Origin of the sequence: Mesorhizobium sp. WSM4884, from assembly GCF_029625675.1 — a bacterium.
Classification (GTDB): Bacteria; Pseudomonadota; Alphaproteobacteria; order Rhizobiales; family Rhizobiaceae; genus Mesorhizobium.
The window spans coordinates 250756-308426 of the sequence record NZ_JARTVO010000005.1; the positions used below are offsets into that span (position 1 = coordinate 250756).

Here is a 57671-nt window from a genome sequence, read left to right on the forward strand (position 1 = left end):
CGACGCAATCCGCGCTCAAGATGATGGCGAGGTTGCCGCCGTGATGAGCTCCAGCCCGGAGCGCGCCGAAGCCTATGCCAAGGAAAACGGCATACCGGCCGCCGTCTCGACGCTGGACGCGCTGCTTGGCCCGGACATCGACGCCGTCTACATCTCGACCACCAACGAACTGCATCTCGAACAGGGTCTGGCTGCGATCAAGGCGGGCAAGCATGTGCTGTGCGAAAAGCCGCTGGCGCTGACCAGCACCGATGCGCGCAGGATGGTCGCCGCGGCCGGGCAAGCCGGCATCGTGTTCGGCACCAACCACCATCTGCGCAATGCCGGCGCGCATCGGGCGATGCGGGAGGCGATCACCGCCGGCCGTATCGGCAAGCCGATCGCAGCGCGTGTCTTTCATTCCGTCTACCTGCCGGAAAACCTGCAGGGCTGGCGCATCGCCAGGCCCGAAGCCGGCGGCGGCGTGGTGCTCGACATCACCGTGCACGATGCCGACACGCTGCGCTTCGTGCTCGGCGACGATCCGGTCGAGATCTCTGCCTTCACGCAGTCGGCCGGCATGGCCGGCGGCGGGCTGGAGGACGGCGCCATGTGCGTCTGGCGCTTCAAGTCCGGCGTCATTGCGCAATCGCATGAAGGCTTCACGACGAAGTTCGCCGGCACCGGCTTCGAGGTGCATGGGTCGGAAGGCTCGCTGTTCGCTACCAATGTGATGACGCAGAAGCCGGTCGGCTCCGTACTGCTGCGCACCGCGAGCGGCGAGGAAGAGCTAAGCTTCGACCGCGAGGACCTCTACACCCGCTCGCTGCGCCAGTTCCACGCCGCGATCCGTGGCGAAGGCCAGCCCTCCGCCACCGGCGAGGACGGCATCTGGTCGCTGGCATCGGCTGAAGCAGCACTTCAATCCTCGAAGACTGGCAAGACCGTCCGGATCGATCCGCAACTCGGGGGCCTCGCGTGAGCAAGCTTGTCTCTGCGGCCTGTGCCGCCGGCATGATCAAGGACGGCATGGTCGTCTCGGTATCGTCGTCGAGCGGCCTCGGCTGCCCCGACGCCGTGCTTGCCGCGATCGGCGAGCGCTTCGATGCGGAAGGCCATCCGAAGGACATTACCACGCTGCACCCGATCGCGGCCGGCGACATGTACGGTATCAAGGGCATCGATCATCTAGCCAAGCCGGGGCTGTTGAAGCGCACGCTCTGCGGCTCCTATCCTTCCGGCCCCTCCTCGGCCGAGCCGCCGCGGATCTGGCGGATGATCGGCGACAATTCGGTCGCTGCCTACAATGTGCCTTCCGGCATCCTGTTCGACATGCATCGCGAGGCAGCCGCCAAACGGCCGGGCGTGCTGACCAAGGTCGGCCTCGACACCTTTGCCGACCCGCGCCACCAGGGCTGCGCCATGAACGCGGCGGCGAGCGAGCCGATCGTTTCGGTGCAGCAGTTCGACGGCGAGGAATGGCTCTATTTCCGCGCCATCGTTCCCAACATCTCGATCATCCGCGCCACTTCCGCCGACGAGCGCGGCAACCTCACCTACGAGCATGAAGGCGCCTATCTCGGCGGCCTGGAACAGGCGCTCGCCGCCCGCAACAATGGCGGCATCGTCATTGCGCAGGTCAAGCGCGTCGTCGAGAACGGCACGCTGAAGCCGCATGATGTGCGCGTGCCCGGCGTCCTGGTCGACCATATCGTGGTGGCGCCCGACCAGTTGCAGACGACGCAGACGCCATACGATCCGGCGATCTCCGGCGAGATTTTTCGCCCGCTTTCGACCTTCCGCACGCCCGAGATGAACATCCAGAAGGTGATCGCCCGCCGCGTCGCCATGGAATTGCGCGACGGCATGGCCGTCAACATCGGCTTCGGCATCTCGGCCAACGTGCCGCGCATCCTTCTCGAGGAAGGCCAGCACGGCAAGGTCACCTGGGTGATCGAGCAGGGCGCGGTTGGCGGCGTGCCGCTGCTCGACTTCAAGTTCGGTTGCGCTTCCAACGCCGAGGCGATCATGCCTTCGCCGCACCAGTTCATCTATTTCCAGGCCGGCGGCTTCGACGCTTCGCTTTTGTCCTTCCTGCAGATCGACCGCCACGGCTCGGTCAACGTCTCGAAGCTTTCGGCCCGGCCGCATGTCACTGCCGGCGCAGGTGGCTTCGTCGACATCACCGCGCGGGCGAAGAAGATCGTCTTCTCCGGCTTCTTCAACGCCGGTGCGAAGCTCTCGTTGGCCGATGGCGCTATCCGCATCGACCAGGAAGGCAAGGTCAAGAAGATCGTCGAGGAGGTCGAGCACATCTCCTTCTCGGGTAAACGCGCCGTCGCTCAGGGCCAGGACATCACCTATGTCACCGAACGCTGCGTGATGAAGCTGACGCCCGACGGGTTGATGGTGATGGAGTTGGCGCCCGGCATCGATCTCGAGCGCGACGTGCTGGCGCAGGCCGATATCCCGCTCGCCATTGCCAACGACGTGAGGGTCACGCCGTCATCGCTCTACCACGACCGGCCGATCGGCCTGTCGCTCAATGGCGGCGCCTCGCTCGGAGGCGCGCATGGCTGAACGCCTCGTCACTTTCGAGCAGGACGGCGCCATCGGCATCGTCACGCTGCGTCGTCCGGAAAAGTTCAATGCGCTCGACATCCCGATGCTGCGCGCGCTCGAAGAGGCGCTCGACAGGGCGGAACTGGCCGAAGGCGTCCGCGTCGTGCTCATCTGTGGCGAAGGCAAGGGCTTCTGCGCCGGCGGCGACGTCGAGGCCTGGGCACAATTGAGCGCCGCCGATTTCCAGGTGCAATGGGTCCGCCTCGGCCACCGCGTCTTCGACCGGCTGGCGCGGCTCAGGCAGCCGACCATCGCGGTGCTGTCCGGCCACGCGCTGGGCGGCGGGCTGGAACTGGCCGCGGCCTGCGATTTCCGTGTCGCCGAAACCCAGGTGAAGCTCGGCTTTCCGGAAACCTCGATCGGCGTCGTGCCGGGCTGGTCCGGCACCCAGCGCGCCGTGCGCCGCTTCGGCGCGCAGGCGGTTCGACGCATGGCGCTCGGCGGCGAGATTTTTCCGGCGGTCGACGCGCTCGCGCTTGGCATCGTCGACCGCGTCGTCGAGACCGGCAAGGCGTTGGAGGATGCGAAGGTCTGGGGAGAAAAGATCGCCGAACGCGGCCCGCTGGCGACCGAGGCCGCCAAGCTGATGATCGGCATCGCCGAGGGCGAGGAGAATGCCGCGGCGACGGAGGCGCTGGCCAGCGGCTTCATCGCGCTGACTGGCGACCTCAAGGCCGGCGTCGGCGCCTTCAAGGCCAAGCGGAAGCCGGCCTTTTCGAGATCCTAGAGAAGAAAACGATGAACGCACCACTCAAGATTTCCATGCCGGCCGAGGCGTCCCAGGCGCCAAAGGCCTACAAGCTTCTGATCGACGGCAAGCATGTCGACGCCCGCGACGGCCGCACCATCGAGCGCGTGAGCCCCGGCCACGGTTTTGCCGTATCGCGCTACGCCCAGGCGGGCGCCGCGGAGGTCGAGGCCACCGTGCAGGCCGCGCACCGGGCCTTCGAGACGGGGCCCTGGCCGCGCATGAAGGCTGCCGAGCGCGCCGCCGTGCTGCTCAAGGCGGCCGACCTTATCGAGACCCGGCTGGAGGAGATCGCGCGGCTCGATGCGCTGGAATCCGGCAAGCCGATCGCGCAGGCGCGCGGCGAGATCGGCGGTGCCGTCGACATCTGGCGCTACGCCGCCTCGCTTGCCCGCACGCTGCATGGCGAGAGCTACGCCAATCTCGGCGACAATATGCTGGGCGTGGTGCTGCGCGAGCCGATCGGCGTCGTCTCGATCATCACGCCATGGAATTTCCCCTTCCTGATCATCAGCCAGAAGCTGCCCTTCGCGCTCGCCGCCGGCTGCACGGCGGTGGTGAAGCCGAGCGAGATGACCTCGGCCTCGACCTTCGTGCTCGGCGACATCCTGCTGGAGGCCGGGCTGCCGGCCGGCGTCGTCAACATTCTCGCCGGGTTCGGCGCCGATGTCGGCGCGCTGATGGTCAGCCATCCGCTGGTCGAGATGGTATCCTTCACCGGCTCGACCCGCGTCGGCAAGATGACCATGGCGGCGGCCTCGCACTCGCTGAAGAAGGTGTCGATGGAACTCGGCGGCAAGAACGGCCAGATCGTCTTCCCCGACGCCGATCTCGAGGCGGCGGCGGATGCGGCGGTGTTCGGCGGCTTCTTTAATGCCGGCGAATGCTGCAATGCCGGCAGCCGGCTGATCGTGCATGAAGCGATCGCCGATGACTTCCTCAGGACCGTCAAGGCGCTGGCCGAGAAGGTGAAAGTCGGCGACCCGCTTGACGACCGCACCAAGGTCGGCGCCATGATCTCCGCCGACCACATGGAAAAAGTAGCCGGCTATGTGACGGCCGCGAAAACCGATGGCGGCAGCGTCTTCAGCGGCGGCGGACAGCTCGCCTCCAATGCCGGCCAGTATCTCGATCCGACGATCGTGCGGGACGTCACCGAGGACATGGCCATCGCCCGCGAGGAAGTATTCGGGCCGGTGCTGTCCGTGCTCACTTTTGAAACGATTGAAAAGGCATTGCACATCGCCAACAACACGCCCTATGGTCTGTCTGCGGGTGTGTGGAGCGCCAGCATCGACACATGCATGTCGGTGGCGCGCGGGGTGCGTTCGGGGACGGTTTGGGTGAATACGTTCATGGAAGGTTATCCCGAACTGCCCTTCGGCGGCTACAAGCAGTCCGGTCTCGGACGCGAACTCGGCAAACGCGCCGTCGAGGACTATACCGAGGAAAAGACCATCCAGTTTCATCGCGGCCAGCGCACCGGATGGTGGGTCGGCTGAGTTGGGAGACCCCGGCGGCCATCACGCCGGTTATGTGAATGCAACAAGGGAGGTAGTACATGTTGCGCAAACTGCTTATCGGAACGGCTCTTGCGACGAGCTTTGTGTTCTCGGCGCATGCCGCGGACGTCAAGGAAGTGCAGATGCTGCATTGGTGGACGTCGGGCGGCGAAGCGGCCGCTCTGAACGTGCTGAAGCAGGATCTGGCCAAGGAAGGCTATGCCTGGAAGGACGTGCCGGTGGCAGGCGGCGGCGGAGACGCCGCCATGACCGCGCTGAAGGCGATGGTCGCGGCCGGCAACTATCCGACCGCCTCGCAGATGCTCGGCTACACCGTGCTCGACTATGCCGCCGCCGGCGTCATGGGCGACCTCACCGAGACCGCCAAGAAGGAAGGCTGGGACAAGTCGGTTCCGGCCGCCTTGCAGAAGTTCTCCGTCTATGACGGCAAGTGGGTCGCGGCTCCGGTCAACGTCCACTCCGTCAACTGGCTGTGGATCAACAAGGCGGTGATGGACAAGATCGGCGGCACCGAGCCGAAGACCTTCGACGACTTCATTGCCCTCCTCGACAAGGCGAAGGCCGCGGGCGTCATCCCGTTGGCGCTCGGCGGTCAGAACTGGCAGGAAGCCACCATGTTCGACTCCGTCGTGCTGTCGACCGGCGGACCGGAGTTCTACAAGAAGGCGATGAACGACCTCGATGAGGAGTCGCTCAAGTCCGACACGATGAAGAAGTCGTTCGACAACCTCGCCAAGCTCGTCACCTATGTCGATCCGAACTTCTCGGGCCGCGACTGGAACCTCGCCACCGCGATGGTCATCAAGGGCGACGCGCTGGTTCAGGTCATGGGCGACTGGGCCAAGGGCGAATTCCACGCCGCCAACAAGACCCCGGGCACCGACTTTCTCTGCTACCGCTTCCCGGGCACCGACGGCTCGGTGATCTACAACTCCGACATGTTCGGCATGTTCAACGTCCCGGATGACCGCAAGGCCGCCCAGGTCGCTCTGGCCACCGCCACCCTGTCGAAGAGCTTCCAGTCGGCTTTCAACGTCGTGAAGGGTTCGGTCCCGGCCCGCACCGACGTGCCGGACACCGACTTCGACGCCTGCGGCAAGAAGGGCATCGCCGACCTGAAGAAGGCCAATGAGGGCGGCACTCTGTTCGGCTCGCTCGCCCAGGGCTACGGCGCGCCTCCGGCGGTTGCCAACGCCTACAAGGACGTCATATCGAAGTTCGTTCACGGTCAGATCAAGACCTCGGACGAGGCCGTGACCGAGCTGGTCAAGGCTATCGACGACGCCAAGTAAGGCTTTTCGCCGGAGCAATTCCAGGAAGCGGTTTTCCGTCCGGAATTGCGCGAACAAACCAACAGGTCTCCCCCGCTTCGGCGGGGGAGGTCCCCTGTCGACAAACGGTGCGGGATGCATCCTGGCGCGCTTCGCGCCGGGGAGCTCCCGACCAACCGGTACTGGATGAGCCAATGAGCACAGTCGCCGAAACCCAAATCAAGCTGACACCGGAGCATGACGCCCGCCCAGACGCGACCGTCCGCTCGCGGCTGCAGGATCTGTTGCCGAAGATCGTTCTTGCGCCGAGCTTCGCGGCGACGATCGTGTTCGTCTACGGCTTCATCCTGTGGACGATCTATCTGTCGTTCACCAACTCCAAAACCTTCCCGTCCTATGACATAACCGGCGCCCGCGCCTACCAGCGGCTGTGGCGCTGGACCTTCGAGAGCGACCCGCCGTCGAGCTGGTACACCTCGATCACCAACATGGGCATTTTCGGCTTCCTCTATATCCTGATCTGCCTGGCGCTCGGCCTGTTCCTGGCCATCCTGCTCGACCAGAAGATCCGCGGCGAAGGCATGCTGCGGCCGATCTATCTCTACCCGATGGCACTGTCCTTCATCGTCACCGGCGTCGCCTGGAAATGGTTCCTCGACCCCGGCCTCGGCCTCGAGCAGACGCTGCATCAATGGGGCTGGACGAGCTTCCATTTCGACTGGATCAAGAACAAGGATTTCGTCATCTACACGGTGGTGATCGCCGGCGTCTGGCAGGCTTCCGGCTTCATCATGGCGATGTTCCTGGCCGGTTTGCGCGGTATCGACGGCGAGATCATGAAAGCCGCGCAAATCGATGGTGCCTCCACCTTCCAGCTCTACCGCCGCATCGTCATCCCGCTTCTGCGGCCGGTGTTCCTCTCGGCCTTCATCGTGCTCGCCCACCTCGCCATCAAGTCCTACGACCTGGTCGTGGCGTTGACCAGCGGCGGCCCGGGCGGCTCGGCCTGGCTGCCATCCAACTTCATGTATGAGTTCACCTTCAAGCGCAACGAGATGGCGGTCGGCTCGGCCAGCGCGGTGATCATGCTGATGACGCTGACAGCGATCATCGTGCCTTACCTCTATTCCGAGCTCAGGGAGAAGCCGCGATGAGCACTGTTGCCTCACCGGCCCGCCAGGCCTCGAGCGGCGTCAGTGCCAGGACGATAAACCGCATCGTCATCTACGGTCTGCTCGCGCTGTTCGCGCTGTTCTATCTAATGCCGCTCTTCGTCATGCTGGTCACCTCGTTCAAGACCATGGACGAGATCCAGAACGGCAACATGCTGGCGCTGCCGCAGTCGCCCACAATCGAGCCGTGGTTCAAGGCCTGGGGCCAGACCTGCGTCGGCCTGACCTGTGCCGGCATCAAGGGCTATTTTTGGAACTCCATCAAGATGGTGGTGCCGGCGGTGCTGATCTCGACGCTGCTCGGCGCGCTCAATGGCTATGTGTTGACCAAATGGCGCTTCCGCGGCCACACGCTGGTCTTCGCGATGATGCTGTTCGCCTGCTTCATCCCGTTCCAGTCGGTGCTTTTGCCGATGGCGACGATTCTCGGCAGCATCGGCCGCTTCGGCGCCAGCCTGCGGAACGCGACCGGGTTCAACTTCGGCCTCGGCAATTCGACGGTGAACCTGGTCTTCGTCCATGTGGTCTACGGCCTCGGTTTCACCACGCTGTTCTTCCGCAACTACTACGAAGCCTTTCCGACCGAACTGATCAAGGCGGCGCAGGTCGACGGCGCCTCCTTCTTCCAGATCTTCCGCCGCATCATGCTGCCTAACTCGATGCCGATCTTCGTCGTCACCGTCATCTACCAGTTCACCAACATCTGGAACGACTTCCTGTTCGCCTCGGCTTATGCCGGCACCGGCGACGTGATGCCGATGACGGTGGCGCTGAACAATGTCGTCAACACCTCGACCGGCGTCGTCGAATACAACGTCAACATGGCGGCGGCGATGATCGCCGCGCTCCCCACCCTGATCGTCTACGTCGTCGCCGGCCGCTATTTCGTGCGGGGGCTGATGGCGGGCGCGGTCAAGGGCTGACCCTCTTTCTTGAAGGAACGACCATGGCTTTTTTGGAAATTGATGGGCTGAAGAAGCGCTTCGGGAATGTCGAGATCCTGAAGGGCATCAATGTCGAGCTCGAAAAGGGCGGCTTCCTCGTGCTGGTCGGTCCGTCCGGCTGCGGCAAGTCCACGCTGCTCAACACCATCGCCGGCCTGGAAAACATCACCGAGGGCCAGATCCGCGTCGACGGACGCGCTATCAACGATCTGCATCCCTCGAAGCGCGACATCGCCATGGTCTTCCAGAGCTACGCGCTCTATCCGAACATGACGGTCGCGGGAAACATCGCCTTCGGCATGGAGATGCGCGGCGTGCCGGCGGCGGAACGGCAAGCCGCGATCGACAAGGTGGCCAAGATCCTACAGATCGGCCACCTCCTGCAGCGCAAGCCTAGCCAGCTCTCCGGCGGCCAGCGCCAGCGCGTCGCCATGGGACGCGCGCTGGTGCGCGATCCCAAGCTCTTCCTGTTTGACGAGCCGCTCTCCAACCTCGATGCCAAGCTGCGCGTCGACATGCGCATCGAGATCAAGCGCCTGCACGCCACGACCGGCACGACGATCGTCTACGTCACCCACGACCAGATCGAGGCGATGACGCTCGCGACCAAGATCGCCGTCATGCGCGACGGCGAGGTGCAGCAGTTCGGCACGCCGGCGGAGGTCTACAACAACCCGACCAACGTGTTCGTCGCCGACTTCATGGGCTCGCCGGCGATGAACTTGATCCCGGCCAAGATCGGCGCCAATGGCAGCGGGTTGGCCGTCGTGCTCGATCGCGAGGCGCGCCAGCCGATCACGCTGTCGCTTCCCGGCGCGCCGGCCGGCCTTACGGCCTTCAAGGACAAGCCGGTCATCTTCGGCGTCCGCCCGGAAGCGCTGACCGACCCGGAAGGGGCGGAACGCAATGGTTCCGAGATCGCCACCGCCGACTGCCACATCGAAGTGGTAGAGCCGGCGGGATCGGATACTTTCGCGGTCACCAATCTCGGCGGCAAGGGCGTGGTGGCGCGGCTGCGCGCCGACGCGAGGATCCAGCCCGGCACCAGCACGCCGCTGGCCTTCAACTTGAGCAAGGCGGTGTTCTTCGACCCGGCGACCGAGAAGCGCATCCTCTGATGCATGTCGCCCAAAAGTGGCTCCGGTTTTGGGGCAACGACATGCATCAATGTAAAGACTTTTAGACCATGACCAATCCGGATATCGTCATCATCGGCTCCGGCATCGGCGGCGCCACGATCGCCTCCGGCTTGGCCGGCAGCGACGCCTCGATCGTGATCCTGGAGCGCGGCGAGCCGCTGCCGGCGACGCCGCATGCGCGCTCGACGCGGTCGATCTTCATCGACGAGCATTACCGGCCGAAGGAGATGTGGCGCGAGGCCGGGGGTGCCGCCTTCAATCCCGGCAACTACTACTATGTCGGCGGCAATTCCAAATTCTTCGGCGCCGTGCTGATCCGCTACCGCAAGGAGGATTTCTCCGAGCTCGAACATTTCGGCGGCGTCTCGCCGGCCTGGCCGTTTTCCTATGAGGAGTTCGAGCCCTGGTACTCGAAGGCCGAGCAGCTTTTTCGCGTGCGTGGCACGCTTGGCGAGGACCCGACCGAGCCGTTCCACTCGATCCCCTACGCCTTCAAGCCGGTGCCGGACGAGCCGGCGATCGCTCGCGCCCGTGCCGAACTGAAGAGCCTCGGCCTGCATCCGGCCTCGCTGCCGCTCGGCGTCGACATCGAAGCCTGGCTGAAGGAAGGCAAGACCGGCTGGGATGCTTTCCCTAACACCGGCCAAGGCAAGATCGACGCCCAGACCGGACCGCTGACCGCGGCGCTCACTGACAAGAACATCCGCCTCGAGACCGGCGCCCACGTCGACTGGCTCGAGGCCTCGCCCGACGGCAAGTCGATCGCCGCCATTCACTACACACGGAACGGTTCGCAAAAGACGCTGTCGCCGAAGCTGGTTATCCTCGCGGCCGGCGCGGTCAATTCCGCCGTCATCCTGCTGCGCTCGCCTTTGCCCAATACCGGAAAGAAGCGCGGCAAGGGCCTCGCCAACAGCTCCGACCAGGTCGGGCGCAATTTCATGAACCACAATTCGAGCGCGATGCTCGCGATCGACCCGCGCCGCCGCAACGATGCCGTCTACCAGAAGACGCTGATGCTCAACGACTATTATCTGTCGGACGGCAAGGGTGGCAAGCCGCTCGGCAATGTGCAGTTGCTCGGCAAGATCGACGGCAACATGCTGAAGGCCAATGTGAAGCTGGCGCCGAAATTCGCGCTCGATTTCATGGCCGGCCACGCCGTCGACTGGTACCTGATGTGCGAGGATCTGCCCGATCCCGAAAGCCGCATCATGGTTGACGGCAAGGAGATCGTCATGCAGTGGCGTCGTTCCAACATGCAGTCGCTGGATGGCCTGACCAAGGTGATGCGCGAGAATTTCCGCGCCTGCGGCTATCCGCTCGTGCTGTCGCGCCCCTTCGACAAGCGCACGCCCTCGCACCAGTGCGGAACGGTGAAAATGGGCAACGATCCGGCGACGGCGCCGCTCGACCCGTTCTGCCGTGCCTACGATCACAATAACCTGTTCGTCGTCGACGCCGGCTTCCTGCCGACTTCGGCGGCGGTCAACCCGGCGCTGTCGATCGCCGCCCAGGCGCTGCGTGTCGCCGACCACATCCGCAAGACGGAGCTTGCGGCATGACCCATCCGGCAGCCATCGTCACCGGCGGCGCACGCGGCATCGGGCTTGCCTGCGCCGAGGCGCTGGCCGATGCCGGCTTCGACATCCTCGTCGCAGACCTTGCCGAGAAGCCGGCCAATGGGCTTGCCGAGAACATCGCCGCGCGTGGCGCGAAGTTCGCCTACGCTCGCTGCGATATCGCCGATCTCGGCAGCCACGCCGAACTTGTCGAGACCGCAATCGATGCCTTCGGCAGCATCGACTGCCTGGTTAACAACGCCGGCATTGGCGCCGTGCTGCGCGGCGACCTCCTGGAGCTGAAGCCAGAGAACTTCGATCGCGTGATCGCCGTCAACCTGCGCGGCACGGTGTTCCTCAGCCAGGCTGTCGCCAAGGCGATGCTGGCGACGCCTGCCGTTTCTGCCAGATCGATCATCACCATTACCTCGGTCAGCGCGACCATGGCTTCGCCGGAGCGCGCGGATTACTGCATGTCCAAGGCCGGCCTTTCGATGTGGGTGAAGAACCTGGCGCTGCGGCTCGCTCCCGAAAACATCGGCGTGTTCGAGGTGCGGCCGGGCATTATCCGCACCGACATGACGGCGGGCGTTTCGGCCAAATATGACGCGCTGATCGATGGCGGCCTGGTGCCGGCCAAACGCTGGGGCGAAACCGCCGATATCGGCGCGGTGGTTGCGGCGCTGGCCTCCGGCAAATTCGGCTTTTCGACGGGATCGGTGATCGATGTCGACGGCGCGCTTTCCGTGCCTCGCTTGTGAGTGAGTGGAACAATGGCTGACTATATCATTGTTGGCGCCGGTCCGGCCGGCTGCGTGCTGGCCAACCGGCTGAGCGAGGATCCTTCCCATTCGGTGCTGCTTTTGGAAGCCGGCGGCAAGGATTGGCATCCGCTGATCCACATGCCGGCGGGTTTCGCCAAGATGACCAAGGGCATCGCCTCCTGGGGCTGGTCGACCGTGCCGCAGAAGAACATGAAGGACCGCGTCTTCTGGTACACCCAGGCCAAGGTGGTGGGCGGCGGCTCGTCGATCAACGCCCAGATCTACACGCGCGGCAATGCCCGCGACTATGACGCCTGGGAGAAGGAAGAAGGGCTCGCCGGCTGGGGCTATCGCGACGTGCTTCCCTATTTCAAGCGCGCCGAGAACAATCAGCGCTTCGCCAATGATTTCCATGGCGACCAGGGCCCGCTCGGCGTCTCCAACCCGATCTCGCCGCTGCCGATTTGCGAGGCCTATTTCCGCGCCGGCCAGGAGATGGGCATCCCTTTCAACCCGGATTTCAACGGCGCCAGCCAGGAGGGCGTCGGTTATTACCAGCTCACCCAGAAGGACGCGCGGCGCTCCTCCGCTTCCGTCGCCTATCTGAAGCCGATCCGCGCCCGCAAGAACTTGACGGTCAGGACCGACGTGCTCGTCACCCGCGTCGTCATCGAGAAGGGCCGCGCCATCGGCGTCGAGATCGTCGACAAGCCGGGCGGCGAGAAGACCATATTGCGCGCCGAACGCGAGGTGATCGTCTCCTCGGGATCCATCGGCTCGCCGAAGCTCCTGATGCAGTCCGGCATCGGACCGGCCGATCACCTGAAGTCGGTCGGCGTGACCGCTGTCCACGACTTGCCGGGCGTCGGCTCCAACATGCAGGACCATCTCGACCTGTTCGTGATCGCCGAATGCACTGGCGACCACACTTATGACAACTACGCCAAGCTGCACCGCACGCTATGGGCCGGTCTGCAATATCTGCTTTTGAAGAAGGGACCGGTGGCCTCCAGCCTGTTCGAGACCGGTGGCTTTTGGTATGCCGACCCGACCGCCGCCTCGCCCGACATACAGTTTCATCTCGGCCTCGGCTCCGGCATCGAGGCCGGCGTCGAGAAGCTGAAGAACCCCGGCGTGACGCTCAACTCCGCCTTCCTGCGGCCGCGCTCACGCGGCACGGTGCGGCTGAAAAGCGCCGATCCGACCGACCACCCGCTGATCGACCCGAACTACTGGTCCGATTCGTATGACCGCGACATGTCGATCAAAGGTCTGCGGCTGGCGCGCGAGGTCATGCGCCAGAAGGCGCTTGCCCCCTATGTGCTGCGCGAGGTGCTGCCCGGCCCTGCCCTGCAAAGCGACGCCGACCTCTTCGACTATGCCTGCCGAACCTCGAAGACCGACCACCATCCGGTCGGCACCTGCCGCATGGGTCATGATGAAATGGCGGTGGTCTCGCCGGACCTCAGGCTGCGCGGCATCGAAGGCCTGCGCGTCTGCGACGCCTCGGTGATGCCACGTGTCCCCTCTTCCAACACCAATGCGCCGACGATCATGGTCGGCGAAAAGGGTGCCGACCTGATCCTTGGCCGCGAACCGCTGCCGCCGGCCGTGTTCAAGGGCAACTGGGCGGCTTGAAGGAAGAACGATGATCCGCCACTGCGTCCTTGTCCGCTTCCGCGACGATGTCCCCGCCGCCGAGCGCACCGCGATCCATGCCGATCTCGAAGCGCTGCGCTCCGTCATCGACGGCATGGGCGGCGTCCATTTCAGCGCCAATGTCAGCCCGGAGCCCTTCGCGCGTGGCTTCACGCATGGCTTCACCATAGACTTCCGCGATGCCGCCGCCCGCGACGCCTATCTGCTTCACGAAGCGCATCAGCGCGCCGGCGCCCGCCTGGTCGCAGCGCTCGACGGCGGCATCGACGGGCTGCTGGTCTTCGACCTCGAGTTTACGGAAATGTGACCGCCGGTTGACCGAAAACCGGCAAACGACCCGTTCTCTTTTGCACCGCATGGAACATATCGTCCCCTGGGGGTGCAAAGGAGAAACGCCTTGAGCCTCACCGCAGAGCAGAAGAAGACCGTCGTCGCATCTTTTCTTGGCTGGACACTCGATGCTTTTGATTTCTTCCTTCTGACATTCCTGCTCGTCGATATTGCCGCTGAATTCAAGACCGACGTCCCGGCGGTCTCCAAAGCTCTGTTCCTGACGCTCGCGACGCGCTTCATCGGTGCGTTCGTCTTCGGCATGCTTGCCGACAAATATGGGCGCAAGCCCATGCTGATGCTGAACATCGTCAGCTATTCGGTGATCGGCGCGCTCGCCGCTTTCGCGCCCAATCTCGGCATATTCCTGGCCCTGCGCGCCTTGTTCGGGATAGCCATGGGCGGCGAATGGGGGCTGGGCAGTTCGCTTGCCATGGAGTCCATTCCGCCCGGCGCCCGCGGCATGGTTTCGGGCATACTGCAATGCGGTTATCCCGCCGGCTATTTGCTGGCTGCGGTGGTGTACGGGCTGTTCTACGGACAGAAGATCGGCGACTTCACCATCGGCTGGCGCGCCATGTTCCTGCTCAGCTTCGTGCCGGCGCTGATCGTGCTCTTCATCCGCTCGCATGTGCCGGAATCGCCGGCTTTCGTCGAAAGCCGCGCCCAGGCGCGGCCGGGCCTTCTCGAAACGCTGCGGAGGCATTGGGGCATCGCGCTCTACGCGGTGGTGCTGATGATGTTCTTCAATTTCTTCAGCCACGGCACGCAGGACCTCTACCCGACCTTCCTGAAGAAAGAGCATGGCTTTGATCCGCACACGGTGAGCTGGATTACGGTCGTCGCCAATATCGGTGCCATTGCCGGCGGCCTGGCATTCGGCGCCCTGTCGGAGAAGATTGGCCGCATCAACGCCATCACGCTCGCCTGCGTGATCGCTTTGCCGGCAATCCCGCTCTGGGCCTATACGACGACGCCGTTCATGCTGGCGATCGGCGCCTTTGTCATGCAGGTGGCGGTGCAAGGCGCCTGGGGTGTCATCCCGGTGCATCTCAACGAACTGTCGCCCGGTTCGGTACGCGCGACACTGCCCGGCTTCATTTATCAGGCCGGCAACCTCGCCGCTTCCTACGGCGGACCGTATCAGGCCGGCATCGCCGAAGCGCCCGGAAGCAGCTACGGCCATGCGCTGGCGCTGTTTGCCGGCGTGGTCGCCGTCTGCATCATCGTCGTCATCCGCTTCAGCCCCGAGAAGCGCGGCGAGGTTATGACTGTGTTCGGTTGACGAAAAACCGTTACAGGGTTTTTCCAGGAATTGCAATAACCCAGCCTGAGAGCGACGACGCCCGCGACGATGCCGAGCGCGGCCGCGGCGCGCCAAGCCGTCATCTTCTCGCCCAGCGCCAGCACCGAGATCAGCATGGCGAACAGGATCGAGGTCTCGCGCAGCGACGCGACCGAGGCGATCGGCGCCTTGGTCATCGCCCACATGACGATCCAGTAGGCGGCGCCGCTGAGCACGCCGGTGAAAAGACCCGCCTTCCAATCGCGCGCCAGCACAGGCAGCGACTGCGGCCCGCGGAAGGCGACGCACAGCACCAGCGCTGAGAGCGCATCGCAGACGAACACCCAGGCCGCATAGCTTTGCGCGGTTGCCGAGAGCCGCGCGCCGATGCCATCGGAGAGCGTGTAGCTTGCGATGAAGATCGACGTGCCGAGCGCGAAGCCGACGGCCCGCAGATTGAGCCTTTCCAGATGCGCGCCGCCGCGAAACGACATCACCAGCGTGCCGATCGACAACAGCGCGATCCCGACGAGGGCGAGCGGCGCAGGCATCTCTCCGACAACGAAAATGCCGCCGAGCGCTGACAGCAGCGGTGCGGTGCCGCGCGCCAGCGGATAGGTCTGCGCGAAATCGCCAGCCTTGTAGGCGCCGATCAGGAATGTCCGATAACCCATGTGGAAGACCACCGAGGCGACGATGTAGGCCCACACTTCTGCCCTCGGCACCTCGGCGAAGGGAAGGACAAAGAGCGCGGCAAATCCCGTGCCGAGCGTCATCAGCGTGATCGACAGGAAGCGGTCGAGATGCACCTTGATCAGCGCGTTCCAGATCGCATGCATGGCAGCCGCCGTGAGCACCGCGAGGAAAACGAACAGCGTCATGCGCGGTTCACCCGCCCGCCAGGCCCGAGGCAATGCCTGGCGTTTCCAGATCGATATCGACCCTCAGCGGGAAATGGTCGGAAGCGACCTCGCCGATGTCGGCGCTCACCCTACGCACCCGCTCGGCCAGCATGCCGCCGACGAAGCAATGATCGAGCCGGCGCTTCGCCAACCTGCCATCGATGATCTTTTCATGCGTGTGGAAATCCGGCACCGGCTCGCTGGCGACAGCGGCGGCATCGACGAACCCGTCGATATAGGCCGCTCCGCGGTGATAGGGCGTGCCGCCGACGATGCGTCGGTACTCGGTGCTTCCCGGTTCCATGTTGAAATCGCCGAGCCAGATCGCGGCCAGCGGGCTTTCAGGCTCCGGCTCGCCATTGCTCCAGTTGCGCTGCGCCTCATCGTCGGCGCCGCTCCACGGACCACCGTCGGATGGCGCGCGCCGATGCTCGCCAAGCAGATAGTCGATCTGCTCCAGCCGCTCCTCCGCAGCGATATGCGCAAGGTGCAGCGACAAGACCCGCACCGGTCCCGCCGGCGTGCGGATCATGCATTCCAGCGCCGCATTGCGGGTGTTGAGCGGCCTCAGCGTGCGGCGCAGCGGCAGCGCATGCAGCCGCGACCAGACGATCGGCAGCTTCGACAGCACCATCGTGCCGAACTGCCGCCGGCGGTTGACGACACGGCCGTCGCGCCTTTCGCTGGCGTCCATGTCGAATGCCGGACCATAGACCCAATGATAGTCGGGCAGAAGCCGCGAGAGCATTTCCGGCTGATCTTCGGCATTGCTGCGCTGCCAGTGCCGCTCCACTTCCTGCAAGGCTATGATGTCGGCTCCGTCAATCAGCTTCGCGCAGCGCGTGAGATCGTAGCGCCCGTCGATGCCATAGCCGTACTGAATGTTGTAGCTGATCAGCTTCATTGATGAACCGGCTTAATATATGGCCACGCCAGTAGCGTCTCGGCGATGGCGTGGCAATGGACCGCGACGACGCTCGGGATGGTCCAGCCAGTACCCCGAACTGCCCCTTAATAAGTGGTCAGCGGCTGGAACCGTCCCGCCGGCGACGCGGCCAGTTCGGCCCAGTCGATCTCTTCTTCCAGCCGGTGATAGGCCTCGTCGCCGATCGTGCCGTTGCGGCGCAACTCCTCCAGAGTGTCGCGCTGGCGGTTGATGGCATAGAGGCGCAGCCGGTCGTATTCGGTCGCAGCCTGGGCGTCCTCCGGATTTTCCGCGATCGAGCGCTGAGCCTCGTACTGCTCTCGTACGACCGCAGCCGCGGCTGTCGTCTTGCGGCTTAGCACGTCGAGCGCGGCCTGCATGATGGCGACGCGTGCCAGGGCCACCTCGCGATCGATCGTCGTATCCCGCTCGAAATTGAGCCGGCGCAGCAGTGGTTTCAGGCTGATGCCTTGCAGCACCAGCGTGCCGAGCACGACCGCGAAGGCGGCAAGCACGATCGGGTCACGGCCGGGAAAGTCGGCCGGCAAGGCAACGGCCGCGACCAGCGTCACCAGCCCGCGCATGCCGCACCAGCCGACGAGCACGGCGCCGCGAAACGTCGGCGCATCCCGCCTTTGCTCTCCGCTGTCGAAGCGGGAAAATCGTCTCATGATGGCGACATAAGCCAGCACCCAGACGAGGCGCGCCACGATGACGACGGCGAGCACTGTTGCCGCGAAGAGAAATGCATCGCCTTGCCCATCGCCGGAGAGCCGGCCGACGATCGACCGTGCCTGCAGGCCCATTATCACGAAAGCCAGCACGTTGAGCACGAACACCGCCGACTCCCAGACCGAATAGGCGCTGACGCGGCGCCTCGCAGTCATACGGCGCGGTGCGGTGCGCGCGATGGTGATGGCATAGACGACGATGGTGATGATGGCGGAGAGGCCGATCCTGTCGGCGATGATCCAGACGGCAAACGTTCCGGCGAACTGCACCACCGTGCCGCTTGCCGCATCCTCGATGCGCGTCAGTGTCAACAGGGAGATGCGGCCGAACAGATAGCCGGCGGCGACGCTGCCGATCGTCGACAAAAGCACGACGGGGACAGCGTCTCTCAACATGACAGTGCCTAACGCTGCCGAAACTGCGATCCGGTAGATCAACAGCGCCGTGGCGTCGTTGAGCAGGCTCTCGCCCTGCAGGATGGCGGTGAGCCGGTGCGGCACCTTGAACTGATTGAGCACGGCGCTTGCCGCCACGGCGTCCGGCGGGGCGACGATGGCGCCGAGCGCGATCGCCGCCGCGACCGGCAGGCCAGTCATCTTCCAGCCGACGAAGGCGACGACCACGGTGGTGAAGACGACGGCTCCGAGCGCCAAGAGCGCCAACGACAGCCGGTAGCGCTTGAGGTCGCGCAGCGACGTGTCATAGGCGGCATCGAGAAGCACCGGCGCGATGAAGAGCGCCAGCGCCAGTTCCGGGTCGATCTCGATTATCGGTGCGCCGGGCAGGAAGGCAAGCCCCGCCCCGGCCAGGGCCAGGAGCGAGGGATAAGGCACCTCCAGCCAGCGTGACAGCGCCGTCAGCGCGACGGCAATCAGAAGCAGGATCAAGGTGACTTCGAACAGCGCCATGGCTTATCGTAGCGATGGAACCAGACATTTGGCACTGCAAAAAGTGAATGGTGAATGGGGCATCATCATAAGAATTCGAGCACGTAAAGTGCTCTCTTCGCTGACTACCATTCACCATTCACCATTCACCTCTCCTTAATGCAACACCAGCATGTCGCCCGACGAGAAGGAGATGTCCGCCTTCTCGCCGACGACGGGCGGCGGCGTCGCGGAGTTGTTGAAAGTGTCGAGCGAAACCGTGTTGCCGCCGATGCCGACGCGCACGCGGATGACCGAGCCGAGGAAATGCACTTCGGCGATCTCGCCCGACAGGCTGGTGTCGTGGCCCGGCTGCCGGCCCAGCGAGATCGCTTCCGGCCGCAGCGCAAGCGACAGCGTGTCGCCGGACTTCGAGCCGTTCAGTTTGCCCTTGAGCGAGACCTCCTGCGTGTTCACCTGAACCCTGCCCGAGGCGGCGTCGGTGACCTTGCCTTCCAGCACGTTGAGCGTGCCGACGAAATTGGCGACGAATTTGGTCGCCGGCCGGTTGTAGATCTCGAACGGTGTGCCGACCTGCTCGGCCTTGCCGCCATACATGACCGCGATGCGGTCCGAGATCGACAGCGCCTCTTCCTGGTCGTGCGTCACGAAGATGGTGGTGATGCCGAGCTTCTTCTGGATCGAGCGGATTTCCTCGCGCAGCGAAATGCGCACCTTGGCGTCGAGCGCTGACAGCGGCTCGTCGAGCAGAAGCAGCTTGGGCTTCGGGGCGATCGCCCGCGCCAACGCTATGCGTTGCTGCTGACCGCCGGAGAGCTGATAAGGATAGCGGTCGCCCATCTGCGGCAGCTTGATGATGTCGAGCATTTCGGCGACGCGCTTGTCGGCATCGGCCTTCGGCATGCCGGCCACTTTCAGGCCAAAGGCAATGTTCTGCGCCACCGTCAGATTCGGGAACAGCGCATAGGCCTGGAACACCATGCCGACATTGCGCTGGTTGGGCTTCAGCCTGGTGATGTCCTTGCCTCCGACGACGATCTTGCCGGCCGACGGCTCCTCGAACCCGGCAACCATGCGCAGCACCGTCGTCTTGCCGCAGCCGGACGGGCCGAGGAAAGAGACGAATTCTCCGCTTTCGACATCGAGATTGAAGTCTTCGACCACTGTCGTGGCGCCGAAGGATTTTCGCACGTGCTGGATGGAGAGGAACGGCTCAGCCATGGCTTTGACTTTCAGTTCGGGCGATTCGCCGATTTCGGCGCGAAACGCGAAAGGATCTGGATCAGCGACATGCAGCCCCAGGTGATGGCAAAAGCGATAATGGCGAGCGCCGCCGGCTCATAGGCGCGGTTGGCGCCGATGTTCTGCAGATATGGCCCAAAGGCCGGACGGTTGAGCAGGCTGGCCATGGTGAATTCGCCGATGACGATCGCGAAGGTCAGGAACGCGCCCGACAATACGGCAATCAGCACGTTGGGCAGGATGACCCGGCTGATGATCGTGCCCCAGCCCGCGCCTAGGATCTGCGCTGCCTCCGTCAGCGTGCGCACGTCGATGGTGCGAAGCCCGGTGTCGACGGCCCGGTACATATAGGGCAGCGACAGCGTCGCATAGCCGATGACCAGCAGGGCGTTGGTGGCGGTATCGTTAGCCAGGAACGGCAAAGGCGAATTCGAGCCGTACATCCTAATGTAGCCGAAGACGATGACGATCGCCGGAATGACCAGCGGCAGCAGCGTGATGAACTCGACGAGCGGCCTGATCTGCGGCAGGCGCAACCGGATCCAGTAAGCGGCCGGCACCACCACCAGAACGCCGAGGACAATGGTGAAGATGGCGGCGACGACTGAATACATGAAAGTGGCCTGGAAGCGGGCGTCGCCCAGCACGATCTGGTAGGCGTCGAAGGAATAGGCGCCGCGGCGCATGCGCATGGAAAATTCCACGGTCGCGATCAGCGGAATGAAGAAATAGGCCGCGCCAAGGATGAAAACGACCCAGGCCCAGAAGCGTCCGGTCTTCATTTCAGCCACCTCTCCGAGCGTGTCCGGAACCAGATGTAGAAGACATTGGCGAGGCCGGTGATGACGATCATCCCAAAGGCGATCGCATAGCCGAGATGTGCATTGTGAAGGACGTCCCCGCGTATCTGCGCGTAGAGCAGAATGGGCACGATATTGAGCGACGAGCCGGTCAGCGCGTAAGCAGTGGCGATCGCTCCGAAAGCATTGGCGAAGAGCAGGATGACGGTGCCGAGGAAGCTCGGCCAGATCACCGGGATGACCACCATGCGCCAATATTGGGCGGTGGTCGCGCCAAGCGTCGCGGCCGCCTCGCCCCATTCCTTCTTCAGCCCATCGATCGCCGGCACGATGATCACCACCATCAATGGGATCTGGAAATAGACATAGGTCAGCGTCAGGCCCCAGAACGACAGGATGTTGAAACCGTGCGCGTAGATGTTGAGCCCAAACAAGGTGTTCAGAATGACCGTGGCAAGACCGAGGCGGCCAAGCGTGGCGAGGAAGGCAAAGGCCAGGGGGACCCCGGCGAAATTCGACGCCACCCCGGAAAAGGTGAGTGTGGCCGACCTGATCCAGTTGGGCAGGCCCCCGCGCACGATTGCGACGGCGATGGCGAGGCCGGCAAACGCTCCGATCAGCGCCGAAGCCAGGCTGACCTTGATCGAGATCCAGTAGGCGGCAACGATATTTGGCTCCGACAGAGCGATGAGATTTTCAAGCGTGAACTCGCCCGCCTCGTTCTGGAACGCGCCCAGCATCAGGTAGAGCGTAGGCAGGATCAGGAACATGACGGCGAAGATGAAGAAGGGCGCGACGCCGATCCATTGCGTCGGCAGCCGCAACGCGCGCGCCTCGCTGGGCGGCGCGGTCTTTCCCGCGATGGCTTGATTGGAGAGCGAGAGGTCGGTCATGCGCCGGCTACCGTCTTCGAAGGGTTCCGGGCGGCCTCGAGGCCGCCCGGACATTTCTACAACTTACTTGACGTTGGCGCCAACAACGGCGTCCCAGTTCTTGGTGATCGCTTCCTTCGCCTTGCCCTGCTCGTCGAGCGTCGGGAAGACGGCCGACGCGTAAGCTTCAGCCGGCGGCAGCTTGGCCATCACGTCGGCCGGCAGCTTGCCCTTCTTGGCGAGGTCGTTAAAGCGGATCGGATGGCAATAGCCCTTCAGCCAGCCGATCTGGCCCTCGTCGGAGTAGAGATACTCGAGCCAGAGCTTGGCGGCGTTCGGATGCGGCGCATAGGCGCTGATAGCCTGCACGTAGACGCCGGCGACGACGCCGGTCTTCGGCACGACGACATCCACCGGCGGGTTGCCCTTCAGCGTGTCGCGGCCGGCAAGCGCATTGTAGTCCCAGGTGACCAGGATCGGGGTCTGGCCCTGGGCCAGCGTCGCCGGCTTGCCGATGACCGGCACGAAATTGCCGGCGGCGTTGAGCTTCTTGAAGAAATCGAGGCCGGCGGTGCCGGCAGCATCGCCCGCGGCCGCGCCGCCGGAAAGGCCGGCGGCGTAGACCGCTTGGATGGCCTGGTTCGAGGCACGCGGATCACCGGCGAGCGCGACGGTGTTGGCATAGTCCGACTTCAAAAGGTCGGCCCAGTCAGCCGGCGCTTCCTTCACGAGATCCTTGTTCACCAGGAAGGATAGCACGCCGTAATAGTCGCCGGTCCAGTAGCCTTCGGCATCCTTGGCGCTGTCCGGGATCGAATCCCAGGTCGACACTTTGTAAGCCTGGATCAGGCCGTCCTTCTTGGCGGACGGGCCGAACGACAGGCCGACGTCGATGACGTCGGGCGCCTGCGGGCCTTTGTTGTCCTTGTTGGCCTTGATCGCCTCGACCTCGTCGCCCGAACCGGCGTCGGGGTTGAGCTCATTGATCTTGATGTCCGGATACTTCGCCTTGAAGCCATCGATGACGGCGCCGTAGCCGCACCAGTCATGCGGCAGCGCGATGACCGTGAGTTCGCCCTCCGCCTTGGCCGCCTTGGCGAGATCGTCCAGCGAAGCCGCGGACGAAATCACCGTCGACGCGAAGAGCGTCGCGGCCGAAAGGGAAAGCACTTTCCCCGTGAATTTCAACATTTGTTCTCTCCGTTGAACTGACGCCATTGGACGCCTGCGATGCGGTATCGTTTTCGTGTGACAGCCAGATGAAACCTTTGTGAAACCGGCACCCCGCAGTACGAAAAAGTAAACTCTTTTTAACCGGTTGTAGCAATCGCCTCGCGACTCTTTTTCCGGCTAACCATTATCCGACTTGTCCCTTGCCCTGTTCCCCTTCCTTTCCCCTCGTTTCCAGATCAACTTTCACCGTCGGTACCCACTTCACACCGACCCGGCGATGGCATTATCGAGCAGCGTCAGCGCCGCCTTCTTGGTGAGCTTGACCGGGTTGCCGCCAGCCGTCGGGTCGACCACCGCCATGTCGGCGATTAGCGCCTTGCGCTTCTTGTCCATATCGAGGTCCTTGATCAGGCCGGGCAGCGCGTGCGGCACCTTGAGTTCCTTGCGCAGCTTGATGATCGCCTTGGCGAAACCCTCGGAGCCGCCCTTAATGCCGCAATAGGCGGCGAGCCGCGCAATGCGGTCCTCGATCGCCTCGCGGTTGAAGGCGAGCACATAGGGCATGAACACGGCGTTGGTCATGCCGTGGTGGGTGTCATAGAGCGCGCCGATCGGATGCGACAGCGAGTGGATGGCCCCCAGCCCCTTTTGGAAGGCGGCCGCGCCCATCGCCGCGGCGCTCATCATATGGGCGCGGGCGGTCAGATCCTTGCCGTTGGCGAAGGCCTTGGGCAGGTTCTCGAACACCAGGCGGATGCCTTCCACCGCGATGCCGTCGGCCATCGGATGATAGCCCGGCGCGCAATAGGCTTCGAGGCAGTGGGCGAGCGCATCCATGCCGGTGCCGGCGGTGATGAACGGCGGCATGCCGACCGATAGTTCCGGATCGGCAATCACGATCGCCGGCAAAAGTTTCGGATGGAAGATGACCTTCTTGGTGTGGGTCGCCTCGTTGGTGATGACGCCCGCACGCCCCACCTCGGACCCGGTGCCCGCCGTCGTCGGCACCGCGATGATCGGCGCGATCGCGTCGGAATTGGCTCTGGTCCACCAGTCGCCGATGTCCTCGAAATCCCACACCGGGCGCGTCTGTCCGGCCTGGAAGGCGATCAGCTTGCCGAGGTCGAGCGCCGAGCCGCCGCCGAAGGCGATGACGCCGTCATGCTTGCCCTTCTTGAACACCGCGATGCCGGCGGTGAGGTTGGACTCGACGGGGTTCGGCTTCACCTCGGAAAACACGCCATAGGGGACCTTGGCGTCGTCGAGGATTTTTAGCGTGGAGGCGACGACCGGAAGTTTCGCCAGGCCAGGATCGGTGACGAACAGCGGCCGCTTGATGCCTGCCGCCGCCAGCGCATCCGGCAATTCCCTGATGCGGCCGGCGCCGAAGCGGACGGTGGTGGGGTAGTTCCATTTGGAAATGAGCTTGGACATGGATTGTCTTTCGAAAAATCAGATCGCTTCACGCAGGTGGTAGGATTTCGGCCGGGTCAGATTGTCGTAGCCGATGGCCGAGAGCGCGGCGCCCTTGCCGGTATCCTTGACGCCGGTCCAGACCAGCGCCGGATCGAGATAGTCGCAGCGGTTCATGAACACGGTGCCGGTCTCGACGCGATCGCCGATCGCCACCGCGCGCTCGGTGTCGCGCGTCCAGATCGAGGCCGTCAGCCCGTAGGGGCTGTCGTTCATCAGCGCGATCGCCTCCTCGTCGTTGCGCACCTTCATGATGCCGACGATCGGTCCAAAACTTTCCTCGCGCATGACGCTCATCTGGTGGTCGACCTCGGTCAGCACTTCCGGTGCCAGATAGGGCGAACCCGCTCTGTCGTTCTCGATCTTCATGTTGATGTGCGCCTTGGCGCCCTTGCGCAGCGCCTCGGCCTTCTGCTCGCGGATCAGGTCGGCGAAGCGCGCCTGCGCCATCGGCCCCATCGTGGTGGCCTGATCCAGCGGGTTGCCGACGACGTAGTTCTTCGTTTCCGCGATGAAGCCCTCGACGAATTCGTCATAGACCTTCTCGTGCACATAGACGCGCTCGATGCCGCAGCAGCACTGGCCGGAATTGTAGAAGGCACCGTCGACCAGGTTGGCGACAGCATGGTCCATCTTGGCGTCGGGCAGCACATAGGCGGGGTCCTTGCCGCCGAGCTCGAGGCCGAGCGTCATGAAGGTGCCGGCCGCAGCCTTCTCGATGGCGCGGCCGCCGCCGACCGAGCCGGTGAAGTTGACATGGTCGATCTTGCCTGAGCCGAGCAGCCGCTCGGTCTGGCTGTGGTTCATTACCAGATTCTGGAACAGGCCCTTGGGCAGGCCGGCCTTGTCGAAGGCCTGTTGGAAGCGGTCGCCGACCAGCAGCGTCTGCGCCGCATGCTTCAAGATCACGGCGCTGCCGGCCATCAGCGCGGGCACGATGGTGTTGACCGCTGTGAGATAGGGATAGTTCCAGGGCGCGATCACCAGCACGACGCCGAGCGGCACCTTCTTCACATAGCGGCGGAAGCCCTCCTTCGGATTGGAGGCCATGACCGGCTTCAACGCGGCTTCCGCGATCTCGACCATGTAGTTGGTGCGTTCCTTGACGCCGCCGAACTCGCCGCCATAGCGCACCGGCCGTCCCATCTGCCAGGCGATCTCCGGCACGATCTCGTCAGTCATCGCAACCAGTGCCTCAAGCATCGCCAGCATGTATTTGCCGCGCTCGACGACCGGCGTCTCGGCCCACTTCTCCTGCGCCGCCTTGGCGCGCTCGACCGCTGCGTTGATCGCCTGGTCGCTCGCGACCGGCCGCTCGGCATAGATCGAGCCGTCGATGGGGGATTTGAGTTTTACGGTTTCCAATTAAACGTCTCCGGTTGTGTCTTAGCAGGCGATCGCGCGAACGTGGCCCTGGGCGGCATAAGCCAGAATGGCCCGATCTCGCGTTATGATTGTCAAATCGCGCTCTCTTGCAGTGGCGATGAGTATCCGGTCGACGGGATCGTTGTGGATGGCGCCTGGAAGATGGGACGCAGCAACAAGAATGCGCGCAGTGACGCCTTCCACTGTAACGGCCGCCGCCTCGACGAACTCTTCGAACCAGCGCTCCGGAGTCCTGATGGAGGGCAGCCTGCCTTTCGAGACCAGCATTCCGATTTCCCACGCTGACATGACCGAGACAGCGATCACACCGGTATTTTTTCGCGCGCGGTTCACCGCTTCAATCGCCGTTCTCGTGACCGGCTGCCGCGCCGACGACCAAAGCACGAAGCATGTATCAAGCAGCAACCCGTCATCTGTCATACACTTTGCCCCAGTCGGGATCCGCGGGGGCGGTGTAGTCAACATCGGGAAGCAGCTTCAGCGTTCCGGCCATGCACCCAAACAAAGGGTCTGCACCCGGAGGCGGCACGATATAGTCTTCGTTCGCGTCAGTATCGTTGAAATCCATATGCCCCTCCGCGAAACCCGGCCTGCTTTCCTGCGCGGCGCGAGGCTTGGCGTCCACCGGGGCGCCTGAGGAACCCAGATGGACCAATATCTCGCTCACCGGCTGATCGAAAATTTCAGCAATCTTGCGTATCTCATCGACTTGCATACGCCGTTCGCCGCTGAGGGTTCGCGACAGCGCGCTGTAGTGCATGCCCATACGGCCGGCCATGCTGCGCACCGTCAGATTGCGCTCCTTCATCTTGTTCACGAACCATGTCTTGTCGACACCATCTCTGCCTTCCGACAACGTCGCCTCCATGTTGCGGTACTATAATCGCAACATATTGCGAAAATAGCAACATCGTCAATATCGCTCGAAGCCTCGGTGCAGTTCCCAATCCGTGATGCGGCGGTCGTATTCGAACTGCTCCCAGCGGGCGGTGTGCACGTAGTGCTCGACCACGTCCTCGCCGAAGGCCTGCTTCAGCATAGCGGAGGTCGCCAGCGTCTCGGTGGCGTCCCGCAGCGTCTTCGGGATTTCGGGCAGTTGCGAGGCCTGATAGGCATCGCCGACGAACGGCTTCTGCAGTTCCAGCTTCTCGTCGATGCCGGCAAGGCCGGACGCGATCAGCGCCGCGAAGGCGAGATAGGGATTGAGGTCGGCGCCGCCGATGCGGCACTCCATGCGGATGCCCTTGGTGCCCTCGCCGCAGAGGCGGAAGCCCGCGGTGCGGTTGTCCTCGCTCCACATGATCTTGGTCGGCGCGAAGGTACCTGCCTGGAAGCGCTTGTAGGAGTTGATGTAGGGCGCAAGGAACCAGGTGAACTCCTTGGCGTATTTGAGCTGGCCGGCCGCCCATTGCTGGCCGAGGCTCGACAGCGTCCACTCCGCGTTTTTGTCGAAGAACAGCGGCGTCTTGCCGTCGGCGCTCCACAGCGAATTGTGGATGTGGCTGGAATTGCCGGCCAGTCCGTAATTGTACTTGGCCATGAAGGAGATGGCCTTGCCTTCGGAATCGGCGATCTCCTTGGCGCCGTTCTTCAGGATGACGTGGCGGTCGGCCATCTCGAGCGCCTCGGCATAGCGCACATTGATCTCTTCCTGGCCCGGGCCCCACTCGCCCTTGGAATTCTCGATCGGGATGCCGGCCGCCTCCATCTCGTTGCGAAGCCGGCGCATGACGCCTTCTTCCTTGGTGGTGATGCCGATCTGGTAGTCGCCGATATAGGGCGAAGCGGAATCGAGGCCCTGCCAGTGCTTCTTGCGGGCCGAATCGTAGGTCTCGTTGAACAGGTAGAATTCGAGCTCGGAGGCGAAGTAGCCGATATAGCCACGCTCCTTGAGGCGCTTGACCTGCTTCTTCAGGATGGCGCGCGGCGAGTGAGCGAGGTCGTCATGGTTATGGTGGTCGAGCACGTCGCAGATGACCAGCGCCGTCTTTTCCAGCCAGGGGATGCGCCGCAGCGTCGAAAGGTCGGGCTTCATGACGAAGTCGCCATAGCCCTTCGACCAGCTCGCCGCCTTATATCCGGGCACCGGCTCCATATCGATGTCGCAGGCCAACAGATAATTGCAGCCATGCGTCTCGCCATGCGCTGAATCGACGAAATACTGGGCCAGGAAGCGCTTTCCCGCCAGCCGGCCCTGCATGTCGACGATGCAGGCCAGCACGGTGTCGATCTCGCCCTTCGAGACCGCTTCCTTCAACTGATCGAACGAGAAATCCCCGGCCATTCCTTTGGCGCTCCAACACTTGTCGATTGAAAGGGAGGAACCATGGCCGGCACGGTGCCGGCCATGGCCATGACGCTGATATCAGTGGCCGGTTTCGCCGACCGCCTGCTCCGCCGCCTTGATCGCTGCCTGGCGCGCCGCGATGATGTCGCCCAGCGGCGGACCCTGGAAGCGGTTACGCTCGAAGGCGAACCAGACGATCGCCGTCAGGATGAAGAAGCCGACGGTGATGTAGAGCGCCCAGTCGTTCGGCGGCTGGATGCCGATGACGAAGATCAGGATCATCGACACGATCGACAGGAAGCCAAACAGCATGAAGATGCCGCGGCCCATGTTCCACGGCCCCATCTTGTCCCACTTCGGCGTTCCCCAGGCTAGCATGCCGAGCACGATCGGCACGATGAAGGAGAGGAACAGGAAGATGACGGTGCAGGACACCACGATGGTGTAGGCCGAAGTGCCGGCAACCGAAACCACCGATGAGCCCCAGACGAACAGCACCGACAGGATCGACGCCGTCCAGATCGCCGCCACCGGCGTGCGGTGGGTCGGGCTCACCTTGGCGAGCGCCGACGAGCCCGGCAGGCCGCCGTCGCGCGAGAAGGCGAAAATCATGCGCGAGGCGGAGGTGACGGTGGCAAGGCCGCACAAGAGCTGCGCGAGGAAGACGACGAGGTAGATGAATTCCTTGACGCCGGGGCTGACGCGCTGATCGAAGGCCCAGAAGAACACGTTCCAGCCCTGCTTGGCCGCGTCGTCCATGTTCGGGATCATCAGCACGAAGGCAACCAGGAACAGATAGCCGAACAGCGTCGACCAGATGACCGACATGACCATCGCGCGCGGCACCGACGAGGCCGCCTTGATGGTTTCCTCCGAGGTATGCGCCGAGGCGTCGTAGCCGGTGATGGTGTAGATCGGCAGCAGCAGACCGAGCGCGAATACCCAAGCGTTCGACACCGATGGCCACACACCCGCGCCGGCGTCGCCGGAGTAGTTGTGGAAGGTGAAGAGACGGCTGAAATCCCAGGTCTCGGCGGAGAGCAGGCAGACCACCGCGATCAGGATCGAGCCGAAGAAGATGAGGTAGCCGGAGAAGTCTGTCAGCTTTGCCGTCAACTTGATGCCGAGATGGTTGATCAGCGCCTGGGCGCCGGTGATGATGACCAGGAAGATCATCTGGTTGGTCAGCGTGCCCTCGATCCCGAGCGCAGGTCCGAAGGCGCCGAGGAAGAAGGTCCAGGTGCCGACATTGATAGCGCCGAGCACGGTGATCAGGCCGAGCAGGTTGAGCCAGGCCGTCACCCAGCCGGTGCCGCGATTGCCGAGGATCGAGCCCCAGTGATAGAGGCCGCCGGCCGTCGGATAGGCCGAGCTGATCTGCGACATGGCGACCGCGAAGGTGAGCGAGATGAAGCAGCCGACCAGCCAGCCGATGCCGACACCGATGCCGCCGGCGCCCGACGTTGCCTGCGCCAGCGAATTGATGCCGCCGGACAGAATGCAGATGATCGAGAAGGAAACCGCGAAATTCGAGAAGCGGCTGAGGCGTCGCTCCAGTTCCTGGGCGTAGCCCATGCTGTGGAGGACCTTTATGTCCTCCGCCTTATCGACTTCGGTATAGTCGTTTGTCGTCATTTGGAAGTCCCCTGTTGGTTCTTAGCTGGCCGACTGTACTGACTTTCCCATTACGCGTTGTCGGGAGCCCCTGGCCTCCTCGGGCTCCAGATTCGAAAATATGCCTGTGAGCAGATCCGCCCATTTCCGCTGCCCGGTCTCGCCGGAGATCTCGTCGTTGCGGATTTCAATCATCGCGCAGGCTAGGCCGCGCGAGCGCGCGTGCCGTTCCAGCGTGAAATAGACGCGGTCGGCCGGCGAATAGGGTTCGTTGACGCCGACGGTGACGCCGGAGAGCCGCTTGAGCGCCGATATCAGCGGCGCCGCCAGCCTGCGGTCGTCATCATGGATGATGCCGATATGCCAGGGCCGGCTTCTGCCCTTGTAGACCGGCGTGAAGGAGTGCACCGATACCAGGCGCGTCTCCTGGCCGCGCGCCAGCCGTCCCTCAATGATTTGTGCAACCGTGTCATGGAACGGACGCCACGCCAGGTCGACCCGCGCTGCGCGCTGCTTTTCGGAAAGACCGGTATTGCCCGGGATGGCCGTCGTTTCGCTGACCGGCGGCACGAGGTCCGGCGCGTCGAGCGGCCGGTTGCAGTCGATGACGAGGCGCGAGACGCAGGTCTCGACCAGCGCGGCATCGAGCGCCTCGGCCATCCGGCCGGCGACGGGCAGCGCGCCGGGATCCCAGGCGATGTGGCGGGAGAGATCCTCGACGGGCAGGCCGAGCGTGCCGAATTCGGCGGGCAGGAAGTTCGAGGCGTGGTCGCAGGTGAAGACGAAGGGGCTGGAGCCGCCAGGGTTGGTCACCCTCACGGTCTCCGACGGTGCAAGGCTGGCGTGCCGTGCTTTCTCCATACTGCCGTCCCCTGGGGAGCGCTGTATCTTATGTTACGTATTTTGCCTCATTGCGTCCCTGTGGATGATTTCATACAGTTTGCCCGGCTTTGTCAAACGCCAATTCCGAAAACGGCGTCGACCGGGTCAACGGGCGGGGGAAAACCATGATTTCCAGCATTGCCGAACTGATCTCGGACCGCATCGGGAAAATGCCCGCCGGCGAGCGACGCGCCGCGCAGACGCTGATCGCCAACTATCCGCTGACCGGGCTGAAGACGGTCGCCGAGTTCTCCGCCGCGGCCGGCGTGTCCTCGCCAACGATCCTGCGTTTCGTCGCGAGACTGGGCTTTCAGAACTATCCCGAATTCCAGTCGGCGCTGCAGGATGAGCTGGCGGCGCAATTGCAGTCGCCTGCTTCGCGCACGCTCAACCCGGCGTCGCCCGCCAAGGGCGGCGCGGTTTCGCCGATGCTGGAGGCGACGCTGGAAAACATGCGCGAGACATTCCGGCACCTCTCCGACAAGCAACTGGCCGACATCGCCACCAGGCTTGCCGAGCGGCGCGGCAAGACCTTTCTGATCGGCGGCCGCTTCACCGACCCGCTGGCGCGCTACATGGCCGCCCATCTCGCCATCATCCAGCCGGATGTCTACCACCTCGCCGGCCAGGAGAGCATCTGGCGCGACCGGCTGATCGACATGGGCAAGCGCGACGTGCTGGTGATCTTCGACATCAGGCGCTACCAGGAAAGCCTGGTCCGCTTTGCCGAAAAAGCGCATCAGCGCGGTGTGCAGATCGTGCTGTTCACCGACCAGTGGCTCTCGCCGATCGCCCGCTTCGCCCGCCATGTGATTGCCGGGCGTACCGCCGTGCCGTCGGCCTGGGATTCGTCGGCCGCGCTCTTCGTCGTCGCCGAAACGCTGATCGGTGCCGTCACGAGACAGCTCGAAGCCGCCGGCGCCAAGCGCATCCGCGACCTGGAGAGCCTACGGTGAACAGGTGTTGGCCTAATGCATGTCGCGCAAAAGTGCGCAGCCGTTTTGCGCGACATGCATAAAAACAAGAATTTAAAGCGCGTCGCCCGAATCCGTTTCAACGCGACGCGCTTTAAGGCCTTATGAACACCTTGCCGTTCGGCTTGGCCAACTCGGCCGGCAGCCTGGCCATAGCTTCCTCCAGCGGCACCACCGCCGTCACGTCGGTCGACCAGCGTCCGTCGGAAAAGCGCTTTTGCGCCTCCAGCACCGCCGGGCCGAGCCGGTCACGAAACGCCCGCATCCACTCGGCCAGCCAGAAGCCTTCGACGCGCTTGTGCTGGAAGATCAACTGGCCGGGCTCGCGGATCACCGTCGGCTCGGCGTCGAGCCTTCCATAGACGATCCAGCGCGAGCGCTTCGGCATGGCGTAGAAGATGGCCGAGGCCAGCGGTCCGGTCACCGCGTCCAGGAAGATACGCGGCTGCTCGGCCTTCATCACTTCGCGCAGCGCAGCTTCGAAATCCGCCGCCTTTTCGTTGAGCACATGGGCGGCGCCAAGGTCCTTCAACAAAGAAATCTGCTCGTCGCGGCGCACGGTGACGATTGGCCGGAAACCTTCCTCCTTCGCCAGGCCGATGATCAGCTTGCAGAGCTGGCTGGCGCCTGCGGTCATGATGAAGGCTCTCTCGCCTTCCTGCTTGACGATGTCGAACATGGCTAAAGCGGTCAGCGGATTGACGATCATCGCCGCAGCGTCCTCGTCGCGAACCGTGTCGAGCAACGGAATGCAGGACGCAGCCTCCGCCACGGCATAATCGGCCCACGAGCCCCAGTTCGATACGCCGGTGGCGAAGGCGACGCGCTTTCCCTCCAGGCTCTTGGCATACGGGTCATTGCCGGTGGCGACAACGATGCCGACGCCCTCGAAGCCTGCCGGCCGCCCCTTCACGCGCGGCTGGCCGTATTGGCCCTTGATGAAGGCGATATCGGACGGGTTGATCGAGGCGAGGCCGACCTTGATCAGCGCCTGTGTCGGGCCGGGTTCGGGCACGGCGATGCTGCCCGGCCGGAGATAAGGCTCCATCGCCTCCAGCGCGCCGGCCGAAGGTGTCTTGGTGTAGCCGTCGCCGACGAGCAGCAAGGCCTTCATTTCCGACGCAAGCGCCATGGCGGTCAGACCTTTTCCTGGGTGTATTTCCTGAGTTCGGCGCGCGCCACCTGCCGCCGGTGCACGGCGTCCGGCCCATCGGCTAGCCGCAATGTTCTCAGATGCGTCCACGAGCGGGCGAGCGGCGTGTCCTGGCTGATGCCTTGCGCGCCGAACATCTGCACCGCCTCGTCGGTGACTTTCAGCGCGACGCGGGGTGCTACCACCTTGATCTGGCTGATCCAGGGCGCGGCGGCGCGCGCATCGCCCTGGTCGATCATCCACGCCGCCTTGAGACAGAGAAGCCTCGCCATCTCGATCTCCATCCGGCACTCGGCGATGATGTCGAAATTGGCGCCGAGCTTGGCCAGCGACTGGCCGAAGGCCTCGCGCCGCACCGAGCGCCGGCACAGCATCTCAAGCGCCATCTCGGCCTGGCCGATGGCGCGCATGCAGTGATGTATACGGCCCGGCCCCAGCCTCCCTTGCGCGATCTCGAACCCCCTGCCCTCGCCGAGGATCAGGTTCGCCGCCGGCACCCGCACATCCTCGAACCGCAGATGCATATGGCCATGCGGCGCATCGTCGTCGCCATAGACCTGCATCGGCCGCAGCCTGGTGATGCCCTTGCTGTCGGAAGGCACCAGGATCATCGAATGCCGGCTATGCTGCGGTTCCTCGTTGGATCCGGTCCGGGCCATGACGATGTAGATGGCGCAACGCGGGTCGCCGGCGCCCGATGCCCACCATTTCTCGCCGTTGAGCACATAGTCGCCGCCGCGCCGCTCGCAGCGCATCGAGATGTTGGTGGCGTCCGATGAGGCGACGTCCGGCTCCGTCATCAGATAGGCCGAGCGAATTTTTCCCTCGAGCAGCGGCTCCAGCCATTCCCGCTTGTGCTCTTCCGAGCCGTAGCGCTCCAGCACCTCCATGTTGCCGGTGTCGGGCGCCGAACAGTTGAAGGTCTCGGCGCCGAGATGCGCCTTGCCCATCTCCTCGGCCAAATAGGCGTATTCGACCGTCGAAAGGCCATATCCGCGCTTGGAATCGGTGAGCCAGAAATTCCACAACCCGCGCTCCCGCGCCGTCTTCTTCAGTCCTTCGAGGATCTCGGTCTGCCTGGCCGTATAGGCCCAGCGGTCGCCATTCCTGCCGACCTCGGCCAGAAACTCCTCGCCGAGCGGCGCGATCTCGTCACGCACCATCGCGGCCACGCGCTGATGGATCGGCTTCAGCCGCTCGGTCATGCCGAGATTCATGTCCGCCATCGGTTCTGGCCCTTTCGCAGATGCATCTTTACCCGTGGCAAGGATGACCGTACTTCGGCTAGCCTTGTCAACGCGAGTCCTTTGGTTCCGGCCGGGACGAGGCGCGTGGGAGGAAATGGGATGAGCTATCTGGACAAGCTGTTCTCGGTCGCTGGCAAGACAGCGCTGGTGACCGGTGCGGCGACCGGCGTCGGCCGCATGGTCGCGACCGGCCTGGTGCGAGCCGGCGCCACCGTGATGATCGCCTCGCGCAAGGGCGAGGACTGCGTGCGCGTCGCCAGCGAACTCAACGCGCTCGGCGGCGACGGCCGGGCCGAGGGCTTTGCCGGCGACGTGTCCAGCGAAGCGGGCATCGCCGCTCTGGTCGCCGAGGTGAAGGTGCGCACGGACAGGCTGCACATCCTGGTCAACAATGCCGGCATTTCCTGGGGCGCGCCGCTGGAGGAGTTTCCCTATCACGCCTGGGCCAAGGTGTTCGGCGTCAACGTCACCGCCGTCTTCCACCTGACGCGCGAGCTTCTGCCGCTGCTCGACGCCGCCGCAAGTGACGAGGATCCTGCCCGCGTCATCAACCTGGGCTCGGTGATGGGCACCCAGCCGTTGGCCGACGACGCCTATTCCTACACCGCGTCGAAGGCCGCCGTGCATCATCTGACGCGCACGCTGGCGATCGAGTTCGCCGCCCGCCGCATCACCGTCAACGCCTTTGCCCCCGGCCCTTTCCAGAGCCGGATGACGGCCTTTGCCACCGCCACGAAGGAGCAGGCGAGACATGTCGGCAACCATGTTCCGCTCGGCCGCATTGGCGTGGCGGATGACATTGCCGGCGCAACGCTCTATTTGTGCAGCCGCGCCGGCAGCTATGTCACCGGCGCCATCCTGCCGATCGACGGCGGCCAGTCGGTGCAGCATGGAATGACATTGTTCAAGGAATGATACGCTCATTATCCGGGCGGGGGTGCGGAGGACATCAGCGTGGAACCGATCAGTCTCGATACGCTTCTGGCCAGCGTCGGCAAGGAAGTCGGCGTGTCGCCCTGGCGCACGGTGACGCAGCGCATGATCGACCAGTTCGCCGACGCCACCGACGACCACCAGTTCATCCATTGCGATCCGGAGCGCGCCGCGCGTGAGACGCCGTTCGGCGGCACCATCGCGCATGGCTTCCTGTCGCTGTCGCTGCTGTCGGCCATGACCTTCGAAACCATGCCGCCGATCGAGAACACCAAGATGGGCGTCAACCACGGCTTCGACACGCTGCGCTTCCTGGCGCCGGTCAAGACCGGCTCGCGCATCCGCACGCACTTCGTGCTGGCCGACGTCAAGGTGCGGCCTTCCGGCTGGGTCCAGACGGCGCATGACGTGACCATCGAGATCGAAGGATCGAAGAAGCCGGCGCTGACCGCGCGCTGGCTGACCCTGACGCTGATCGAGCGCCAGCCCGAGACCGCATGAGCGGCGACGCCAACACCTCAGATAAGTCGGCGCCTGCGCTCGATAAGGCGGCGCCTGCGCTCGACAAGGCGGCGCTCACGCTCTACCTCGAAGCGCATATCCCAGGTTTTGCCGGGCTTTCGGCAGTCGAGAAGTTCAAGTCAGGACAGTCGAATCCGACCTATCTGCTGACCGCCGCCAGCGACCGCTACGTGCTGCGCGCCAAACCGCCTGGACAGTTGCTGAAGTCAGCGCATCAGGTCGACCGCGAGTTCCGGGTCATGCAGGCGCTTGCCGGCACCGCCGTGCCGGTGCCGCGCATGCTGCATCTGTCCGGCGAAGACTCGCCGATCGGCCGCATGTTCTATGTCATGGAGTTCCTCGATGGCCGCATCTTCTGGGATCCGTCGCTGCCCGACGCATCCGGCAATGGCGAGCGTGCTGCTGTCTACGACGCCATGAACGCGACGCTCGCCGCCCTGCACGACGTCGATATCGAGGCCGTGGGGCTTGGCGATTTCGGCAAGCCCGGCAGCTATTTCGAGCGCCAGTTCGCGCGCTGGACCAGCCAGTACCGCGCCTCCGAAACGGAAGAGATCACCGACATGGACCGGCTGACCGCCTGGCTGGAGACGCATATGCCGGCCGACGACGGCCGGGTCTCGCTGGTGCATGGCGACTACCGGCTGGACAACATGATCTTCGCCAAGGACGAGCCGAGGGTCATCGCCGTGCTCGACTGGGAACTGTCGACGCTCGGCCATCCCTTCGCCGACCTCGCCTATCAATGCATGCAGTGGCGGCTGCCGCATGCTTCCGGCTTTCGTGGCCTCGGCGGCGTCGACCGCGCTGTTCTCGGTCTGCCTTCCGAGGAAGCCTATGTGGCCGCCTATTGCCGGCGGCGCAGCCTCGACGGCATCGGCAACTGGACATTCTTCCTCGCCTTCTCCTTCTTCCGGCTGGCGGCGATCTGCCAGGGCGTCTACCGCCGCGCGTTGGACGGCAATGCCTCCAATCCGGAAAAGGCCAAGACCTATGGCGAGGCGGTGAAGCTGCTCGCCGCGCTCGCGATGGACCTGATCGACAGGCGGATTTGATTACGGGGAGTTGAGCGATGGGCAGGTTCGATGGAGCCACGGTGCTGATAACCGGCGCGACCGGCGGCCTCGGCAGCGGCGCGGCCAAGGCCTTTGCCGCCGAGGGCGCGCGGCTGGTTCTTTCCGATCTCGACGAAACGGCACTGGGCGATTTCGCGGCGACACTTGGCGCCGAAACCGCGTTCCTTGCCGGCAACATTGCCGACGAGAAGCTCTCGGAGGATCTGGTGAAGCTCGCCGTCGAGAAATTCGGCCGGCTGGACATTGCCGTCAACAACGCCGGGATCGTGCACGCCTTCGTGCGCCTGCCGCAGGTGACGTCGGAAGAAGCGCGCCGGGTGCTTGAGGTCGACCTGCTCGGCGTCTTCTACGCCATGAAGCACCAGATTCCACAGATGGAGCGGCAATTCAGGGAAAGCGGCAGAGGCGGCGCCATCGTCAACGTCGCCTCGGTCGCCGGTCTCTCCGGCGCGCCGAAATTGTCGGTCTACGCCGCTGCCAAGCATGGCGTCGTCGGGCTGACGCGCTCGGCGGCGATCGAATACGCCGCCAAGGGGATACGCATCAACGCCGTCTGCCCGGCGCATACCAGGACGGCGATGGTCGATGGCTTCGTGCGCTCCACCGGCGCGCCGGAAGCCGAAGCGCTTGCCGAGCTCACGCGCGGCGTGCCGATGAAGCGCGTCGGCGAAGTGGACGAGATCGTGACCGGCATCCTTTATCTCGCCGATCCCGCCAATTCCTTCATGACCGGCCACGCGCTGGCGCTCGACGGCGGCATCGGCGCGATCTAGTTCGGGTAACGGCTTTCCGCCCGGAATTGAGTTGGAACAAAGCGTCAGGCCGTACCTTGCGGAACCAGGCCGCTCCCTTGTCCGTTTCCGTACAGCGTATATAATTTCGTAAGGCAACCAACGACAAAGGCAGGCGGACATTGACGCTGAGCGTTCAGAAGCGCCGCGAGAAACAGAAAGCTGAGCTTCGCTCCGAACTGGTCGACGCGGCCCACAAGCTTGTCCAGGAAGAGGGCTACGAAGGGCTTACCATCCGCAAGCTGGCCAAGCGGGTCGGCTACGCGCCGATGTCTGTCTATTCCTACTTCGCCGACAAGCAGGACATCCTGTTCGCGCTCGCCGAGGACGCCTTCGAAACGCTGGCCCGGCGCATCGAGGAACATCCCTCCGACGATCCCGTTGAGGCGCTGCGGGCGGTGATGACCGAGTATGCCGCCTTCGGGCTTGGCAACCCCAATGAGTACCGCACCGTCTTCATGACCGAGAAGACGCGACTGCCGGAGGGCCGCAGCTACGAGGACATGGAAGAGGGCAACCCGGCGATGAAGGTGCTGATCAGAAGGGTCGAAGCTTGTGTCGCCGCCGGCAAGCTCAAGGGCGACCCGCGCGCCATCGCCACCATGCTGTGGACCGTCGGCCACGGCACGATCTCGCTGCTGATCACCTTCCCCTTCTATCCGTTCGGCGATCCCCAGGCCTATGTGAAACGGATGTGCGACTTCATGCTGGCTTCATTGTCGGCGCAGGACATACCCCCGCTCACCGAAACACCCGTCAACTGCTGACCGGCCATCTTTGACCGTTTTGCCCATCCGATCGCTTGATTCGCGAAGGCGAATTCCTACGTTCAAGAAAATTTGTCGTACACGTACAAAACTCTTCCTTGTATTCAGCTTCCGTTAACCGTATATGTACGTCGCATCGTACATGTACGAAATTACTGGAGACGGAAGATGAAAAAGACAGTCCTCGTTCTCGCTGCCGTGCTGGCTTTCTCGGGCGCCGCTTTTGCCGGCGCGAGCCAGCCGACCAAGCAAGCCCCGGCGGCCTGCGCTCAGACCCATACCAATGTGACGCTCGACTGCACCGCGACCGGCTCGGTCGAAAAGGGCGACGCCAGCAAGACCCAGACCACCAAGGGCCCGCGGCTCGGCATGGACATGAACCCGTGGTTCCTGCCCGGCCTTTGAACGCTGCAAACGCAAAATTGGAAACGAAAACGGGCGGCACTTGGCCGCCCGTTTTCGTTTCGCCGGTAATCCGGTCGTACCCTATGTCTTTGCCGGCACGTTACTATTTCTTGCCGGGCTTCGCGGGAGAGCCGGAAATGGACGTGCCTGTGATCGACACCGGATCGCTGGCCGGGAATGTGTCCTCGAGGCCTTCCTCGAGCTCTTCTTCCTCGATCTCGTGATGCCGTTCCTGCTCGAGCGAACGGACCGCCGCTGTCTTCTTAGGCGACTTTGGTGCTGATTTGGATGGCATCGGCTTCTCCCTCGCTAGAGCAATTCCAGGAAAAGTGGAAACGGTTTTCCGTTCGGAATTGCGTCAAAACAAAGAGATAGAGCGGGTTGCCGTTTCCGCGAAACGGTGAACCGCTAGTCGCAAATAACGGCACGGAGCGGCGATGGTTCCTGTGGGGAGCACGGCAGAGGGCACGCCACGAGAGGTCAGGTGCTCAGTTCGCAGCGTCGCTCGCCGCTTCCGACAGCAAAGTAAAGACATAGTCCGAGAAGGAACGCCAGCACTCCACGCGGAATGCTTCCGCGGCGGTGCGCAGCAGCACGATCTCGGACTTGCCGAGGATGGTGCGCGACGCCGCCCCGACCGGGAAGGCTTCGAGCGACAGGTCCTGCGGGCAACCGGAATTGACCGTCACGGCGGCGGCTGGCCCGGTGACCGAGATCGCGACATTGCGATGCGAGATGCCGACCGCCGAATGCAGCGCCGACAGCTTGACGCAGTCGGCCAACGGATCCTTGCCGGCCTCGTCGACGATCAGCCACTCGTCCGGCCCGAGCCAGAGCGCAGTGCGCCCGCCCTTGCTGGCCGAGGTTTTCGGCTTGGTCGGCAAGGTCACGCCGAGCGCCTTGGAGAGTGCCGCGCGCGAAGCCTCCGGCGCGCGCAGCGAGATGCGTTCGGCCGGCGGCAGGATCTCGACCTTGACGCCCGGCGCCTCCAGAGCGCGGCCGGCAAGTGCCGGACGCCGCTCGACGGAAGCTGAAGCCTCGGCGGCTTTTATCTTGGCGGCAGCCTTAGCCATTGAGGCGTTCTCCCTTCTCGTCGACGAACACCATGCCCGTCACCTGCACCTCGATCGTGCCGTTCGGCATCGGCACGTAGAGCGTCTGGCCCATACGGTCGCGGCCGCCGGCGACCAGCGCCAGCGCGATCGAGCGCCCGCAATTCTCCGACCAGTAGCTGGAGGTGACGTGGCCGATCATCTTCATCGGGATCGCCTGTTTCGGATCAGCCACGATCTGCGCGCCCTCTTCCAGCACGACCTTCGGGTCCTTGGTCTTCAGGCCGACGAGCTGCTTGCGGCCCTTGGCGACGAGGTCCGAGCGCACCATGCCGCGGATGCCGACGAAGTCGGTCTTCTTCTTGCCGACCGCCCAGTCGAGCCCGGCATCGTTCGGCGTCACCGTGCCGTCGGTGTCCTGGCCGACGATGATGTAGCCCTTCTCGGCGCGCAGCACGTGCATCGTTTCGGTGCCGTAAACAGTGGCGCCATGCTTCTGGCCTTCGGCCCACAGCGCTTCCCAGACGGCCTCGCCATAGTCGGCCGGCACGTTGACCTCGAAGCCGCGCTCGCCGGTGAAGGACATGCGGAACAGCCTCGTCGGCACGCCGCAGATCTTGCCCTCGCGCACCGACATATGCGGCAGCGCTTCGTCCGACATGTCAATGCCTTCGACCAGCGGCGCGATGATCTCGCGCGACTTCGGTCCCTGCACCGCGATCACCGCCCATTGCTCGGTGATCGAGGTCAGCCAGACATTGAGATGCGGGAACTCGGTCTGGAGGTAGTCCTCCATGTGGTGCATGACGCGCGGCGCGCCGCCTGTCGTCGTCGTCACATGAAAGCGGTCCGGCGCCAGCCTGCCGACGACGCCGTCGTCATAGATGAAGCCGTCCTCGCGCAGCATGATGCCGTAGCGGCAGCGGCCGGGCTCCAGCTTCTCCCACGGATTGGTGTAGAGCAGCTCCATGAATTTCGCCGCATCCGGCCCGACCACCTCGATCTTGCCGAGCGTCGACGCGTCGAACAGGCCGGCCGTCTTGCGTACCGTCACGCATTCGCGGTTGACGGCGGCGTGCATGTCCTCGCCGGCCTTGGGGAAATACCAGGCGCGTTTCCACTGGCCGACATCCTCGAAGACGGCGCCATGCGCCGCCGCCCAGCCATGGGTCGCCGTCCGACGCGTCGGATCGAACAAGGCGCCGCGCGCGTGGCCGACGATCGAGCCGAACGTCACCGGCGTATAGGGCGCGCGGAAGGTGGTGAGACCGACCTGCGGGATCGGCTTGCCGAGCGTTTCGGCCGCGATCGCCAGGCCGTGCATGTTCGAAGTCTTGCCCTGGTCGGTCGCCATGCCGTTGGTGGTGAAGCGCTTGACGTGCTCGATCGAGTGCATGCCTTCATGCACTGCTTGGCGGATGTCCTTGGCGGTGACGTCGTTCTGGAAATCGACGAAAGCCTTGACCGTGGTGCCCGGTCCGGCGCCGGGGGCGGCGCCCAGCATGCCGCGCGACCAGCTTTCGCTGGCATCGACCTTGGGCTTGGCGCCCTTGCCCGTCTTGACGCTGGAATCCTTGACGCCGGCCTCCTTCGCCGCTTTGGCGCCGACGGCATAGGCCTCGTCGACCGTTGCGTCGAGCCCGTCCGTGCCGTTGCAGGCGCCGACCGAGACGCAGTCCTGCGCGTAGGTTCCCGGCACGAAGCGCCGCGTCTCCTCGTTGAAGGCGACCTTGCCGCGCGACTGCGAGAAAAGATGCACCGACGGCGTCCAGCCGGCCGACATCAGGATGGCATCGACCGCGATGGTGCGCTCGCCGCCGCCATTCTTCGGCTGCACGGTCATCGAGGAGACGCGCAGCTTGCCGCCGGCGCTGACCACCGCGCGGCCGAAATTGATCTCTATGCCGAGGCTTCTCGCCTCGTCGATCACCGCCCCCGACGGGTTGTCGCGCAGGTCGACGATCGCGGCGATATTGACGCCGGCTTTCTTCAGGTCGATCGCTGCCGCGTAAGCCGAGTCGTTGGCCGTATAGACGCCGACATTCCTGCCGACCGCGACGCCATAGTGGTTGAGGTAAGTGCGCGCGGCCGATGCCAGCATGACGCCCGGCCGGTCGTTGTTGGCGAACACCATGTGCCGCTCGATGGCGCCGGTCGCCAGCACCACGCGCTTGGCGCGGACCTGCCACAGGCGCTCGCGCGCCAACTCGCGACCGGGGCTCTTGAGATGGTCGCTGACCCGCTCGACCAGACCGACGAAGTTCTGCGCATAATACCCAAAGGCAGTCGTGCGCGGCAGCAGGCGGACGTTGTCCATGGCCTTGAGTCTCGCGATCTCGGCTTGCGCCCAGGCAAAGCCGTTCTCGCCGTCGATCTTGGCTCCGCTCTCAAAGCGCAGGCTGCCGCCGAATTCGGCCTGCTCGTCGGCGAGGATGACCCGCACGCCGGTTTCGGCAGCCGCGAGCGCCGCGGCGATACCGGCGACACCGCCGCCCAGCACCAGCACGTCGCAATGCGCATAGCGCGCCGCATAGTGGTCGGGGTCCGGTCGGTCCGGAGAAACGCCAAGGCCGGCGGCCGAGCGGATCTGCGGCTCGTAGAGGCTCTTCCAGGCCGACTTCGGCCACATGAAGGTCTTGTAGTAGAACCCTGCCGAAAACATCGGCGAGGCAAGGTCGTTGACCGCGCCGACATCGAAGGCCAGCGAAGGCCAGCGGTTCTGCGAATGGGCCGTCAGTCCGTCATAGAGCTCCTGCACGGTCGCCCGCACATTCGGCGTCTTGCGCGCGTCGTCGCGCACGACCTGAACCAGCGCGTTCGGCTCTTCCGCGCCGGCCGACAGAAAGCCGCGCGGCCGGTGATATTTGAACGAACGGCCGACCAGATGCACGCCGTTGGCGAGCAGCGCCGAGGCCAGCGTATCGCCCTCGATACCGATATAGGACCTATCGTCGAAGCTGAAGGACGCGGTCTTCGCCTGGCTGAGGCGCCCGGCGCCGGGAATGCGGAACGCGGCGTTCATTTCGAGGCTCCAGGCAGCTTCGTGGGCTTCGGCTCGCCGGCCTTGTAGGTCATGACGAACTTGTCGGTGACGGTGTCGCGCACGGCGTTGAAGAAGCGCGCGCAGCCATGGATGTGCCGCCAGCGCTCATAGGTGACGCCTTTCGGGTTCGAGCGGATGAAGAAGAATTTCTCGAAATCGTCTTCGCTCTCGGCGGCAATGTTGGTCGGGCGCGCGATATGCGCCTCGCCGGCATTGCGGAATTCGAGTTCCGGGCGCTCTTCCTCGCAATAGGGACAGCGGATGAGAAGCATTTTCGGTCGATCCTACAATTCGCCATGGCCGACGCGGGCGCCGGCCGATTGATCCTAAAGCCTCAGCAGAAATGTCGGCATCAGTGCGCCACCGCCGCCGCAGCCGCCTCGTCGATGAGACGGCCGGTGCGGAACCGCTCGAGCGTGAAGGGCGCGTTGATCGGGTGCGGGTCGTCCCTGGCGATGGTGTGGGCAAAGACGTTGCCCGAACCAGGCGTCGCCTTGAAGCCGCCCGTGCCCCAGCCGCAATTGACATAGAGTCCCTTGACCGGCGTCTTTGCCAGGATGGGCGAACGGTCCGGCGTCACGTCGACGATGCCGCCCCAGGAGCGCAGCATCTTCATGCGCGTGAAGATCGGGAACATCTCGCAGATGGCGTCCAGCGTGTGCTGCAATATGTGCAGGCCGCCGGTCTGCGAATAGGAGATATACTGGTCGGTGCCGGCGCCGATGACCAGTTCGCCCTTGTCGGACTGCGAGATATAGGCGTGCACGGTGTTCGACATCACCACGCAAGGCACCACCGGCTTGACCGGCTCCGACACCAGCGCCTGCAGCGGGTAGCTTTCGAGCGGCATGCGCACGCCGGCCATGTTCATGATGACGGAGGAATGGCCGGCGGCCACGACACCGACCTTCTTGGCGCCGATGAAGCCGCGCGTCGTCTCGACGCCGGCGACGGCGCCATTGGCCGCGCGCTTGATGCCCGTGACCTCGCAGTTCTGGATGATGTGGACGCCGCGCGCCGAGGCGCCGCGCGCATAGCCCCAGGCGACCGCATCGTGGCGCGCCGTGCCGCCGCGGCGTTGCAAGGCCGCGCCCATCACCGGATAGCGCGCCTCCTTGGCGATGTTCAGCGGCGGACAGAATTCCTTCGCCTGCTCCGGCGTCAGCCATTCATTGTCGATGCCGTTGAGCCGGTTGGCATGGATGTGGCGCTTGAACACCTGGACGTCATGCACATTGTGCGCGAGCATCATGACGCCGCGCGCCGAATACATGACGTTGTAGTTGAGCTCCTGGCTGAGCCCGTCCCACAGCTTCAACGCATGGTCGTAGATGCCGGCGCTTTCGTCATAGAGGTAGTTGGAGCGGATGATGGTGGTGTTGCGGCCGGTGTTGCCGCCGCCGAGCCAGCCCTTCTCCAGCACCGCGACATTGGTGATGCCGTGCTCGCTCGCCAGATAATAGGCCGTCGCCAGGCCGTGGCCGCCGGCGCCGACGATGATGACGTCATATTCCTTCTTCGGCTCGGGCGAAGTCCACTGTTCTTCCCAGCCCTTGTGGCCGCGCATCGCCTCGCGGGCAATGGCGAATACCGAGTATTTCTTCACGTTATAGCCTCGCGCCAAAAATCGCGGATGTCGTCCGCCCGTCACGCGAGGTGTATCACTAGCGAAACCGTGCTGCCATCCTTGCGCTGTTTGCGACGGCGCTTGCCGTTTTGCGCCACAGGTTCGCGGCGCCTACCCGACAAGCCGCAATCTGGTCGGCAAGTCAGCTTTCGGGTGGCTGCGGAAATGCCGATCTGCGAGCAAGCACCCGACCGCCGGCAAGACCGGTTCAATGGAAGGATGATAGAGACATGTTCGCGCTCACTAACAAGGTTGCCATCGTCACCGGCGCCAGCTCGGGCATCGGCCGCGCCACCGCCAGGCTGTTCGCCGAACAGGGCGCCCGCCTCGTCGTTGCGGCGCGCCGCCGGACTGAGCTCGACGCGCTTGTCGGCGAGATCGAGGAAGCCGGCGGCACTGCGGCAGCACTTGCCGGCGACGTCAGGGACGAGGCCCATGCGAAGGCTCTGGTCGAGCTTGCGATCGAAAGGTTCGGCGGCCTCGACATCGCCTTCAACAATGCCGGCGCCGTCGGCCTGATGGCACCGCTTCCCGATATGGCGCCGGCAAGCTGGCGGGAGACGATGGACACCAACCTGACCAGCGCCTATCTGGCCGCGCGGCAACAGATTCCGCCGATGCTGGAGCGCGGCGGCGGCTCGCTGATCTTCACCTCGAGCTTCGTCGGCTATACCGCCGGCATGCCGGGCATGGCGGCCTACGCCGCGGCCAAGGCCGGCCTGATCGGGCTGACGCAGGTGCTGGCCGCCGAGTACGGTCCGCGCGGGCTGCGCGTGAATGCGCTGCTCCCTGGCGGCACGGACACGCCCGGAGCAACGACCATTACGCCCGGGGCCCGCGCCTTCGTCGAGGGCATCCACGCGCTGAAGCGCATGGCGCGGCCGGAAGAGATCGCCCGCTCGGCGCTTTATCTCGCTTCTGACGCTTCGAGCTTCACTACTGGCACGGCTCTGTTTGCCGATGGCGGGGTATCGATCAACCGGACGTGAAGGGATTGGTGGGCATGAGTTGCCCGCCAGCCGAAAATGTCGTGAAGCGGCCTTGCATTTCTGCGCGATTTGACGATTCCGTTCTCTCGTCGAAGACGGACGGGACCGATGTTGCTGATCAGAACCTATGTTGCCCAGAGCGCCATCGAAGGCGTCGGCGTTTTCGCCGCCGAGCCGATCAGGAAGGGCGCCTCGATCTGGCGGCTCGATCCCGATTTCGATCGGCTGATCCCGATGGAGAAATATGAGACCGCACCCGCGCATTTGCGCGAACTGCTCGACCGCTACGCCTATCCGAGCCCGGACAAGCCGGGTTTCATGGTCTACGAGGTCGACAACGGCCGCTTCATGAACCATTCCGAGCGGCCGAACACGGATTTCTCGCAATATGGCGGCGCCACCGCCATACGCGACATCGCCGCCGGCGAGGAAATCACCTGCGACTATGGCGAATTTTTCGAGGATTTCGCCCGCCTCCATTTGGCGACGGCGTGAGCGCCCAGTAGGCGAGGCGCGGCGCACCGGTTTTTGATCACGCTTTCCTGCAATCAACGGTGGACAGCACGGCCTGATTCTGCTATCAGCCGCCACAATTCGCGGTGCAACCCGCCGCGGAGGCATAGTGGCTATGGCCGCTTGCCTGTTGATTTCAAACCGAAGACAGGATTGCCCGTGCAGGTACTCGTCCGCGACAACAACGTTGATCAGGCGCTTCGCGCGCTGAAGAAGAAGATGCAGCGCGAAGGTATTTTCCGCGAAATGAAGATGCGCGGTCACTACGAGAAGCCGTCCGAGAAGCGTGCCCGCGAGAAGGCTGAGGCCGTGCGCCGCGCTCGCAAGCTGGCCCGCAAGCGCGCGCAGCGCGAAGGCCTGCTGCCGATGACCCCGCGCCCGGCTCCGGCTGGTGCTGCCGGCGCATCGCGTTCGCCGCGCTGATAACGCCAATTTTTCGTCCTTTTCGAAGGATACCGAGGGTGGCGCGATGCGGAATCGCCGCCACCTTTTTGTTTATGCATTCGAGCCGGTTCGGAGAGGGAACGGACCTGACGGCGCGGCGCCAGTGAGGACAAAGATGAACGCAATTACCGTGGAGCGCAGAACCGCTTTTCGCGGCTTCGCCCTGACGGCGGCCCTGCTTTCGGGCCTGACCCTTGCAGCATGCCAGACGACCCCGACAGGGGAGCTCAACAACATCGACAAGGCGCAAGGGTCGACTGAGAACATCTCCTCGCTGTCGGCGGTCATCCAGCGCAATCCGCAGGATCCCGAGGGCTATAATGTGCGCGGCTCGGCCTATGGCCGCGGCGGCCAGTACCAAGCGGCCTTGAAGGATTTCAACCAAGCCATCCAGCTCAATCCGAATTTCTACCAGGCCTATTCGAACCGGGCGCTCATCCAGCGCTTCCTCGGCAATCAGGAAGCGGCGCTCGCGGACTATAACCGCTCGATCCAGATCAACGCGAATTACGATGCCGCCTATATCGGCCGCGGTAATCTCTATCGCAAGGCGGGCCGCACCCAGGACGCCTTCAACGACTTTCAGAAGGCAATCCAGCTCGACACCACCGACGCCCGCGCCTACCACAATCGCGGCCTGATCTATCAGAGCCAGGGCCAGCACAAATTCGCCATCGAGGACTTCTCGACCGCCATCTCGCTGGCGCCGGACGCCGCCGAGCCCTACAACGGCCGCGGCCTCTCCTACCTCGCCATGAACGACGAGGACAATGCCTTCGCCGACTTCAACATGGCCATCAAGCTCGACGGCAAGAACGCCGAGGCCTGGGCCAACCAGGCGCTTATCTACGAGCGGCGCGGCGACAAGGTAAGGGCGGCCAAGTCCTACCGCGAGGCCATCCACCTCAACCCCAACTACCAGCCGGCCAAGGACGGTCTATCGCGCACCTCCGGCAGCGCCAGCTGATCGAAAGCTGACGCAAGCAGGGTTGCTCCACGACACCAAGGCGTCGCCTGCGATCGCCAAGGCGTCGTCTGCGATCGCCAAGGCGTCGCCCTTCGATCGCCAAGGCGTCGCCCTTCGATCGCCAAGGCGTCGCCTGCGATCGCCCTGTCGTGCCGGCGATCGCACTGTTGCGCCCCGGAGACGCCTGTAGCGGTCCGTTGACCACCTGGCGCAATGCGTCGACCTCTGCCATGCTCGCGCCAAGTTTTCGGCGGAACGCTCCTCGCACCTCGACCGTTTAATCGGGGCCAATTTTTTGCGAAAGGACCTTTCCAATGATCAAAACGCTTGCCTGTGCCGCCGCCGCGCTTACCGCCACGGTCCTCGCTTCTCCGGTCAACGCCGGCACGCTCCGGCTCGGCACGCTCGATTGCTCAATCGACGGTGGAACCGGCTATATCATCTCGTCAAACAAGGGCGTGTCCTGCGTCTTCCGGCCCTCTCATCACGGGCCGGCCGAGATTTACACCGGGATGATCTCCAAGCTCGGCGTCGATGTCGGCAAGACGCATCAGGGCCAGCTCGTCTGGGCGGTTCTGGCCGCCACCCCCAGTCATGACGCGGGGGACCTCGCCGGCAGCTATTACGGCGTCAATGCCGAGGCGAGCGTCGTGACAGGCGGCGGCGCCAACGTCCTGGTCGGCGGCTGGAACAGCGCCTTCATGCTCGAGCCGCTCAGCGTCCAGGCGCAGACCGGCGTCAATCTCGCCGTCACCGTGGCCTCGCTGGACCTCGTCCACTCCTACAAGTAGAACTTTCGATCAGAACCGATGCGGCCCGGGACATTCGTTCCGGGCCGCATTTTTTTGCGCGCTGGTCCACCGATATCGCTGAAAAAGCCTATTGAGCTCAACCGCGCTTGAGGTTCTACAAGCCCTGTCGATCTGGATCTGGCGCCCTGTTCGAAAGCGAATGAGGCTGCCGTAGCAAGCAGGAGATCGACGTGACGGCAGCAAGCGGCAACAAGGTGAATTGGCGGGCGTTGTGGGCAAGCGGCGACCTGGCGCGCTTCTGTTTCATCAGCCTGGGTATTCTGCTGCATGCCACCAATGAGACGATGGTGGCGACGATCATGCCGGCCATGGTCGGCGAACTCGCGGGCGTGCAGCTGGTTGGCTGGTCGCTGGCGATCTACGAGCTCGGCGCCATCGTCGCCGGCGCCGCGGCCGGGCGGCTGGTGAGCTATGTCGCGCTGCGCTCCAACATGGTGGTCGCCGCTTTGCTCTACGCGACTGGCGCGCTGATCTGCGCCACGGCTCCCTCGATGCCGCTCTTCCTCGCCGGACGCCTGGTCGAGGGTCTTGGCGGCGGCGCGCTCGTGTCGCTCGCCTTCGTCTCGGTCGAGCGGCTGTTTTCGCGCAACATCTGGCCGCAGCTCTTCGGCATTATGTCGGCGATCTGGGGCGTCGCCGCCTTCAGCGGACCGATGCTCGGCGCGATCATGACAGAGCTCCTGTCGTGGCGCTGGGCCTTCGGCGTCTTCACCTTCGGCGGCGCGGCGATGGCGCTGGCAAGCTTCATGGTGCTCGACACACCCGAGGCGACGAAGCCGCAGGCGGACGGGGGCTCCGCACCGCCCTTTCCCTATCCGGCGCTCGCCTGTCTCGCCATCAGCGTCGTGCTGATCGCCGCAGCCGGCATCGACATTGCCCTGCTGCGCTCGTCGCTGCTGCTGGCCCTCGGCTTGATCGGCCTGGTCCTGTTCTTCCGCGTCGACGCCCTCAGGCCGCGCTCTCACCTCTTCCCGTCACCTTTGTTTTCATGGCGTACGCCGCTCGGCAGCGGCATGACCATGGTTGCGGCGTTCTCGGTGGCCACCTGCACCTTCGCCATTTACGGGCCGCTGCTTTTGACCACGCTGCACGGCATACCGATCCTGACGACCGGCTACATCATCGCCGCCGAATCGATCGCCTGGTCGATCCTGTCGATCATCATCGCCAATGCGCCGCTGGAACGCGAACGCGTGATCATCGTCATCGGCGCGCTGATGATCGCCTCGGGCCTCGCCGGTTTCGCCTACACCATCCCGGCGGGCTCGATTCCGCTGATCCTGCTCTGCGCCCTGCTGCAAGGCGGCGGCTTCGGCGTATGCTGGCCGTTCCTCACGCGTGTCATCGTCGCTTCGGCTCGTGAAGGCGAGCAGACCATCGCGTCGGCCGCCGTGCCGACCATGCAGCGCATCGGTTACGCCGTGGGCGCGGCGCTCGCCGGCATCGTTGCCAACGCCAGCGGCTTCTCGGAAGGGCTGAACCGCGAAGTGGCCGCTGGCGTCGCAGGCTGGCTGTTCCTCGCCTTCGTGCCGCTCGGCGTTCTGGGTTGCATCGCAGCCCTGAGGATCGCCATGCCGGCCGTTCGGCCACAGGAAGCGGCAGGTTGAACAGGCCCGCTAGTGCATGTCGCCCAAAAGTGCGCAGCGGTTTTGGGAGAACGATATGCATCAAAGCAAAGACTTAAAAGCGCTTCGTCGCGACGCGCTTTAACCGACCCTTTCGTCAAACGACAATCGTCTGCAGCCGCTCGGCGATCAAAGCGGCGAGCCGTGTCGCCACCTCGTCCTTGCCCATCTCCGGCCATTCCTCGACGCCGGAGCGGGAGACAATGCGTACCTTGTTGCGGTCGCCGCCCATAACGCCCGATGGGCCGATCCCGCTTTCATGCGAGACGTCGTTGGCGACGATGAAATCGGCGCCTTTCTTCCTGAGCTTGGCCTCGGCGTTGCCGATGAGATCCTGCGTCTCGGCGGCAAAGCCGACGACGAGACGCGGCCGCTGGCTATGATGGCCGACGCCGGCCAGGATGTCGGGATTCTCGACCATCTTGAGCGACGGCGGTCCCTCGCCCGCCACCTTCTTGATCTTCTCGCCGGCCGCATTCGCCGTGCGCCAGTCGGCGACCGCTGCGACGAACACCGCCGCGTCCGCCGGCAAAAGGCCCTCGACCGCTTCCTTCATCTCTGCCGCGGTCTCGACATGCGTGGTCGTGACCCCGGCCGGATCGGCGATATTGACCGGGCCGGAGACGAGCCTGACATCGGCGCCGAGCTTCGCCAGCGCCGCCGCGATCGCATGGCCCTGCTTGCCGGAGGAGCGATTGGCAATGTAGCGCACCGGATCGATCGGCTCGTGCGTCGGCCCCGAGGTGACGATGATCCTGCGGCCGGCAAGCGGCTTCGGTCTCTCGTCGAGCATCGCCTCGATCGCGCCAACGATCTCCAGCGGCTCGGCCATGCGACCCTCACCGGCCTCGTTGCTTTCCGCCATCTCGCCCTTGGCGGGACCGACGAAGGCGATACCGTCCTTTTGCAAGGTCGCCCGGTTGCGCCGCGTCGCCGGATGCGACCACATCTTCGGGTTCATCGCCGGCGCCATCAGCACCCTCTTGTCGGTTGCAAGCAGCACCGTCGAGGCAAGGTCGTTGGCATGGCCGTTGGCGAGCTTGGCCATCAGGTCGGCGGTGGCCGGCGCCACGACCAGCAGATCGGCCTCGCGCGACAGCCTTATATGGCCGACATCATGCTCGTCATTGCTGTCGAACAGCTCGGTGAAGACATGGTCGGCGGAGAGCGCGCCGACCGACAGCGTGGTGACGAATTCCTGCGCGGCGGATGTCATGACCACCCGAACGGAAGCACCGCGCTCGCGCAGGCGACGGATGAGGTCGAGCGCCTTGTAGGCGGCGATGCCGCCGCCGATGATCAGCAGGATGCGTTTGCCGGTAAGCGTCCCTCGAATTGATGGCTTGCCGGATACTGTTGAGATGGGACCGGCTTGCTGATTGGAGCCTGTCAGCGCGCGCAGCGTCTTCTCGATCTCGTCGATGCGGCCGGCCTGCCCCGCCCTTCCTTCGACCGCTGCGCGGATCATCGCCCGCGCCTGCTCCTCCATCGAGCAGCCATTTTCGGCAGCCATTTGGCGCAGCAGGTCCTTGACCTCGTCATCAAGGTTGCGGATTGTGATGCTGGCCATCTGATTGCACCCGCTTCAAACTTGCGCCTGCAATGATAGCAGTGCAATCAAACTGCAGCAAGGCGGGTGGCGGTCAGAAAATCCGCCAGGCGATGTAAAGCAGCGTCAACGCGATCACCCAGAGCGCCAAGCGGCCGGAGCGGGCATAGCGCGCCTCGGCCTTGCCTATAGCGTGCGCGGTCGCCTCGTCGAAGCGCAGGCCATGTTCGGCCATCAGGTCGATTTCGCGCGACAGCCGCTCGGTGCGGGCGGCGATATCCGGCGCCTGCCTCGCCAGCGCCACCAGCGCCTTGCCGGCGTCGCGCGCGTCGGAAACCATGCCGCGTGGGCCGAGATTGCTGGCGATCCAATCGCTGACCACCGGCTCCGACGTCTTCCACATGTTGAAGGCGGGATCGAGCGTGCGGGCGACGCCCTCGACCACCACCATCGTCTTCTGCAACAGGATCAGCTCGGGCCGGGTGGCCATGTCGAACAGTTCTGTGACCTCGAACAGCAGCGTCAAAAGCTTCGCCATCGAGATGGTTTCTGCCGACTGGCCGTGGATCGGCTCGCCGATGGCGCGAATCGCCTGCGCGAAAGCCTCGACATTGTGCTGGCGCGGCACGTAGCCGGCCTCGAAATGCACCTCGGCGACGCGCTGATAGTCGCGCACGATGAAGCCGTAGAGGATTTCGGCCAGGAAACGCCGCTCTTTCTTGCCGAGCCGGCCGGCGATGCCGAGATCGACGGCAACGATGGTTCCGCTCGCCTCGACGAACAGGTTCCCCGGATGCATGTCGGCATGGAAGAAGCCGTCGCGCAGCGTGTGCCTGAGGAACGACTGGATGAGGTTGGCGGCGATCGCCCTGAGATCGTGACCGGCGGCGGCAAGGCCGACCAGATCGTTCATCTTGATGCCGTCGATCCACTCCATGGTGATCACGTCGCGGCCGGTCCGCTCCCAGTCGACCGCGGGCACGCGGAAGCCGGGATCGTCTTTGGTGTTTTCACCGAGCTCTGAAAACGCGGCCGCCTCGAGCCGCATGTCCATTTCGACTTTGGTGGTCTGCGCCAGCGTTTGGGTCACCTCGATCGGCCGCAGGCGGCGCGACGAGGGAATGTATTTTTCCTGCAGGCGGGCGGCGAGGAAGTAGCTCTCGAGATCCTGGAAGAAGCGATGACGCACGCCGGGCCGGATGACCTTCACCGCCACCCGTGAAGCCTTCCCGTCGCGAACGACTTCGGCGCCGTGCACCTGGGCGATCGAAGCGGCCGCAACCGGCTCGCCGAAGCTTGCGTAGAGATCGCCGATCTTGCGCCCGAGCGAGGCCTCGATAGCGGCGATCGCCTCCGTCTTCGGGAAGGTATGCATCTTGTCCTGCAGCAGGGCGAGGTCGACCGCCATGTCATTGCCGACGACATCCGGTCGCGTGGCCAGGAACTGGCCGAGCTTGACGTAGGATGGCCCCAGCCGCACCACCGCCTGCGCCAGCCGGTCGCCGCGCTGGTGCCGTCTGGCGCGACGGCGGGTGAGCACGCGCGCCAGCCGCCAGCCGAGCTTCGGCATGCCGGAAAGCTCTTCGCCGGGCAGCGCCGCGACGACGCCCTCGCGGACCAGCACCCAGCCGGCCCTGGCGAGCCGGAAGGCGGCGCCAACGCTGGTCATCGGACGCTGCTCATCGCCTGGTCTGCCTCAAAGTTTCGGCCTCAAAGCTTCCAGCCTGAATGAAGTGCAGCGATGCCGCCCGAATAATTGCGGAAGCTGACGCGATCGAAGCCCGCGCGGGTGATCATGGCAGCAAAATTCGCCTGGTTGGGGAATTTGCGGATCGATTCCACCAGGTAGGAATAGGGCTCGCCGTCGCCGGTCACCGCCCTGCCGATTTTGGGGATGGCGTTGAAGGACCAAGCTTCGTAGGCCTTGTCGAGCAGCGGCATGTCGACCTCGGAGAACTCCAGGCAAAGGAACCGTCCGCCGCGCTTCAGCACGCGGTAGGCTTCGCTCAGCGCCACATCGATGCGCGGCACGTTGCGTATGCCGAACGCGATCGTATAGGCGTCGAACGTATTGTCGTCGAAGGGCAGCGTCTCGGCATTGGCCCCGACGAAATCGGTGTTTTCCGAGAGCCCTTTCTTCTCGGCGCGGTCGCGGCCGACGTCGAGCATCGAGCCGTTGATGTCGAGGACCGTCACATGCGCGTTGCGATGGCTGGCCTCGACGATGCGGAAGGCGATGTCGCCGGTGCCGCCCGCGACGTCGAGCACCTTCCAGCCCGGGCGCTTCGGCGGATTGAGCCACGCCACCATCGCGTCCTTCCACAGCCGGTGCAGCCCGCCGGACATCAGATCGTTCATGAGGTCGTATCGATTGGCCACCTTGTGGAAGACATCGTTGACGAGGAACTGCTTGTCGCCTTCGCCCACCTTCCTGAAGCCGTAGGAGGTTTCCATGCCGCCCGCAGCCGTGGTTCTCTCAACTGACATTATTTTGATCCGCCATAAAACCGGCGGGACCATAGCCGATCGATGGGGCCGACGCTATTGTCGAAGGCGCGGTTTTCAGCCGCGCCTTCAACATGGGTTCGGGCAGGGCCTTGCATGATTTTCCGCCCGGAATCCTCGCGGGTTCAGTGTGCCGACGGGATGACCGCATGATTTTGAAAGCCGAATTGCACTGCCACATCGAAGGGGCAGCGGCGCCCGATCTCGTCGTCAGCCAGGCCCGCAAATACGGCAAGGACCCCTCGCCCTATATCCAGAACGGCTCCTTCGTTTGGCACGATTTCAGCTCTTTCCTCGCGGCCTACGACTTTGCCTCCGACCTGTTTCGCACCGAGGAGGACTATGCTCGCCTGACCGATCACTATCTCACCAGTCTCGCCCGTGACGGCGCCATCTATTCCGAGGTCTTCACCTCGCCGGATCACGCCAAGAAGGCCGGTCTCTCGCCCAAGGCCTATACGGATGCGCTGGGCGAAGGCATGGCCCGCGCCAAGGCCAGGACGGGCATCGAGGGACGCATGATCGTCACAGGCGTGCGCCATGTCGGGGTCGAGGCGATCGAGCAGGCGGCGCGCTTCGCCGCGCGCTGCGGGCATCCGCTGGTGACTGGCTTCGGTGTCGCCGGCGACGAGCGCATCGGCGATTTCGAGGATTATGTGCGCGCCTTCGAGATCGCCCGCGAGGCCGGCCTCGGCATCACCATCCATGCCGGCGAGCTGATGGGCTGGGAAAGTGTCAAGGCAGCGCTCGACCATATCCGCCCGTCGCGGATCGGACATGGCGTGCGCGCCGTCGAAAACCCGGACCTCGTTCGCCGCATCGCTGCCGAGGGCGTGGTGCTGGAATGCTGCCCGGGCTCCAACGTCGCGCTCAAGGTGTTCGACAGTTTCGCCGACCATCCCTTCCCAGCGCTGCGCGCGGCCGGCTGCAAGGTGACGCTCAATTCCGACGACCCACCTTATTTCTGGACCTCGCTGAAGCGCGAATACGACATCGCCGCCGAGCATTTCGCCATGGACGACAAGGCGCTCGCCGCCGTCACCAGGACGGCGATCGAGGCCGCCTTCGTCGACCGGAAGACCAAGGCGATACTGCTGAGCCGGCTCGACGCCAAGGGCCGGTGAATGGTGAATGGTGAATGGTGAATGGTGAATGGTGAATGGTGAATGGTTGGTTTGCCGGCGCGCCTCGGCGTGTCAAGGCAATCATCGAACCATCAGGACTCGCAAACCCGCTCACTATTCACTATTCACCATTCACCGTTCACCATTCACGGGAGCAGACCATGCAGGGCGTCACCGTCGTCGACCACCCCCTTGTCCAGCACAAGCTGACCATCATGCGCAAGAAGGAGACCTCGACGGCCGGTTTCCGGCGTCTGTTGCGCGAGATCTCGCTGCTTCTGGGCTACGAGGTCACCCGCAATCTCGAGCTGACCACCACCACCATCGAGACCCCGATCGAGGAGATGGAGGCGCCGACGCTGGAGGGCAAGAAGCTGGTCTTCGCCTCTGTGCTGCGGGCCGGCAACGGCCTGCTCGAAGGCCTGCTCGATCTGGTGCCGGCGGCGCGCGTCGCCCATATCGGCCTCTACCGCGACCACGAGACGCTGGAAGCGATCGAGTATTTCTTCAAGGCGCCGAGCGACCTTGCCGACCGTCTGGTGATCGTCGTCGACCCGATGCTGGCGACGGCCAATTCCGCGATCGCCGCGATCGACAAGCTGAAGGGACGCGGCGCCACAAACATCCGCTTCCTCTGCCTGCTCGCCGCGCCGGAGGGCATCGAGCGCTTCACCAAGGCGCATCCGGATGTGCCGATCTTCACCGCTTCGATCGACCGCCAGCTGAACGACAAGGGCTACATCATGCCCGGCCTCGGCGACGCCGGCGACCGCATGTACGGGACCAAGTGACGCTTTCTTTACGGATCGTTTACGCAAAGGCGATGGTTTCGGCGCGCGTTAAAGCTGAAATCACCATGTCGACCTAAGGATCTGACCTCCACGAAGGTCGATCCATGCTGCGCAAGCTCCTCCTCCTTGGCGTCTTTGTCGGAAGCTCGGCATCGATCCCGATCGTCTATCAGTCGAACCCGCGGATGGTCGAAGCCCTGCTGAGATCGGCGGTCGCCTCGCAGCCTGCAACCCCGGATGCCCAGCCGGACGTGAAGCTCGCTTCGGTTCCAGTCAGGCCGGCGGCGCCGATGCCGCTCGGTCGACAGGTGCTGGTGAATGCCGACGAGCGCGGCCATTTCACCTCCGCCTTCAAGCTCAACGGCCGTCAGATCGACGGCATGATCGACACCGGCGCGACCCTGGTTGCCATCAACACCTCGACCGCACGCCGAATCGGCATCTCGCTCAACCAGTCCGATTTCAGCCATCAGGTGAACACGGCGAACGGCGCCATCAAGGCCGCGGTGGTGACGGTCGACCGCCTGCAGATCGGCAAGATCTCAATCGACAACGTCCAGGCGGTAGTGCTCGACGACCGGGCGCTGCAAACCAACCTGATCGGTATGAGCTTCCTGCAGCGGCTGCAGAAATACCAGGTCCAGAACGGCGCGCTGCTGCTTGTGCAGTAGGTATTGCGCCTATCTCAAAGCGGCAGGATCCGCCTGAGCACGGTCTTTTCGGCGGACGGCTTCGAGGACCCGATCGTGTAGGCGGAGCGCACCGCGGCGGCGGCAATCTCGGCGTCCGCCTCGGTCCGCGCATGGACCAGCGCCAGCGCCTCGCCCGCCCGCACCTCCGCCCCGACCGGCAGCAGCCTGGTGAGACCGACGGCGTGGTCTATTTTGTCGTCCGGACGGGTGCGTCCGCCGCCCAGCGCGACGACGGCGAGCCCGATATCGCGCGTCGCGATGCCAGTGACGAAGCCGTCCTTCGCCGCCTCAACCGCCAATTCCACCGCGGCTCTGGGGAGATACTTTTCCGGGTTCTCGACGAAATCGGCGGGACCGCCGAGCGCGCTCACCATGCGCGCGAACACCGCCGCCGCGCGGCCGCCGGCAAGCGTCTCGGCGGCGCGCCTGATCCCGTCCTGATTGGACGAGACGATCCCCGCCGACTGCAGCATTTCGGCGGCGAGCGCCAGCGTGACGTCCTCCAGCCGGCGGTCGCGAAACCGGCCGGTGAGGAAATCGACCGCGTTCTTCACCTCGACCGCATTGCCGGCAGCCGAGGCCAGCGGCTCGTTCATGCCGGTCACCAGCGCCGAAGCCTTCAAGCCCGCGCCATTGGCGACCTCGACCAGGCTGTTTGCCAGCGCGACGGCGTCGCGCGACTTCTCCATGAAGGCGCCATTGCCGACCTTGACGTCGAGCACCAGCGAGCCGAGGCCCGCGGCAAGCTTCTTCGACAGGATCGAGGCGGTGATCAGCGGCACCGATTCCACCGTGCCCGTCACGTCGCGGATCGCGTAGAACCGGCGGTCGGCCGGCGCCAGATCGGCGGTCTGGCCGATGATGGCGCAGCCGGTCTCCAGCACGGTCTTGCGGAAGCGCGTCACGTCCGGCTGGCTGGCATAGCCGGGGATGGCGTCCATCTTGTCCAGCGTGCCGCCGGTATGGCCGAGGCCGCGGCCGGAGATCATCGGCACATAGGCGCCGCAGGCCGCGACGATCGGCGCCAGCATCAGCGAGACATTGTCGCCAACGCCGCCCGTCGAATGCTTGTCGGTGACTGGGCCCGGCAGGTCGGACCAGTCGAGCACGTCGCCGGAATCGCGCATGGCGAGCGTCAGCGCCACAGCCTCCTCGCGGCTCATGCCTTTGAGGAACACCGCCATGGCGAAGGCGCCGATCTGGCCCTCCGAGAGCGTGCCGGCCGTTATGCCCTCGATGAAGGCAGCGATCTCCTCGGCCGAGAGCCTGTGGCCGTCGCGCTTGCGGCGGATAATTTCCTGGGGGAGCATCAGCTTTCCGGCAAACCTTCCTCGAAGACGCGCCGCAGGATCGTCGCCAGCCGCGCACCGCCGACCGGCGCCATATCCTTGGTTTCCTGGTGCGAGAGTTCCGCCCCTGTCATGCCGGCCGCAAGGTTGGTGATGACCGAGCAGGCGGCGACCTTGAGGCCGAGGAAGCGGGCAAGGATCACTTCCGGCACGGTCGACATGCCGACGGCGTTGGCGCCCATGACGCGCGCCATGCGGATCTCGGCCGGCGTCTCGAAACATGGTCCGGAAAACCACATGTAGACGCCCTTGTGCAGCGCCGTGCCGGTTGCCTTCGCCGCCGTCTCGATGGCCTTGCGCAAGCCGGCGTCATAGGCCTCGGTGAGACCGACGAAACGGCGGTCGCTCGGCTCGCCGATCAGCGGGTTGGAGCCGGAGAAGTTGATGTGGTCAGTGATCAGCATCACCGAGCCCGGTCCCATCTCCGGTTCGACCGAACCGGCGGCATTGGTGAGGATGAGATGCGAGATGCCGATGCCGGCAAGCACTTCCAGCGCCGGGCGCATCGCGGCGGCGTTGCCGTGCTCGTAGTAATGCGCGCGGCCGGA

54 protein-coding genes and 1 pseudogene (2 of these 55 only partly in view) are annotated in these 57671 nt (G+C 64.4%); 29 read left to right on the forward strand and 26 right to left on the reverse strand.

Annotated elements, in window-relative coordinates:
- From P9236_RS10590 to P9236_RS10650, 13 genes are all read left to right on the forward strand, one after another.
- Positions 1-961 carry the 3' portion of a Gfo/Idh/MocA family oxidoreductase gene (locus P9236_RS10590; protein ID WP_278074562.1) on the forward strand. 56 nt of this gene lie to the left of the window's left edge, so 961 of the gene's 1017 nt are visible here — the last part of the coding sequence; its start codon lies beyond the left edge, outside the window; the stop codon is at positions 959-961.
- Positions 958-2559, forward strand: coding sequence for an acyl CoA:acetate/3-ketoacid CoA transferase (locus tag P9236_RS10595; protein WP_278074563.1), 1602 nt, complete (start codon positions 958-960; stop codon positions 2557-2559). The genes P9236_RS10590 and P9236_RS10595 overlap by 4 nt, the downstream gene beginning before the upstream one ends.
- Positions 2552-3328: an enoyl-CoA hydratase/isomerase family protein gene (locus tag P9236_RS10600; protein WP_278074564.1), complete on the forward strand. Its 777-nt coding sequence runs from the start codon at positions 2552-2554 to the stop codon at positions 3326-3328. Before P9236_RS10595 ends, P9236_RS10600 begins: the two co-directional genes overlap by 8 nt.
- A gap of 11 nt (positions 3329-3339) precedes the next feature.
- Positions 3340-4851, forward strand: a complete 1512-nt coding sequence (locus P9236_RS10605) for an aldehyde dehydrogenase family protein (protein ID WP_278074565.1) — start codon at positions 3340-3342, stop codon at positions 4849-4851.
- 59 nt (positions 4852-4910) lie between these two features.
- Complete coding sequence (locus P9236_RS10610; protein ID WP_278074566.1) at positions 4911-6164, forward strand: ABC transporter substrate-binding protein; 1254 nt, start codon at positions 4911-4913, stop codon at positions 6162-6164.
- 173 nt (positions 6165-6337) lie between these two features.
- A complete protein-coding gene (locus P9236_RS10615; protein ID WP_278074567.1) occupies positions 6338-7297 on the forward strand; it encodes a sugar ABC transporter permease in 960 nt (319 codons plus the stop codon).
- On the forward strand, positions 7294-8238 hold the full coding sequence (locus P9236_RS10620) for a carbohydrate ABC transporter permease (protein ID WP_278074568.1): 945 nt from the start codon (positions 7294-7296) through the stop codon (positions 8236-8238). The genes P9236_RS10615 and P9236_RS10620 overlap by 4 nt, the downstream gene beginning before the upstream one ends.
- 23 nt (positions 8239-8261) lie before the next feature.
- Positions 8262-9377: an ABC transporter ATP-binding protein gene (locus P9236_RS10625; RefSeq protein WP_278074569.1), complete on the forward strand. Its 1116-nt coding sequence runs from the start codon at positions 8262-8264 to the stop codon at positions 9375-9377.
- Between the two features lie 68 nt (positions 9378-9445).
- Entirely contained in the window at positions 9446-10963 is a 1518-nt protein-coding gene (locus P9236_RS10630; RefSeq protein ID WP_278074570.1) for a GMC family oxidoreductase, read from the forward strand.
- Positions 10960-11721, forward strand: a complete 762-nt coding sequence (locus P9236_RS10635; protein WP_278074571.1) for a 3-ketoacyl-ACP reductase — start codon at positions 10960-10962, stop codon at positions 11719-11721. Before P9236_RS10630 ends, P9236_RS10635 begins: the two co-directional genes overlap by 4 nt.
- A 12-nt stretch (positions 11722-11733) precedes the next feature.
- Positions 11734-13362: a choline dehydrogenase gene (locus P9236_RS10640; protein WP_278074572.1), complete on the forward strand. Its 1629-nt coding sequence runs from the start codon at positions 11734-11736 to the stop codon at positions 13360-13362.
- Between the two features lie 10 nt (positions 13363-13372).
- Positions 13373-13690: a Dabb family protein gene (locus P9236_RS10645; RefSeq protein ID WP_278074573.1), complete on the forward strand. Its 318-nt coding sequence runs from the start codon at positions 13373-13375 to the stop codon at positions 13688-13690.
- Between the two features lie 90 nt (positions 13691-13780).
- The gene (locus P9236_RS10650; RefSeq protein WP_278074574.1) at positions 13781-14998 is read left to right on the forward strand and encodes an MFS transporter; all 1218 of its coding nucleotides are present in this window, start codon (positions 13781-13783) and stop codon (positions 14996-14998) included.
- 38 nt (positions 14999-15036) lie between these two features.
- Here P9236_RS10650 and P9236_RS10655 read toward each other — a convergent pair.
- The 14 genes and pseudogenes from P9236_RS10655 to P9236_RS10720 form a co-directional block, all read right to left on the reverse strand.
- Positions 15037-15879: pseudogene (locus tag P9236_RS10655) on the reverse strand (EamA family transporter); the annotation flags it as partial.
- A 7-nt stretch (positions 15880-15886) separates the two neighbouring features.
- A complete protein-coding gene (locus tag P9236_RS10660; protein ID WP_278074576.1) occupies positions 15887-16804 on the reverse strand; it encodes an endonuclease/exonuclease/phosphatase family protein in 918 nt (305 codons plus the stop codon).
- 107 nt (positions 16805-16911) lie between these two features.
- Complete coding sequence (locus P9236_RS10665; RefSeq protein WP_278074577.1) at positions 16912-18465, reverse strand: sodium:proton antiporter; 1554 nt, start codon at positions 18463-18465, stop codon at positions 16912-16914.
- A 135-nt stretch (positions 18466-18600) separates the two neighbouring features.
- Positions 18601-19665, reverse strand: coding sequence for an ABC transporter ATP-binding protein (locus P9236_RS10670; RefSeq protein WP_278074578.1), 1065 nt, complete (start codon positions 19663-19665; stop codon positions 18601-18603).
- 11 nt (positions 19666-19676) lie between these two features.
- The gene (locus tag P9236_RS10675; RefSeq protein WP_278074579.1) at positions 19677-20468 is read right to left on the reverse strand and encodes an ABC transporter permease; all 792 of its coding nucleotides are present in this window, start codon (positions 20466-20468) and stop codon (positions 19677-19679) included.
- Positions 20465-21379, reverse strand: a complete 915-nt coding sequence (locus tag P9236_RS10680; RefSeq protein ID WP_278074580.1) for an ABC transporter permease subunit — start codon at positions 21377-21379, stop codon at positions 20465-20467. The genes P9236_RS10675 and P9236_RS10680 overlap by 4 nt, the downstream gene beginning before the upstream one ends.
- A 63-nt stretch (positions 21380-21442) precedes the next feature.
- Entirely contained in the window at positions 21443-22549 is a 1107-nt protein-coding gene (locus tag P9236_RS10685) for an ABC transporter substrate-binding protein (RefSeq protein ID WP_278074581.1), read from the reverse strand.
- A gap of 243 nt (positions 22550-22792) precedes the next feature.
- Complete coding sequence (locus P9236_RS10690) at positions 22793-23965, reverse strand: iron-containing alcohol dehydrogenase (protein ID WP_278074582.1); 1173 nt, start codon at positions 23963-23965, stop codon at positions 22793-22795.
- Between the two features lie 18 nt (positions 23966-23983).
- The gene (locus P9236_RS10695) at positions 23984-25369 is read right to left on the reverse strand and encodes an aldehyde dehydrogenase family protein (protein WP_278074583.1); all 1386 of its coding nucleotides are present in this window, start codon (positions 25367-25369) and stop codon (positions 23984-23986) included.
- A 21-nt stretch (positions 25370-25390) separates the two neighbouring features.
- A complete protein-coding gene (locus tag P9236_RS10700; protein WP_278074584.1) occupies positions 25391-25810 on the reverse strand; it encodes a type II toxin-antitoxin system VapC family toxin in 420 nt (139 codons plus the stop codon).
- Positions 25800-26246: a helix-turn-helix transcriptional regulator gene (locus P9236_RS10705; RefSeq protein WP_278074585.1), complete on the reverse strand. Its 447-nt coding sequence runs from the start codon at positions 26244-26246 to the stop codon at positions 25800-25802. The genes P9236_RS10700 and P9236_RS10705 overlap by 11 nt, the downstream gene beginning before the upstream one ends.
- A gap of 57 nt (positions 26247-26303) precedes the next feature.
- The gene (locus tag P9236_RS10710) at positions 26304-27674 is read right to left on the reverse strand and encodes a glutamine synthetase family protein (protein WP_278074586.1); all 1371 of its coding nucleotides are present in this window, start codon (positions 27672-27674) and stop codon (positions 26304-26306) included.
- 81 nt (positions 27675-27755) lie between these two features.
- Positions 27756-29312 carry an amino acid permease gene (locus P9236_RS10715; protein WP_278074587.1) on the reverse strand — a complete coding sequence of 519 codons (1557 nt, stop codon included), beginning with the start codon at positions 29310-29312 and terminating at the stop codon, positions 27756-27758.
- A gap of 21 nt (positions 29313-29333) precedes the next feature.
- On the reverse strand, positions 29334-30152 hold the full coding sequence (locus P9236_RS10720; protein WP_278074588.1) for an N-formylglutamate amidohydrolase: 819 nt from the start codon (positions 30150-30152) through the stop codon (positions 29334-29336).
- 146 nt (positions 30153-30298) lie between these two features.
- Between P9236_RS10720 and P9236_RS10725 the strand changes: the two genes are divergently transcribed.
- The gene (locus tag P9236_RS10725) at positions 30299-31129 is read left to right on the forward strand and encodes a MurR/RpiR family transcriptional regulator (RefSeq protein ID WP_278074589.1); all 831 of its coding nucleotides are present in this window, start codon (positions 30299-30301) and stop codon (positions 31127-31129) included.
- A gap of 112 nt (positions 31130-31241) precedes the next feature.
- Here P9236_RS10725 and P9236_RS10730 read toward each other — a convergent pair whose 3' ends face one another.
- Together P9236_RS10730 and P9236_RS10735 are read right to left on the reverse strand one after the other, a co-directional pair.
- Positions 31242-32279, reverse strand: coding sequence for a zinc-binding dehydrogenase (locus P9236_RS10730; RefSeq protein ID WP_278074590.1), 1038 nt, complete (start codon positions 32277-32279; stop codon positions 31242-31244).
- Between the two features lie 5 nt (positions 32280-32284).
- Entirely contained in the window at positions 32285-33526 is a 1242-nt protein-coding gene (locus P9236_RS10735) for an acyl-CoA dehydrogenase family protein (RefSeq protein WP_278074591.1), read from the reverse strand.
- Between the two features lie 120 nt (positions 33527-33646).
- On the opposite strand from P9236_RS10735, the gene P9236_RS10740 reads away from it, so the two are divergent.
- The 6 genes from P9236_RS10740 (at position 33647) to P9236_RS10765 (ending at position 38041) form a co-directional block, all read left to right on the forward strand.
- Entirely contained in the window at positions 33647-34462 is an 816-nt protein-coding gene (locus tag P9236_RS10740) for an SDR family oxidoreductase (RefSeq protein ID WP_278074592.1), read from the forward strand.
- Positions 34463-34495: 33 nt separating this feature from the next.
- On the forward strand, positions 34496-34981 hold the full coding sequence (locus tag P9236_RS10745) for a MaoC family dehydratase (protein ID WP_277816115.1): 486 nt from the start codon (positions 34496-34498) through the stop codon (positions 34979-34981).
- Entirely contained in the window at positions 34978-36057 is a 1080-nt protein-coding gene (locus tag P9236_RS10750) for a phosphotransferase (RefSeq protein WP_278074593.1), read from the forward strand. The genes P9236_RS10745 and P9236_RS10750 overlap by 4 nt, the downstream gene beginning before the upstream one ends.
- 17 nt (positions 36058-36074) lie before the next feature.
- Positions 36075-36851, forward strand: coding sequence for an SDR family oxidoreductase (locus P9236_RS10755; protein ID WP_278074594.1), 777 nt, complete (start codon positions 36075-36077; stop codon positions 36849-36851).
- Between the two features lie 140 nt (positions 36852-36991).
- Positions 36992-37636, forward strand: a complete 645-nt coding sequence (locus tag P9236_RS10760) for a TetR/AcrR family transcriptional regulator (RefSeq protein WP_278074595.1) — start codon at positions 36992-36994, stop codon at positions 37634-37636.
- A gap of 168 nt (positions 37637-37804) precedes the next feature.
- Positions 37805-38041 carry a DUF680 domain-containing protein gene (locus tag P9236_RS10765; protein WP_278074596.1) on the forward strand — a complete coding sequence of 79 codons (237 nt, stop codon included), beginning with the start codon at positions 37805-37807 and terminating at the stop codon, positions 38039-38041.
- A gap of 103 nt (positions 38042-38144) precedes the next feature.
- Here the strand turns inward: P9236_RS10765 and P9236_RS10770 are convergent, their stop codons facing one another.
- The 5 genes from P9236_RS10770 to P9236_RS10790 all read right to left on the reverse strand — a co-directional run bounded on the left by P9236_RS10770 (position 38145) and on the right by P9236_RS10790 (position 43742).
- Positions 38145-38336 (reverse strand): hypothetical protein, encoded by a 192-nt coding sequence (locus tag P9236_RS10770; RefSeq protein WP_278074597.1) that lies wholly within the window; start codon positions 38334-38336, stop codon positions 38145-38147.
- Positions 38337-38529: 193 nt separating this feature from the next.
- A complete protein-coding gene (locus tag P9236_RS10775; RefSeq protein WP_278074598.1) occupies positions 38530-39114 on the reverse strand; it encodes a sarcosine oxidase subunit gamma in 585 nt (194 codons plus the stop codon).
- The gene (locus P9236_RS10780) at positions 39107-42115 is read right to left on the reverse strand and encodes a sarcosine oxidase subunit alpha (RefSeq protein ID WP_278074599.1); all 3009 of its coding nucleotides are present in this window, start codon (positions 42113-42115) and stop codon (positions 39107-39109) included. The genes P9236_RS10775 and P9236_RS10780 overlap by 8 nt, the downstream gene beginning before the upstream one ends.
- Positions 42112-42408, reverse strand: a complete 297-nt coding sequence (locus tag P9236_RS10785) for a sarcosine oxidase subunit delta (protein ID WP_278074600.1) — start codon at positions 42406-42408, stop codon at positions 42112-42114. The genes P9236_RS10780 and P9236_RS10785 overlap by 4 nt, the downstream gene beginning before the upstream one ends.
- 80 nt (positions 42409-42488) lie before the next feature.
- Positions 42489-43742, reverse strand: a complete 1254-nt coding sequence (locus P9236_RS10790) for a sarcosine oxidase subunit beta (protein WP_278074601.1) — start codon at positions 43740-43742, stop codon at positions 42489-42491.
- Positions 43743-43993: 251 nt separating this feature from the next.
- Between P9236_RS10790 and P9236_RS10795 the strand changes: the two genes are divergently transcribed.
- The 6 genes from P9236_RS10795 (at position 43994) to P9236_RS10820 (ending at position 49095) form a co-directional block, all read left to right on the forward strand.
- Positions 43994-44752, forward strand: coding sequence for an SDR family oxidoreductase (locus P9236_RS10795; protein WP_278074602.1), 759 nt, complete (start codon positions 43994-43996; stop codon positions 44750-44752).
- Positions 44753-44860: 108 nt separating this feature from the next.
- Positions 44861-45247, forward strand: coding sequence for an SET domain-containing protein-lysine N-methyltransferase (locus tag P9236_RS10800; protein WP_278074603.1), 387 nt, complete (start codon positions 44861-44863; stop codon positions 45245-45247).
- Positions 45248-45424: 177 nt separating this feature from the next.
- Positions 45425-45688, forward strand: a complete 264-nt coding sequence (gene rpsU / locus P9236_RS10805) for a 30S ribosomal protein S21 (RefSeq protein WP_040969057.1) — start codon at positions 45425-45427, stop codon at positions 45686-45688.
- A gap of 136 nt (positions 45689-45824) precedes the next feature.
- Positions 45825-46676, forward strand: a complete 852-nt coding sequence (locus P9236_RS10810; RefSeq protein ID WP_278074604.1) for a tetratricopeptide repeat protein — start codon at positions 45825-45827, stop codon at positions 46674-46676.
- Positions 46677-46990: 314 nt separating this feature from the next.
- Complete coding sequence (locus P9236_RS10815) at positions 46991-47467, forward strand: DUF992 domain-containing protein (RefSeq protein WP_278074605.1); 477 nt, start codon at positions 46991-46993, stop codon at positions 47465-47467.
- A gap of 191 nt (positions 47468-47658) precedes the next feature.
- Complete coding sequence (locus tag P9236_RS10820) at positions 47659-49095, forward strand: MFS transporter (RefSeq protein WP_278074606.1); 1437 nt, start codon at positions 47659-47661, stop codon at positions 49093-49095.
- Positions 49096-49210: 115 nt separating this feature from the next.
- Here P9236_RS10820 and coaBC read toward each other — a convergent pair whose 3' ends face one another.
- The 3 genes from coaBC to ubiE all read right to left on the reverse strand — a co-directional run bounded on the left by coaBC (position 49211) and on the right by ubiE (position 53149).
- A complete protein-coding gene (coaBC, locus tag P9236_RS10825; RefSeq protein WP_278074607.1) occupies positions 49211-50683 on the reverse strand; it encodes a bifunctional phosphopantothenoylcysteine decarboxylase/phosphopantothenate--cysteine ligase CoaBC in 1473 nt (490 codons plus the stop codon).
- A 73-nt stretch (positions 50684-50756) separates the two neighbouring features.
- Positions 50757-52331 (reverse strand): 2-polyprenylphenol 6-hydroxylase, encoded by a 1575-nt coding sequence (gene ubiB / locus P9236_RS10830; protein ID WP_278074608.1) that lies wholly within the window; start codon positions 52329-52331, stop codon positions 50757-50759.
- Between the two features lie 41 nt (positions 52332-52372).
- On the reverse strand, positions 52373-53149 hold the full coding sequence (gene ubiE / locus P9236_RS10835) for a bifunctional demethylmenaquinone methyltransferase/2-methoxy-6-polyprenyl-1,4-benzoquinol methylase UbiE (RefSeq protein ID WP_278074609.1): 777 nt from the start codon (positions 53147-53149) through the stop codon (positions 52373-52375).
- Positions 53150-53316: 167 nt separating this feature from the next.
- Here ubiE and P9236_RS10840 point away from each other — a divergent pair, with 167 nt between their 5' ends.
- The 3 genes from P9236_RS10840 to P9236_RS10850 all read left to right on the forward strand — a co-directional run bounded on the left by P9236_RS10840 (position 53317) and on the right by P9236_RS10850 (position 55753).
- Entirely contained in the window at positions 53317-54291 is a 975-nt protein-coding gene (locus tag P9236_RS10840) for an adenosine deaminase (protein WP_278074610.1), read from the forward strand.
- A gap of 161 nt (positions 54292-54452) precedes the next feature.
- Positions 54453-55082, forward strand: coding sequence for a uracil phosphoribosyltransferase (upp, locus tag P9236_RS10845; RefSeq protein ID WP_067002624.1), 630 nt, complete (start codon positions 54453-54455; stop codon positions 55080-55082).
- 104 nt (positions 55083-55186) lie between these two features.
- Positions 55187-55753: a TIGR02281 family clan AA aspartic protease gene (locus P9236_RS10850; protein WP_278074611.1), complete on the forward strand. Its 567-nt coding sequence runs from the start codon at positions 55187-55189 to the stop codon at positions 55751-55753.
- A gap of 14 nt (positions 55754-55767) precedes the next feature.
- Here P9236_RS10850 and deoA read toward each other — a convergent pair whose 3' ends face one another.
- Positions 55768-57084 (reverse strand): thymidine phosphorylase, encoded by a 1317-nt coding sequence (gene deoA / locus P9236_RS10855; RefSeq protein ID WP_278074612.1) that lies wholly within the window; start codon positions 57082-57084, stop codon positions 55768-55770.
- Positions 57084-57671 carry the 3' portion of a purine-nucleoside phosphorylase gene (locus tag P9236_RS10860; RefSeq protein ID WP_278074613.1) on the reverse strand. Its footprint extends 219 nt past the window's final position, so the window shows 588 of its 807 coding nt (coding positions 220-807); its start codon lies off the right edge, out of view; its stop codon occupies positions 57084-57086. The genes deoA and P9236_RS10860 overlap by 1 nt, the downstream gene beginning before the upstream one ends.

Bases quoted from the DNA above. Each gene is read 5' to 3' on its own strand.
- P9236_RS10675 (WP_278074579.1), bottom strand. From the start codon at position 20,468: ATGAAGACCGGACGCTTCTGGGCCTGGGTCGTTTTCATCCTTGGCGCG.
- P9236_RS10775 (WP_278074598.1), bottom strand. From the start codon at position 39,114: ATGGCTAAGGCTGCCGCCAAGATAAAAGCCGCCGAGGCTTCAGCTTCC.
- deoA (WP_278074612.1), bottom strand. From the start codon at position 57,084: ATGCTCCCCCAGGAAATTATCCGCCGCAAGCGCGACGGCCACAGGCTC.
- P9236_RS10635 (WP_278074571.1), top strand. From the start codon at position 10,960: ATGACCCATCCGGCAGCCATCGTCACCGGCGGCGCACGCGGCATCGGG.
- upp (WP_067002624.1), top strand. From the start codon at position 54,453: ATGCAGGGCGTCACCGTCGTCGACCACCCCCTTGTCCAGCACAAGCTG.
- P9236_RS10615 (WP_278074567.1), top strand. From the start codon at position 6,338: ATGAGCACAGTCGCCGAAACCCAAATCAAGCTGACACCGGAGCATGAC.
- P9236_RS10605 (WP_278074565.1), top strand. From the start codon at position 3,340: ATGAACGCACCACTCAAGATTTCCATGCCGGCCGAGGCGTCCCAGGCG.
- P9236_RS10690 (WP_278074582.1), bottom strand. From the start codon at position 23,965: ATGTCCAAGCTCATTTCCAAATGGAACTACCCCACCACCGTCCGCTTC.
- P9236_RS10665 (WP_278074577.1), bottom strand. From the start codon at position 18,465: ATGGCGCTGTTCGAAGTCACCTTGATCCTGCTTCTGATTGCCGTCGCG.
- P9236_RS10700 (WP_278074584.1), bottom strand. From the start codon at position 25,810: ATGACAGATGACGGGTTGCTGCTTGATACATGCTTCGTGCTTTGGTCG.
- P9236_RS10630 (WP_278074570.1), top strand. From the start codon at position 9,446: ATGACCAATCCGGATATCGTCATCATCGGCTCCGGCATCGGCGGCGCC.
- P9236_RS10770 (WP_278074597.1), bottom strand. From the start codon at position 38,336: ATGCCATCCAAATCAGCACCAAAGTCGCCTAAGAAGACAGCGGCGGTC.
- P9236_RS10795 (WP_278074602.1), top strand. From the start codon at position 43,994: ATGTTCGCGCTCACTAACAAGGTTGCCATCGTCACCGGCGCCAGCTCG.
- P9236_RS10670 (WP_278074578.1), bottom strand. From the start codon at position 19,665: ATGGCTGAGCCGTTCCTCTCCATCCAGCACGTGCGAAAATCCTTCGGC.
- P9236_RS10600 (WP_278074564.1), top strand. From the start codon at position 2,552: ATGGCTGAACGCCTCGTCACTTTCGAGCAGGACGGCGCCATCGGCATC.
- P9236_RS10720 (WP_278074588.1), bottom strand. From the start codon at position 30,152: ATGGAGAAAGCACGGCACGCCAGCCTTGCACCGTCGGAGACCGTGAGG.
- P9236_RS10620 (WP_278074568.1), top strand. From the start codon at position 7,294: ATGAGCACTGTTGCCTCACCGGCCCGCCAGGCCTCGAGCGGCGTCAGT.
- P9236_RS10850 (WP_278074611.1), top strand. From the start codon at position 55,187: ATGCTGCGCAAGCTCCTCCTCCTTGGCGTCTTTGTCGGAAGCTCGGCA.
- P9236_RS10715 (WP_278074587.1), bottom strand. From the start codon at position 29,312: ATGACGACAAACGACTATACCGAAGTCGATAAGGCGGAGGACATAAAG.
- P9236_RS10680 (WP_278074580.1), bottom strand. From the start codon at position 21,379: ATGACCGACCTCTCGCTCTCCAATCAAGCCATCGCGGGAAAGACCGCG.
- P9236_RS10730 (WP_278074590.1), bottom strand. From the start codon at position 32,279: ATGGCGCTTGCGTCGGAAATGAAGGCCTTGCTGCTCGTCGGCGACGGC.
- P9236_RS10815 (WP_278074605.1), top strand. From the start codon at position 46,991: ATGATCAAAACGCTTGCCTGTGCCGCCGCCGCGCTTACCGCCACGGTC.
- P9236_RS10765 (WP_278074596.1), top strand. From the start codon at position 37,805: ATGAAAAAGACAGTCCTCGTTCTCGCTGCCGTGCTGGCTTTCTCGGGC.
- ubiB (WP_278074608.1), bottom strand. From the start codon at position 52,331: ATGACCAGCGTTGGCGCCGCCTTCCGGCTCGCCAGGGCCGGCTGGGTG.
- P9236_RS10685 (WP_278074581.1), bottom strand. From the start codon at position 22,549: ATGTTGAAATTCACGGGGAAAGTGCTTTCCCTTTCGGCCGCGACGCTC.
- P9236_RS10710 (WP_278074586.1), bottom strand. From the start codon at position 27,674: ATGGCCGGGGATTTCTCGTTCGATCAGTTGAAGGAAGCGGTCTCGAAG.
- P9236_RS10785 (WP_278074600.1), bottom strand. From the start codon at position 42,408: ATGCTTCTCATCCGCTGTCCCTATTGCGAGGAAGAGCGCCCGGAACTC.
- P9236_RS10660 (WP_278074576.1), bottom strand. From the start codon at position 16,804: ATGAAGCTGATCAGCTACAACATTCAGTACGGCTATGGCATCGACGGG.
- coaBC (WP_278074607.1), bottom strand. From the start codon at position 50,683: ATGGCCAGCATCACAATCCGCAACCTTGATGACGAGGTCAAGGACCTG.
- P9236_RS10840 (WP_278074610.1), top strand. From the start codon at position 53,317: ATGATTTTGAAAGCCGAATTGCACTGCCACATCGAAGGGGCAGCGGCG.
- P9236_RS10800 (WP_278074603.1), top strand. From the start codon at position 44,861: ATGTTGCTGATCAGAACCTATGTTGCCCAGAGCGCCATCGAAGGCGTC.
- P9236_RS10755 (WP_278074594.1), top strand. From the start codon at position 36,075: ATGGGCAGGTTCGATGGAGCCACGGTGCTGATAACCGGCGCGACCGGC.
- P9236_RS10810 (WP_278074604.1), top strand. From the start codon at position 45,825: ATGAACGCAATTACCGTGGAGCGCAGAACCGCTTTTCGCGGCTTCGCC.
- P9236_RS10780 (WP_278074599.1), bottom strand. From the start codon at position 42,115: ATGAACGCCGCGTTCCGCATTCCCGGCGCCGGGCGCCTCAGCCAGGCG.
- P9236_RS10735 (WP_278074591.1), bottom strand. From the start codon at position 33,526: ATGGCGGACATGAATCTCGGCATGACCGAGCGGCTGAAGCCGATCCAT.
- P9236_RS10725 (WP_278074589.1), top strand. From the start codon at position 30,299: ATGATTTCCAGCATTGCCGAACTGATCTCGGACCGCATCGGGAAAATG.
- P9236_RS10750 (WP_278074593.1), top strand. From the start codon at position 34,978: ATGAGCGGCGACGCCAACACCTCAGATAAGTCGGCGCCTGCGCTCGAT.
- P9236_RS10625 (WP_278074569.1), top strand. From the start codon at position 8,262: ATGGCTTTTTTGGAAATTGATGGGCTGAAGAAGCGCTTCGGGAATGTC.
- P9236_RS10610 (WP_278074566.1), top strand. From the start codon at position 4,911: ATGTTGCGCAAACTGCTTATCGGAACGGCTCTTGCGACGAGCTTTGTG.
- ubiE (WP_278074609.1), bottom strand. From the start codon at position 53,149: ATGTCAGTTGAGAGAACCACGGCTGCGGGCGGCATGGAAACCTCCTAC.
- P9236_RS10640 (WP_278074572.1), top strand. From the start codon at position 11,734: ATGGCTGACTATATCATTGTTGGCGCCGGTCCGGCCGGCTGCGTGCTG.
- P9236_RS10645 (WP_278074573.1), top strand. From the start codon at position 13,373: ATGATCCGCCACTGCGTCCTTGTCCGCTTCCGCGACGATGTCCCCGCC.
- P9236_RS10740 (WP_278074592.1), top strand. From the start codon at position 33,647: ATGAGCTATCTGGACAAGCTGTTCTCGGTCGCTGGCAAGACAGCGCTG.